48 protein-coding genes and 1 tRNA gene (1 of these 49 running past the window's edge) are annotated in these 57,671 nt (G+C 43.4%); 21 read left to right on the forward strand and 28 right to left on the reverse strand.

Annotated features, from left to right (window positions below):
- Nucleotides 1-78: 78 nt before the first annotated feature.
- The 12 genes from fusA to N475_RS15640 all read right to left on the reverse strand — a co-directional run bounded on the left by fusA (nt 79) and on the right by N475_RS15640 (nt 15,909).
- Nucleotides 79-2,193 (reverse strand): elongation factor G, encoded by a 2,115-nt coding sequence (gene fusA / locus N475_RS15585; RefSeq protein ID WP_063358450.1) that lies wholly within the window; start codon nt 2,191-2,193, stop codon nt 79-81.
- Nucleotides 2,194-2,220: 27 nt separating this feature from the next.
- Nucleotides 2,221-2,691 (reverse strand): 30S ribosomal protein S7, encoded by a 471-nt coding sequence (gene rpsG / locus N475_RS15590; protein ID WP_039611450.1) that lies wholly within the window; start codon nt 2,689-2,691, stop codon nt 2,221-2,223.
- 101 nt (nt 2,692-2,792) lie between these two features.
- Nucleotides 2,793-3,167, reverse strand: coding sequence for a 30S ribosomal protein S12 (gene rpsL / locus N475_RS15595; RefSeq protein WP_010387308.1), 375 nt, complete (start codon nt 3,165-3,167; stop codon nt 2,793-2,795).
- A 432-nt stretch (nt 3,168-3,599) separates the two neighbouring features.
- Nucleotides 3,600-7,781 (reverse strand): DNA-directed RNA polymerase subunit beta', encoded by a 4,182-nt coding sequence (rpoC, locus tag N475_RS15600; protein WP_063358451.1) that lies wholly within the window; start codon nt 7,779-7,781, stop codon nt 3,600-3,602.
- A gap of 104 nt (nt 7,782-7,885) precedes the next feature.
- A complete protein-coding gene (gene rpoB / locus N475_RS15605) occupies nt 7,886-11,911 on the reverse strand; it encodes a DNA-directed RNA polymerase subunit beta (RefSeq protein WP_063358552.1) in 4,026 nt (1,341 codons plus the stop codon).
- A 263-nt stretch (nt 11,912-12,174) separates the two neighbouring features.
- The gene (gene rplL, locus N475_RS15610) at nt 12,175-12,537 is read right to left on the reverse strand and encodes a 50S ribosomal protein L7/L12 (protein WP_023400585.1); all 363 of its coding nucleotides are present in this window, start codon (nt 12,535-12,537) and stop codon (nt 12,175-12,177) included.
- A 72-nt stretch (nt 12,538-12,609) separates the two neighbouring features.
- A complete protein-coding gene (rplJ, locus tag N475_RS15615; protein WP_023400586.1) occupies nt 12,610-13,104 on the reverse strand; it encodes a 50S ribosomal protein L10 in 495 nt (164 codons plus the stop codon).
- A 335-nt stretch (nt 13,105-13,439) separates the two neighbouring features.
- Nucleotides 13,440-14,144 carry a 50S ribosomal protein L1 gene (rplA, locus tag N475_RS15620; RefSeq protein WP_063358452.1) on the reverse strand — a complete coding sequence of 235 codons (705 nt, stop codon included), beginning with the start codon at nt 14,142-14,144 and terminating at the stop codon, nt 13,440-13,442.
- A 6-nt stretch (nt 14,145-14,150) separates the two neighbouring features.
- Complete coding sequence (rplK, locus tag N475_RS15625) at nt 14,151-14,579, reverse strand: 50S ribosomal protein L11 (RefSeq protein WP_010387320.1); 429 nt, start codon at nt 14,577-14,579, stop codon at nt 14,151-14,153.
- A 186-nt stretch (nt 14,580-14,765) separates the two neighbouring features.
- Nucleotides 14,766-15,323, reverse strand: coding sequence for a transcription termination/antitermination protein NusG (nusG, locus tag N475_RS15630; protein WP_023400588.1), 558 nt, complete (start codon nt 15,321-15,323; stop codon nt 14,766-14,768).
- A 4-nt stretch (nt 15,324-15,327) separates the two neighbouring features.
- Nucleotides 15,328-15,705: a preprotein translocase subunit SecE gene (gene secE, locus N475_RS15635; protein WP_023400589.1), complete on the reverse strand. Its 378-nt coding sequence runs from the start codon at nt 15,703-15,705 to the stop codon at nt 15,328-15,330.
- Between the two features lie 127 nt (nt 15,706-15,832).
- Nucleotides 15,833-15,909, reverse strand: a tRNA-Trp gene (locus N475_RS15640).
- Nucleotides 15,910-16,325: 416 nt separating this feature from the next.
- Here N475_RS15640 and N475_RS15645 point away from each other — a divergent pair.
- Entirely contained in the window at nt 16,326-17,111 is a 786-nt protein-coding gene (locus N475_RS15645; RefSeq protein ID WP_063358453.1) for a hypothetical protein, read from the forward strand.
- Nucleotides 17,112-17,159: 48 nt separating this feature from the next.
- Here the strand turns inward: N475_RS15645 and deoC are convergent, their stop codons facing one another.
- Nucleotides 17,160-17,918, reverse strand: a complete 759-nt coding sequence (gene deoC, locus N475_RS15650) for a deoxyribose-phosphate aldolase (protein WP_063358454.1) — start codon at nt 17,916-17,918, stop codon at nt 17,160-17,162.
- Between the two features lie 399 nt (nt 17,919-18,317).
- Here deoC and cysG point away from each other — a divergent pair, with 399 nt between their 5' ends.
- From cysG to N475_RS15685, 7 genes are all read left to right on the forward strand, one after another.
- Complete coding sequence (gene cysG / locus N475_RS15655) at nt 18,318-19,739, forward strand: siroheme synthase CysG (RefSeq protein WP_063358455.1); 1,422 nt, start codon at nt 18,318-18,320, stop codon at nt 19,737-19,739.
- A gap of 35 nt (nt 19,740-19,774) precedes the next feature.
- Nucleotides 19,775-20,674 carry a sulfate adenylyltransferase subunit CysD gene (gene cysD / locus N475_RS15660; protein WP_063358456.1) on the forward strand — a complete coding sequence of 300 codons (900 nt, stop codon included), beginning with the start codon at nt 19,775-19,777 and terminating at the stop codon, nt 20,672-20,674.
- Nucleotides 20,675-22,090 (forward strand): sulfate adenylyltransferase subunit CysN, encoded by a 1,416-nt coding sequence (gene cysN / locus N475_RS15665; RefSeq protein ID WP_063358457.1) that lies wholly within the window; start codon nt 20,675-20,677, stop codon nt 22,088-22,090.
- Nucleotides 22,091-22,154: 64 nt separating this feature from the next.
- Nucleotides 22,155-23,849 (forward strand): SLC13 family permease, encoded by a 1,695-nt coding sequence (locus N475_RS15670; protein WP_063358553.1) that lies wholly within the window; start codon nt 22,155-22,157, stop codon nt 23,847-23,849.
- Between the two features lie 11 nt (nt 23,850-23,860).
- The gene (gene cysC / locus N475_RS15675) at nt 23,861-24,457 is read left to right on the forward strand and encodes an adenylyl-sulfate kinase (protein ID WP_063358458.1); all 597 of its coding nucleotides are present in this window, start codon (nt 23,861-23,863) and stop codon (nt 24,455-24,457) included.
- A 12-nt stretch (nt 24,458-24,469) separates the two neighbouring features.
- Entirely contained in the window at nt 24,470-25,240 is a 771-nt protein-coding gene (gene cysQ, locus N475_RS15680; RefSeq protein WP_063358459.1) for a 3'(2'),5'-bisphosphate nucleotidase CysQ, read from the forward strand.
- 184 nt (nt 25,241-25,424) lie between these two features.
- A complete protein-coding gene (locus N475_RS15685) occupies nt 25,425-26,444 on the forward strand; it encodes a phospholipase A (RefSeq protein ID WP_063358460.1) in 1,020 nt (339 codons plus the stop codon).
- Between the two features lie 41 nt (nt 26,445-26,485).
- Here N475_RS15685 and N475_RS15690 read toward each other — a convergent pair whose 3' ends face one another.
- Nucleotides 26,486-27,382 (reverse strand): bifunctional GNAT family N-acetyltransferase/hotdog fold thioesterase, encoded by an 897-nt coding sequence (locus N475_RS15690; RefSeq protein ID WP_063358461.1) that lies wholly within the window; start codon nt 27,380-27,382, stop codon nt 26,486-26,488.
- A 78-nt stretch (nt 27,383-27,460) separates the two neighbouring features.
- On the opposite strand from N475_RS15690, the gene N475_RS15695 reads away from it, so the two are divergent.
- On the forward strand, nt 27,461-28,243 hold the full coding sequence (locus N475_RS15695) for a spermidine synthase (protein ID WP_227008456.1): 783 nt from the start codon (nt 27,461-27,463) through the stop codon (nt 28,241-28,243).
- On the opposite strand, the gene dtd is transcribed toward N475_RS15695, so the two are convergent.
- From dtd to N475_RS15710, 3 genes are read right to left on the reverse strand one after another with little or no spacing between them, the layout of a single operon-like run.
- Nucleotides 28,240-28,677 carry a D-aminoacyl-tRNA deacylase gene (dtd, locus tag N475_RS15700; protein WP_063365559.1) on the reverse strand — a complete coding sequence of 146 codons (438 nt, stop codon included), beginning with the start codon at nt 28,675-28,677 and terminating at the stop codon, nt 28,240-28,242. The genes N475_RS15695 and dtd overlap by 4 nt on opposite strands.
- A 1-nt stretch (nt 28,678) precedes the next feature.
- On the reverse strand, nt 28,679-29,629 hold the full coding sequence (locus N475_RS15705; protein ID WP_063358464.1) for an alpha/beta fold hydrolase: 951 nt from the start codon (nt 29,627-29,629) through the stop codon (nt 28,679-28,681).
- 8 nt (nt 29,630-29,637) lie between these two features.
- Nucleotides 29,638-30,510 (reverse strand): virulence factor BrkB family protein, encoded by an 873-nt coding sequence (locus tag N475_RS15710; protein ID WP_063358465.1) that lies wholly within the window; start codon nt 30,508-30,510, stop codon nt 29,638-29,640.
- An 86-nt stretch (nt 30,511-30,596) separates the two neighbouring features.
- Here N475_RS15710 and N475_RS15715 point away from each other — a divergent pair, with 86 nt between their 5' ends.
- Nucleotides 30,597-31,259 (forward strand): DUF2959 domain-containing protein, encoded by a 663-nt coding sequence (locus N475_RS15715; protein WP_063365560.1) that lies wholly within the window; start codon nt 30,597-30,599, stop codon nt 31,257-31,259.
- 26 nt (nt 31,260-31,285) lie between these two features.
- On the opposite strand, the gene N475_RS15720 is transcribed toward N475_RS15715, so the two are convergent.
- Nucleotides 31,286-32,107: an arylamine N-acetyltransferase family protein gene (locus N475_RS15720; RefSeq protein ID WP_063365561.1), complete on the reverse strand. Its 822-nt coding sequence runs from the start codon at nt 32,105-32,107 to the stop codon at nt 31,286-31,288.
- Between the two features lie 80 nt (nt 32,108-32,187).
- Nucleotides 32,188-34,917 (reverse strand): putative bifunctional diguanylate cyclase/phosphodiesterase, encoded by a 2,730-nt coding sequence (locus N475_RS15725; RefSeq protein ID WP_081232448.1) that lies wholly within the window; start codon nt 34,915-34,917, stop codon nt 32,188-32,190.
- Between the two features lie 51 nt (nt 34,918-34,968).
- Here N475_RS15725 and N475_RS15730 point away from each other — a divergent pair, with 51 nt between their 5' ends.
- A complete protein-coding gene (locus N475_RS15730) occupies nt 34,969-35,946 on the forward strand; it encodes an extracellular solute-binding protein (RefSeq protein WP_063358468.1) in 978 nt (325 codons plus the stop codon).
- A 95-nt stretch (nt 35,947-36,041) separates the two neighbouring features.
- On the opposite strand, the gene N475_RS15735 is transcribed toward N475_RS15730, so the two are convergent.
- Nucleotides 36,042-36,314: a hypothetical protein gene (locus tag N475_RS15735; protein ID WP_063358469.1), complete on the reverse strand. Its 273-nt coding sequence runs from the start codon at nt 36,312-36,314 to the stop codon at nt 36,042-36,044.
- 162 nt (nt 36,315-36,476) lie between these two features.
- Here N475_RS15735 and N475_RS15740 point away from each other — a divergent pair, with 162 nt between their 5' ends.
- The 3 genes from N475_RS15740 (at nt 36,477) to N475_RS15750 (ending at nt 38,518) form a co-directional block, all read left to right on the forward strand.
- Nucleotides 36,477-36,860 (forward strand): RNA-binding S4 domain-containing protein, encoded by a 384-nt coding sequence (locus N475_RS15740; RefSeq protein ID WP_063358470.1) that lies wholly within the window; start codon nt 36,477-36,479, stop codon nt 36,858-36,860.
- Between the two features lie 20 nt (nt 36,861-36,880).
- A complete protein-coding gene (locus N475_RS15745; protein WP_063358471.1) occupies nt 36,881-37,327 on the forward strand; it encodes a PaaI family thioesterase in 447 nt (148 codons plus the stop codon).
- 84 nt (nt 37,328-37,411) lie between these two features.
- Nucleotides 37,412-38,518, forward strand: coding sequence for an NAD(P)/FAD-dependent oxidoreductase (locus N475_RS15750; RefSeq protein WP_063365562.1), 1,107 nt, complete (start codon nt 37,412-37,414; stop codon nt 38,516-38,518).
- A gap of 45 nt (nt 38,519-38,563) precedes the next feature.
- Here the strand turns inward: N475_RS15750 and N475_RS15755 are convergent, their stop codons facing one another.
- From N475_RS15755 to N475_RS15770, 4 genes are all read right to left on the reverse strand, one after another.
- On the reverse strand, nt 38,564-39,073 hold the full coding sequence (locus N475_RS15755) for a DUF4124 domain-containing protein (RefSeq protein WP_063358473.1): 510 nt from the start codon (nt 39,071-39,073) through the stop codon (nt 38,564-38,566).
- Nucleotides 39,074-39,256: 183 nt separating this feature from the next.
- Nucleotides 39,257-39,997, reverse strand: a complete 741-nt coding sequence (locus N475_RS15760; protein WP_063358474.1) for a phosphoadenylyl-sulfate reductase — start codon at nt 39,995-39,997, stop codon at nt 39,257-39,259.
- A gap of 36 nt (nt 39,998-40,033) precedes the next feature.
- A complete protein-coding gene (gene cysI / locus N475_RS15765) occupies nt 40,034-41,758 on the reverse strand; it encodes an assimilatory sulfite reductase (NADPH) hemoprotein subunit (RefSeq protein WP_063365563.1) in 1,725 nt (574 codons plus the stop codon).
- Between the two features lie 54 nt (nt 41,759-41,812).
- Nucleotides 41,813-43,630 (reverse strand): assimilatory sulfite reductase (NADPH) flavoprotein subunit, encoded by a 1,818-nt coding sequence (locus N475_RS15770; protein WP_063358476.1) that lies wholly within the window; start codon nt 43,628-43,630, stop codon nt 41,813-41,815.
- Between the two features lie 269 nt (nt 43,631-43,899).
- Here N475_RS15770 and N475_RS15775 point away from each other — a divergent pair, with 269 nt between their 5' ends.
- Nucleotides 43,900-45,540 (forward strand): endonuclease, encoded by a 1,641-nt coding sequence (locus tag N475_RS15775; protein ID WP_063358477.1) that lies wholly within the window; start codon nt 43,900-43,902, stop codon nt 45,538-45,540.
- 180 nt (nt 45,541-45,720) lie between these two features.
- On the opposite strand, the gene N475_RS15780 is transcribed toward N475_RS15775, so the two are convergent.
- Together N475_RS15780 and N475_RS15785 are read right to left on the reverse strand one after the other, a co-directional pair.
- Entirely contained in the window at nt 45,721-46,914 is a 1,194-nt protein-coding gene (locus N475_RS15780; RefSeq protein WP_063358478.1) for a DUF3103 family protein, read from the reverse strand.
- A gap of 608 nt (nt 46,915-47,522) precedes the next feature.
- Nucleotides 47,523-47,903 carry a hypothetical protein gene (locus N475_RS15785; protein ID WP_063358479.1) on the reverse strand — a complete coding sequence of 127 codons (381 nt, stop codon included), beginning with the start codon at nt 47,901-47,903 and terminating at the stop codon, nt 47,523-47,525.
- 189 nt (nt 47,904-48,092) lie between these two features.
- Between N475_RS15785 and N475_RS15790 the strand changes: the two genes are divergently transcribed.
- The 5 genes from N475_RS15790 (at nt 48,093) to N475_RS15810 (ending at nt 52,490) form a co-directional block, all read left to right on the forward strand.
- Nucleotides 48,093-48,800, forward strand: coding sequence for a hypothetical protein (locus tag N475_RS15790; RefSeq protein WP_063358480.1), 708 nt, complete (start codon nt 48,093-48,095; stop codon nt 48,798-48,800).
- 64 nt (nt 48,801-48,864) lie between these two features.
- The gene (locus tag N475_RS15795) at nt 48,865-49,494 is read left to right on the forward strand and encodes an endonuclease (RefSeq protein ID WP_063365564.1); all 630 of its coding nucleotides are present in this window, start codon (nt 48,865-48,867) and stop codon (nt 49,492-49,494) included.
- A 191-nt stretch (nt 49,495-49,685) separates the two neighbouring features.
- Entirely contained in the window at nt 49,686-51,314 is a 1,629-nt protein-coding gene (locus N475_RS15800; protein ID WP_227008458.1) for a S41 family peptidase, read from the forward strand.
- Entirely contained in the window at nt 51,307-51,690 is a 384-nt protein-coding gene (locus N475_RS15805) for a hypothetical protein (RefSeq protein WP_063365565.1), read from the forward strand. The genes N475_RS15800 and N475_RS15805 overlap by 8 nt, the downstream gene beginning before the upstream one ends.
- Before the next feature lie 113 nt (nt 51,691-51,803).
- Nucleotides 51,804-52,490: a 4'-phosphopantetheinyl transferase family protein gene (locus tag N475_RS15810; protein ID WP_063365566.1), complete on the forward strand. Its 687-nt coding sequence runs from the start codon at nt 51,804-51,806 to the stop codon at nt 52,488-52,490.
- Nucleotides 52,491-52,530: 40 nt separating this feature from the next.
- Here N475_RS15810 and N475_RS15815 read toward each other — a convergent pair whose 3' ends face one another.
- Both N475_RS15815 and N475_RS15820 read right to left on the reverse strand, forming a co-directional pair.
- Nucleotides 52,531-54,900, reverse strand: a complete 2,370-nt coding sequence (locus N475_RS15815; protein ID WP_063358484.1) for a TonB-dependent receptor — start codon at nt 54,898-54,900, stop codon at nt 52,531-52,533.
- Nucleotides 54,901-55,196: 296 nt separating this feature from the next.
- Nucleotides 55,197-56,822, reverse strand: coding sequence for a cyclic peptide export ABC transporter (locus N475_RS15820; RefSeq protein WP_063358485.1), 1,626 nt, complete (start codon nt 56,820-56,822; stop codon nt 55,197-55,199).
- Between the two features lie 362 nt (nt 56,823-57,184).
- Between N475_RS15820 and N475_RS15825 the strand changes: the two genes are divergently transcribed.
- Nucleotides 57,185-57,671 carry the start of an isochorismate synthase gene (locus N475_RS15825; protein WP_063358486.1) on the forward strand. Its footprint extends 719 nt past the window's final position, so the window shows 487 of its 1,206 coding nt (coding positions 1-487); it begins with the start codon at nt 57,185-57,187; its stop codon lies beyond the right edge, outside the window.

The following is a 57,671-nucleotide window of genomic DNA, read 5'->3' on the forward strand; positions in this document are numbered from 1 at the left end:
TTCAAACTTTTCTTTTGCCATTTTAAAATTTCCTATAAAGAAATTAAAGTCCAGTCCTAAGACCGGACCGAACTAAAATTACTTAACAGCGCGAGCTGCAATTATTGCGTCAGCAACGTTTTTCGCCGCTTCTGCGTACTTGGAGAATTCCATTGAGTACGAAGCACGGCCTTGCGTTGCAGAACGTAAATCGGTTGCATAACCGAACATTTCAGACAGTGGCACTTGTGCATTAACAAGCTTAAGACCACCAAAAGCGTCTTCCATGCCTTCGATCATGCCTCGACGACGGTTTAAGTCGCCTACTACGTCACCCATGTTTTCTTCAGGGGTAGTGACTTCAACTTTCATAACAGGTTCTAAAAGCACTGGTTGCGCTTCTAAAGCACCATTTCTGAAGCCCATTGAACCGGCGATCTTAAAGGCCATTTCGTTTGAGTCAACATCGTGGAAAGAACCGTCAAATAACGTCGCTTTCACACCTAACAGAGGATAGCCCGCAAGCACACCTTGTTTCATTTGCTCTTGAATACCTTTATCAACCGCTGGAATGTATTCTTTAGGAACCGTACCACCTACGATTTCATTAACGAATTCGTAAGTTGGTGCGTCTTCATCAGAAAAGTCCATTGGTTCCAATTTCAGCCATACGTGACCATATTGACCACGACCACCAGATTGACGTACGAACTTACCTTCAGCTTCTACAGAACCACGGATGGTTTCTCTGTATGCTACTTGCGGCTTACCAACGTTACATACAACGTTGAATTCACGTTTCATACGGTCAACAATGATATCCAGGTGAAGTTCACCCATACCTGAGATGATCGTTTGGCCTGACTCTTCGTCAGTTTCAACACGGAAAGATGGATCTTCTGCAGCCAGTTTACCTAGCGCAATGCCCATTTTTTCCTGATCAGCGACTGTTTTCGGTTCTACCGCTACTGAGATCACAGGCTCTGGGAATTCCATACGCTCTAACGTGATCACTGAATCTTGAGAACAAAGCGTGTCACCAGTGGTAACATCTTTAAGTCCAATCGCAGCAGCAATATCACCAGCGCGAACTTCTTTAATTTCTTCGCGCGAATTTGAGTGCATCTGAACAATACGACCAAAACGCTCTTTTTTACCCTTTACAGGGTTATAAACAGAGTCACCTTGACCAACTGTACCAGAATAAACTCGGAAGAAAGTCAATGTACCAACAAACGGGTCTGTCGCAATCTTAAACGCCAACGCCGAAAACGGCGCGTCGTCACTAGCTGGACGAGTAGCTTCAGAATCATCCTCAAGGATACCCTGAATCTCTTTAACCTCTGTTGGTGAAGGCATGAATTCAATAACAGCATCAAGCACCGCTTGAACACCTTTGTTTTTGAATGCACTACCACAAGACATTGGCACAATTTCGTTGCTCAATGTCAGTTGACGAATAGCAGATTTAATCTCCTCTTCGCTCAACTCACCTTCTTCTAAATATTTGTCCATTAGCTCTTCAGTTGCTTCCGCTGCACTTTCAACTAAGTGAGAGTGCCACTCTTCAGCTAAATCCTGAAGGTCTGCCGGGATCTCTTCGTATGTGAAAGTCATACCCTGGTCATCTTCGTTCCAGTTTATAGCTTTCATTTTGATGAGATCGATAACACCTTTAAATTCATCTTCAGCACCAATAGGTAGCTGAATAGGCACAGGTGTCGCACCAAGGCGTTCTTTCACCTGATCCACAACTGCCAAGAAGTCCGCACCAGTACGGTCCATCTTGTTAACGAAGATCATACGAGGAACTTCGTATTTATTGGCTTGACGCCAAACAGTTTCTGTTTGTGGTTGTACGCCTGATGAAGCACAAAGAACAACGACTGCACCATCAAGTACACGCAAAGAGCGTTCTACTTCGATAGTAAAGTCTACGTGTCCTGGAGTATCAATGATATTGATACGATGCTCAGGGAACTGAGCATCCATACCTTTCCAGAAACACGTTGTCGCAGCAGAAGTGATGGTAATACCACGCTCCTGCTCCTGCTCCATCCAGTCCATAGTTGCAGCACCATCATGTACCTCACCAATTTTGTGAGATAAGCCCGTGTAGTAAAGTACACGTTCTGTCGTGGTGGTTTTACCTGCATCTACGTGAGCACAGATACCGATGTTACGGTAGCGCTCAATTGGAGTAGTACGTGCCATAATATCCTCTTAAAGGTCTTGGGCAGATTACCAACGGTAGTGAGCGAATGCTTTGTTCGCTTCAGCCATACGGTGAACGTCTTCACGTTTCTTAACCGCAGTGCCTTTGTTATCCGCAGCGTCAAGGATCTCTTGTGCAAGACGAAGACCCATTGATTTCTCGCCGCGCTTACGTGCAGAGTCTACTAACCAACGCATACCTAATGCGTTGCGACGAACTGGACGTACTTCAACTGGTACTTGGTATGTAGAACCACCAACACGGCGAGACTTAACCTCAACCGCAGGGCGTACATTTTCAAGTGCAGCTTCAAAGATTTCTAGGTGCGACTTGCCTGATTTTTCAGCAGCCACGTCTAGCGCACCGTATACGATTTTTTCAGCAGTAGATTTCTTGCCGTCTAACATTACTACGTTAACGAATTTAGCAAGAAGTTCTGATCCGAACTTCGGATCTGGAAGAATTTTACGTTGACCTATTACGCGTCTTCTAGGCATTTTATCTCTCCGATATCTTCAGGTTCGTTTCTTCAACGAATCCCCAAAACAAATTATTCAATATTAAAACTTAAGTGCTTGGCCTTACTAACGGAGAACCATTAGCCCTTAGGACGTTTTGCACCGTACTTAGAACGACCTTGTTTACGATCGTTAACACCCGCACAGTCAAGCGCACCACGTACAGTGTGGAAACGCACACCTGGTAAGTCTTTAACACGACCACCACGGATAAGGATTACACTGTGCTCTTGAAGGTTGTGGCCTTCACCGCCAATGTAAGAAGTTACTTCGAAACCGTTCGTAAGACGAACACGCGCTACTTTACGTAATGCAGAGTTTGGTTTCTTTGGTGTAGTTGTATATACACGAGTACATACACCACGCTTTTGTGGACAAGCTTTAAGAGCAGCAGAGTTGCTCTTTGTAACCTTGCTGCGACGTGGCTTACGTACTAGCTGGTTAATAGTTGCCATTAAATAGCTCCTGATTAGTTAAAATTACTACTGAAAAAATAAAATCGACCCAATTATTCGTGCCATTTTGATAGAACGAGTAAATGGGTGGCCGAATTTTAATGAGCAAAGATTAACCTGTCAATAAAAATCCATTTCACGGCGGTATTTTTCGCTAATTTTGTTGTTTTAAGTGCATAAAGTGCTGAGGTAGGTACAAATGCAAAGAGCAATCACAAAATGAATCTGGACTAAGTTAAACAAGGTTAAGAAGTCATAGTCAATACACCGCGCAACCTATCTTATTAGGGCTGCCATTATACAGACTAATAGCAATACTTTGTTACTTCCTTCCTTAACCACCAATTGCATTAATTGAGTAAAGCAAAGATCAAAAAAGCCGTCCTAGGGACGGCTTTTTGTAATTATACTGAAATCAGTACTAAGCGTGGCTTATTTATTACCACCAAGCAAATCAGCATTCAATGCATCTGTCAGCGCTTGAGACGCTTCTTCTGCACTTACTGTCTGCTCTTCAACCGGTAGTTCGCTTTCTTTGCGACGGTTGATACGATCTTGGTGATACGCGAAACCAGTACCCGCTGGGATTAAGCGACCAACGATTACGTTTTCTTTCAGACCACGTAGCTCATCGCTCTTACCATTTACAGCAGCTTCTGTTAAGACACGTGTTGTCTCCTGGAACGATGCTGCAGAGATAAACGATTCAGTCGCTAGTGACGCTTTAGTAATACCCATTAACTGAATTTCAAACTTCGCTGGGATCTTACCTTGCTTCTCAAGTTCACGGTTAGCAATGTTAACGCGTGCAACTTCAGCTTGCTCGCCTGCTAGGAACTCAGTGTCACCGCCGTCAAGGATGATACACTTACGCAGCATTTGACGTACAATCGTTTCAATGTGCTTATCGTTAATCTTTACACCCTGTAGACGGTATACTTCCTGAACTTCGTTCGTGATGTAGTTAGATACATCAGTCACGCCACGTAGACGTAGGATGTCATGTGGAGACTCAGGACCATCAGCAATAACTTCACCTTTAGCAACCTGCTCACCTTCGAACACGTTAAGCTGACGCCACTTAGGAATCATCTCTTCGTAAGCATCACCTTGATCAGGCGTGATTACTAGACGCTTCTTCCCTTTCGTCTCTTTACCGAAGCTCACAGTACCTGTGATCTCTGCAAGGATTGCAGGATCTTTCGGCTTACGCGCTTCGAATAAGTCAGCAACTCGAGGTAGACCACCGGTGATATCACGAGTCTTCGAACCTTCTTGCGGGATACGTGCTAATACGTCACCCGGCTGAACCGTTGCGCCATCTGTGATTTCAATCGTGGTGAAAGAAGGTAGACGAATTTCTTGTAGGCCACGCTCTTCGTTTTCAATGATTAGCTTAGGCTCTTTTGCATTCACCTTTGCTAAGTCTTTAACAACAACACGCGTTAGACCAGTAAGCTCATCTGTCTGTGCTTCTGTGTTTGAGTCATCGATATCGCTGAACGATACTTTTGACTGGTGCTCGATAACGATTGGGTGGCTATGCGGGTCCCACGTAGCAACAATGTCGTTACCTTTAACTTCAGCGCCATCTTGTACAGAAAGAACCGCACCGTAAGGTACTTTATAACGCTCTTTCTCACGACCTTGCTCATCAATAACCGTGATTTCAGTCGAACGTGAAGTTACAACGATCTTGCCATCAGTATTCAATACATATTTTGCATTGTGTAACTTCATGCTACCGTTGTTTTTAACTTGTACGCTGTTCTCAGCAGATGCTCTTGATGCCGCACCACCGATGTGGAACGTACGCATCGTAAGCTGTGTACCTGGCTCACCGATTGACTGAGCAGCGATTACACCGACTGCCTCACCTGGGTTGATGATATGGCCACGTGCAAGGTCACGACCGTAACAGAATGCACAAACACCAAAGTCATTCTCACAAGTGATTACAGAACGTACTTTAACTTCATCTACTGAGTGCTCTTCTAAAAGGTCACACAGTTTTTCGTCAAGCATTACGTTACGCTCAACAAGTACGATGTCAGTACCTGGCTTACATACGTCTTCTGCAACAACACGACCTAGAACACGCTCGCGAAGTGGTTCTACAACGTCACCACCTTCGATAAGCGGCTTCATTACTAGACCTTCTAACGTGCCACAATCTGATTCGTTGATAACCAAATCTTGTGCAACGTCTACTAGACGACGAGTTAGGTAACCCGAGTTCGCTGTCTTAAGTGCGGTATCGGCAAGACCTTTACGTGCACCGTGCGTCGAGATGAAGTACTGAAGTACGTTTAGACCTTCACGGAAGTTAGCTGTGATTGGCGTCTCGATGATTGAACCATCTGGACGTGCCATTAGACCACGCATACCCGCTAGCTGACGAATCTGAGCTGCACTACCACGTGCGCCCGAGTCGGCCATCATGAATACTGAGTTGAAAGAGTCTTGTTGCTCTTCTTCACCCTGTGCATTCACTACAGTGTCTTTTGATAAGTTCGCCATCATTTCACGTGAAAGGTTTTCGTTAACACGTGACCAGATATCGATAACTTTGTTGTACTTCTCACCCGCAGTTACAAGACCAGACTGGAACTGTTGGTTGATTTCAGCAACCTCAGCTTCAGCGCGCTCGATGATTTCAGTCTTCGTAGGTGGAATAACCATATCGTTAATACCGATAGATACACCTGACTTCATCGCGTAGTGGAAACCTGTATACATCACTTGGTCAGCAAACACGACAGTGTCTTTTAGACCTAGGCGACGGTAACACTCATTAAGAAGACCAGAGATTTGCTTCTTACCAAGTGCTCTGTTGATAAGCTCAAACGGTAGACCTTTTGGCATGATCAATGAAAGGATCGCACGACCTACTGTTGTATCAACAATATGAGTTTTCTCCGAACGCTCGCCTGTCTCTTCATCAACAATCGTTTCTGTTAAACGAACTTTTACGCGTGCATGAAGCTCTGCAGTACCTGTACGGTATGCTTTTTCCGCTTCTTTCGGGTCTTTAAACGCAATACCTTCACCTTTTGCATTGATGCGGTCACGCGTCATGTAGTAAAGACCTAATACAACGTCCTGTGAAGGAACGATGATCGGCTCACCACTTGCAGGTGAAAGGATGTTGTTTGTAGACATCATTAGTGCACGTGCTTCTAGCTGTGCTTCTAATGTCAACGGTACGTGTACCGCCATTTGGTCACCATCGAAGTCAGCGTTATATGCCGCACACACCAATGGGTGTAGGTGGATTGCTTTACCTTCGATTAGAACCGGTTCGAATGCTTGGATACCAAGTCTGTGAAGTGTTGGTGCACGGTTCAATAGAACTGGGTGTTCACGGATCACTTCATCAAGTACGTCCCAAACCTCTGGTACTTCACGCTCTACCATCTTTTTCGCAGCTTTGATGGTCGTCGCCATACCACGGCGCTCTAGCTTACCGTAGATGAATGGCTTGAATAGCTCTAGTGCCATCTTCTTCGGAAGACCACACTGGTGAAGTTTAAGTGTTGGACCAACTGTGATTACAGAACGGCCTGAGTAGTCAACACGCTTACCTAGAAGGTTTTGACGGAAACGACCTTGCTTACCTTTGATCATGTCAGCAAGCGACTTAAGTGGACGCTTGTTAGAACCTGTAATCGCACGACCACGACGACCGTTATCTAGTAATGCATCTACCGCTTCTTGTAACATACGCTTTTCGTTGCGTACGATGATGTCTGGTGCAGCTAGGTCTAATAGACGCTTCAGACGGTTGTTACGGTTGATAACACGACGATATAAGTCGTTCAGATCTGAAGTCGCAAAACGACCGCCATCTAGTGGTACTAGAGGACGTAGATCTGGTGGAAGTACCGGTAGCACGCTCATGATCATCCACTCAGGATTGTTACCTGATTGGTGGAATGATTCCATAAGCTTAAGACGCTTAGTAATTTTCTTACGCTTAGTCTCAGAGTTAATTGTCGGTAACTCTTCACGCATTTCTGCAATTAACTGACCAAGGTCTAGTTCGCGAAGTAGATCAAGTACAGCTTCTGCACCCATCTTAGCTTCGAACTCATCACCGTGCTCTTCAAGTGCATCAAGGTACTCTTCTTCACCTAATAGCTGACCACGCTCTAGCGTTGTCATACCAGGCTCTGTTACTACGAAAGATTCGAAGTACAGTACGCGCTCGATGTCACGAAGTGTCATATCCAGCATCAAGCCGATACGAGATGGTAGTGATTTAAGGAACCAAATGTGTGCAACTGGGCTTGCTAGCTCAATGTGACCCATACGGTCACGACGCACTTTAGTTAGTGTAACTTCAACGCCACACTTCTCACAAATAACACCACGGTGCTTTAATCGCTTGTATTTACCACACAAACATTCGTAATCTTTTACTGGGCCGAAAATACGGGCACAGAATAAGCCGTCACGCTCAGGCTTGAAAGTACGGTAGTTGATTGTCTCAGGTTTCTTTACTTCACCATATGACCATGAGCGAACCATGTCTGGTGAAGAAAGACCAATGCGAATTGCATCGAATTCTTCGGTCTTATTTTGTTGCTTCAGAAACTTAAGTAAGTCTTTCACCTTAGCTCTCCTGTCGGAGTTAATCTTGAGGGCAAGCCTTGCTTACCCCTTCATTCTTTACAGTTACAGTCCGGGTTGGCAGCTCCACAGAGCTGCCGGTCGGATTAACTTTCTTCCAACTCGATGTTAATACCTAGCGAGCGGATTTCTTTCAACAATACGTTGAATGACTCTGGCATACCCGGTTCCATCTTATGGTTACCGTCTACGATGTTCTTATACATCTTGGTACGACCGTTTACGTCATCCGACTTAACTGTCAACATTTCTTGTAGTGTATAGGCAGCACCGTATGCTTCTAATGCCCATACCTCCATCTCACCGAAACGCTGTCCACCGAACTGTGCTTTACCACCCAGCGGCTGCTGAGTAACAAGGCTGTAAGAACCAGTTGAACGCGCGTGCATCTTGTCGTCTACTAAGTGGTTTAGTTTCAGCATGTACATGTAACCAACAGTTACTTTACGCTCAAACGCATCACCAGTACGACCATCATAAAGGGTTACCTGACCACTTGACGGATAACCACCAAGCTCTAGTAGCTCTTTGATTTCGCTTTCTTTAGCACCATCGAATGCAGGCGTCGCGATTGGTAGACCACCTTTAAGGTTGTTTGCCAAACGACGAACTTCGTCATCAGAGAAGCTTGCGATATCAACTTCTTGACGACAGTCACCAAGCTCATATGCTTTCTTGATGAAATCACGTAACTCATGAAGTTCCGCTTGTTCTTTCATCATATCTTCGATGCGCTCACCGATACCACGTGCAGCCAGACCCATGTGTGTTTCTAAGATCTGACCGATGTTCATACGTGATGGTACACCTAGTGGGTTAAGAACGATATCTACCGTACGACCTCTTTCGTCGTAAGGCATATCTTCAACTGGCACGATTGTCGAGATAACACCTTTGTTACCGTGACGACCAGCCATCTTATCACCTGGTTGAATACGGCGTTTAACAGCTAGGTAAACTTTAACAATCTTAAGAACACCTGGTGCTAAATCGTCACCTTGCGTGATCTTACGACGTTTGTTTTCGAACTTTTTATCGTACTCAGCTTTAAGCTCGTCATACTGTGCAGCTAGCTGCTCAAGTTCTGCTTGTTGCGCTTCATCAGCTAAGCTCTGAGTCAACAGCTTTTCAGCGTTTAGAAGTGCAATTGCATCTTCATTTTGACCAGATTCAACAAGTAGTTTACGCGCACGAGTTAAAATGCCACCTTCAAGGATCTTGAACTCTTCGTTGAAGTCTTTTTTCGCTTCACGAAGCTGCATTTCTTCAACTTCTAATGCACGCTTGTCTTTTTCAACACCATCACGTGTAAATACTTGAACATCAATAACTGTACCAGATACAGAGTTAGGTACGCGTAAAGAGCTGTCTTTAACGTCAGATGCTTTCTCACCGAAGATAGCGCGTAGTAGCTTTTCTTCAGGAGTAAGTTGCGTTTCACCTTTAGGCGTAACTTTACCTACTAGGATGTCACCGCCTTTAACTTCAGCACCGATGTAAACAACACCTGATTCATCTAGTTTACCAAGTGCAGACTCACCTACATTAGGGATATCAGCAGTGATCTCTTCTGGACCAAGCTTAGTATCACGAGCAATACACTGAAGCTCTTGGATGTGGATCGTAGTTAGACGATCTTCTTGTACAACTCGCTCAGAAAGTAGGATTGAATCCTCGAAGTTGTAACCATTCCAAGGCATGAACGCAACACGTAAGTTCTGACCAAGTGCCAAGTCACCAAGGTCTGTTGAAGGACCATCAGCAAGTACGTCACCGCGTACTACAGGCTCACCAACCATACAAGTTGGCTTTTGGTTAATACAAGTGTTTTGGTTCGAACGCGTGTACTTAGTTAAGTTGTAGATGTCGATACCCGCTTCACCTGGAACGCGCTCATCTTCATTAACGTTAACAACGATACGGCTCGCATCAGCGTACTTAACAACACCGCCACGCTTAGCAACGATTGTTACACCTGAATCTTTCGCAAGTGTACGCTCGATACCTGTACCTACTAACGGCTTATCAGCACGTAGTGTTGGTACTGCTTGACGTTGCATGTTCGATCCCATTAATGCACGGTTCGCATCATCGTGCTCTAGGAATGGGATAAGTGCCGCTGCAACAGAGATAACCTGCTGAGGCGATACATCCATATATTGGATGCTGTCGCTTGGCATAAAGGTTGATTCACCTTTATAACGACATGGAATTAGCTCTTCTGCAAATTGATTTTCTTCAGTTAAGTTCGTATTCGCCTGTGCGATTACAAACTGACCTTCTTCAATTGCAGATAGGTAATCAACTTCGTCTGTAACGATGCCGTCAACAACTTTACGATATGGTGTTTCTAAGAAACCATAGTCGTTTGTGCGTGCATACGTAGACAATGAGTTGATTAGACCGATGTTTGGACCTTCAGGCGTTTCGATAGGACAAACACGACCGTAGTGAGTTACGTGTACGTCACGTACTTCGAAGCCTGCACGTTCACGTGTCAAACCACCCGGACCTAATGCAGAAATACGACGCTTGTGCGTTACTTCTGAAAGCGGGTTGTTTTGGTCCATGAACTGTGACAACTGAGAAGAACCAAAGAATTCTTTAACAGCTGCTGAAATCGGCTTAGCATTGATCAAGTCCTGTGGCATTACATTGTCTAGGTCACCTAGGCTCAAACGCTCACGAACTGCACGCTCAACACGCACTAGACCAACACGGAATTGGTTTTCAGCCATTTCGCCAACAGAACGAATACGGCGGTTACCTAAGTGGTCAATATCGTCCACTTCACCTTTACCGTTACGAATGTCGATTAGTACTTTCATAACAGAAACGATGTCTTCTTTGCTCAGCGTGCCTGGGCCTGTATCTGAGTCATAACCAACACGGCTATTGAACTTCATACGACCAACAGTTGACAGGTCATAACGCTCATCAGAGAAGAATAGGTTGTCGAATAAAGCTTCTGCAGCTTCTTTCGTTGGTGGCTCACCAGGGCGCATCATACGGTAGATTTCTACCAATGCTTCTAGGCGATTTGAAGATGAATCAATACGAACAGTCTCAGACATGTACGCACCGCTATCTACATCATTGATATATAGGGTATCAATTTTAGTATGACCAGCCTTAACAAGCTCAGCCATCAACTCAAGCGACAATTCAGCGTTCGCTTCAGCGATGATCTCACCTGTTGACTCATCAATGTAGTTTTTAGCGATAACACGACCAATAATGTACTCATGCGGTACTTCAAGTTGTGTGAGACCTTTCTTCTCGATGTTTTTAATGTGGCGAGCTGTGATACGACGGCCCTGTTCAACTAGTACTTCACCCTCTGCATCTTTTAAATCAAATACAGCTGTCTCACCACGCAGGCGAGAAGGTACTAGTTCCATCATCACTTTACCGTTTGATACTTCAAACGATGTTGTCTCGAAGAACAACTCAAGAATCTCTTCCGTTGTATATTCAAGCGCACGTAAAATGATTGAAGCTGGTAGCTTACGACGACGGTCAATACGAACGAATAGGTTATCTTTAACATCGAATTCAAAGTCTAACCATGAACCACGGTAAGGGATAACTCGTGCGTTATAAAGCACTTTACCCGAAGAGTGAGATTTACCGCGGTCGTTATCAAAGAATACACCAGGTGAACGGTGTAGCTGAGAAACGATAACACGCTCGGTACCGTTAATAACGAAAGTACCTGTGTCTGTCATGAGCGGGATCTCGCCCATGTAAACTTCTTGCTCTTTAATGTCTTTTACTGTGCCTGGCGCTTCTTTGTCCATTAGCACAAGACGTAATTTAACGCGAAGTGGAGCAGAATAAGTCACACCGCGAATTTGACATTCTTTTACATCGAATACTGGTTCTCCGATACGGTAACTCACGTATTGAAGTTCAGAATTGCCCGAGTAGCTTTTGATTGGGAATACAGAACGGAATGCAGCTTCCAATCCAGTATCGCCATCCGCGTCCGGAGTAATGAATTTTTTGAACGATTCCAACTGCGTTTGCAAAAGGAAAGGTATATCCAAAACTTGTGGACGTTTACCAAAATCCTTACGGATACGTTTCTTTTCAGAATAAGAGTAAGCCATGGGGTTCCTCAGCTTGCTGATCTTTGACCCAACCTGTTCATGCAGAACAGCATTCATTGGCATCTAAGCCATGATAACAACATCTAAATTGTCTTCCTAAATTCGATTGTTCCCAAAAGAATTAAGCGATTGAAAAACATAAAGAATTTAGGTTTTTATTGCGCAATAGTAATACTTTCGCTCTAGAGCGCAAAAGGGCCGGTGATTAAAAAATCACCAGCCCTTGCCTGATTTCTCAGGCAGCGAACCTAGCGTATGCTAGATTACTTGATCTCAACTTCAGCACCAGCTTCTTCAAGATCTTTCTTAAGTGCTTCAGCTTCTTCTTTAGAAACAGCTTCTTTGATTGGCGCAGGAGCAGACTCAACAAGAGCTTTTGCTTCTTTAAGGCCAAGACCAGTTGCACCACGTACAGCTTTGATAGCAGCAACTTTGTTACCGCCAGCGCCAGCTAGGATTACGTCGAACTCAGTCTTCTCTTCAGCAGCTTCAGCAGGACCAGCAGCAACAACAGCAGCAGCTGCAGTTACGCCGAATTTTTCTTCCATTGCTTCAACTAGTTCAACAACTTCCATTACTGACATTTCAGCAATCGCGTCAAGGATTTGGTCTTTAGTTACAGACATTTTAAGTTTCCTAATTAATCACGAACCCATGAGGTTCAAAAAAATTTATTGATGAAAGTGTAAAAGGTGCGATTAAGCAGCTTCTTCAGCTTTCTGAACACGTACAGCTTCAATTGTTTTAACCAATTTACCAGCTGACGCTTCTTTCATAGCGCTCATTAAGCGTGCAACAGCTTCGTCGTATGTAGGTAGCTTAGCAAGCATATCTACGTCAACAACATTGCCTTCAAATGCAGCCGCTTTCAGTTCGAACAACTCGTTTTTCTTTGCGAAATCAGCAAAGATACGAGCAGCAGCACCTGGGTGCTCTGAAGAGAAAGCGATTAGGCTTGGGCCTACTAGCGATTCGTTAAGGCACTCATAATCAGTACCTTCAACAGCGCGTTTAGCAAGCGTGTTACGGACAACTTTCATCCATACGCCAGCTTCACGAGCTTCTTTACGAAGCGCAGTGATCGCATCTACTGTTACACCACGAGAATCTGCAACTACTGCAGATAGAGCACCTTTGGCAGCTTCGTTGACTTCAGCAACAATTGCTTTTTTGTCTTGAAGATTTAAAGCCATGGGTGTTACTCCTGGTTGATAGGGAACATGTCCCTAGTTCTACTTTACTCAAAGCCAAATGACCTTGAGCTGCTTTTTACGGCGAGAACCAGAAGATTAGGAAAATCTAGCTGGGATTCACACCGTCTACGTAGGAAGATTAAGTAACAAAGTTACACCTACGGTCTTGGACGGAAACGCAATTTATCGATTTTATTGTAGACCAAATTTGATAAACAACAGTTCGAAATTATGCGCTTCAACCCGAATTCTTTGCTTCGTTGGAAGTGACTTCTCAACGAAATGGCGCAAAATTATAGTCTAATTTTTACGCCATGTAAACGCTAATATCTAAATTACGCTACTTGCGTGTTTAGAGTAGCTTGGTCTACAGCAACACCCGCGCCCATAGTCGTTGAGATGCTTACTTTCTTCAAGTAAGTACCTTTCGCTTGAGAAGGCTTAGCCTTCTTAAGAGCAACGATAAGTGCTTCAAGGTTTTCTTGAAGCTGGTTAGCGTCAAAGTCAACCTTACCGATTGTAGTGTGGATGATACCGTTCTTGTCGTTACGGTAACGAACCTGACCAGCTTTAGCGTTTTTAACTGCTTCTGCAACGTTAGGTGTTACAGTACCAGTTTTAGGGTTAGGCATAAGACCACGTGGACCTAGGATTTGACCTAGCTGACCAACAACGCGCATTGCATCTGGAGAAGCAACAACAACGTCAAAGTTCATTTCGCCTTTCTTAACTTGCTCAGCAAGCTCTTCCATACCTACTAAGTCAGCACCCGCTTCTTTAGCAGCATCAGCGTTAGCACCTTGAGTGAACACTGCAACGCGAACTTCACGACCAGTACCGTGAGGTAGTACAGTTGCACCACGTACGTTTTGGTCTGATTTACGAGCATCGATGCCAAGGTTTACAGCAACGTCTACACTTTCAACAAACTTAGCAGTAGCTAGTTCTTTAAGAAGAGCAACAGCTTCGTTGATTTCGTACTCTTTAGTTACTTCCACTTTTTCGCGGATAGTACGCATACGTTTAGTTAATTTAGCCATTCTCAATTACCCCTCTACGTTCAAGCCCATTGCACGTGCAGAACCTGCGATCGTGCGTACAGCTGCGTCCATATCAGCAGCAGTAAGATCTGGACGTTTAGTCTCAACAATCTCTTCTAGTTGAGCACGTGTTACAGTACCAACTTTTTCAGTGTTAGGACGGCCAGAACCAGACTTGATACCAGCAGCTTTCTTAAGAAGGTAAGAAGCTGGCGGAGTTTTCATGTCGAAAGTGAATGAACGGTCGTTGTAAACAGAAATGATTACAGGAACCGGTGCACCTTTTTCGATAGACTCTGTACGTGCGTTGAACGCTTTACAGAATTCCATGATGTTTACACCGTGTTGACCTAGTGCAGGACCTACTGGAGGACTAGGGTTAGCCATACCAGCAGCAACTTGTAGCTTGATTAGAGCTTCAACTTTTTTAGCCATGTTAAATAACCTCGTTAGATGGGTCTTAGCCTTGTGCGCGCGAGGACGCGTACTCAAACGGCTTCCCGATTAAAAAATTCTTTCTTTTCGCGGCAGTATTTCACTACCAACAAAAAGGCCGCTGATTATAGTTTAATCAGCGGCCTTTTTCAATTCTTTTTTGCAATAGTACAAAAATACTGCAAATTAAGTATCTTGCTCGACTTGTCCGAACTCAAGATCAACTGGCGTTGAACGACCGAAGATAAGTACAGATACTTTCAAGCGGCTCTTTTCGTAATCCACTTCTTCAACAACACCATTAAAGTCTGCAAACGGCCCATCGATAACACGAACCACTTCACCAGGCTCGAATAGCGTTGCAGGCTTAGGTGCTTCAGCATTCTCTTGAAGACGGTTAAGGATACGATCAGCTTCACGCTGGCTAATTGGTGCAGGACGATCAGATGTACCGCCAACAAAGCCCATCACACGTGGCGTGCTATTCACCAAGTGCCAAGTTGCATCGTTCATCACCATCTGAACAAGCACATAACCTGGGAAGAATTTACGCTCAGACTTGCGCTTCTGACCAGCGCGCATCTCTACAACTTCTTCTGTAGGTACTAGTACTTCACCGAAGTCTTCTTCTAAGCCTTCAATTTTAATATGCTCGATAATAGTTTGAGCAACGCGCTTTTCAAAACCAGAAAACGCTTGAATTACGTACCAACGTAATTTCTTTTCTTTGTTCTCATCCGACATGGGATCAGATCTCCAATCCAGTTAAAAAGCCAACAGCACGGAATAGCAAGCCATCTAATCCCCAAAGGATCAATGCCATCACTACTGTTGCTGCCATCACGATAATTGTAGTATGCGTTGCTTCTTGACGCGTAGGCCAGACAACTTTACGAACCTCGATACGAGATTCTTTTGCAAAAGCAATAAAAGTACGTCCTTTTTCCGTTGTTGCGGCAATGCCTAAAGCAGCACCAACTGCAACCACAACGCCTACAGCGCGTACCAGGGCAGACATATCTGCATACATGTAGTTACCAACTACTGCGCCAGTGAGTAGTACAACTGCAACTAGCCATTTTACCGTGTCCATCGAGCTAGACGGGTTTTCAACATTAGTGCTCATAATTGTTTTACCTTAAATACAGACACAACAACCCTGTCGCTGACAGGGTTAATCCATTAAATCCAAATTTATAAATAAGCGATAAGAAAACACACATTATTTTAGATTTGGACTAAAAAGTATTGAGTGGCAGGGGCGGCAGGACTCGAACCCGCAACCATCGGTTTTGGAGACCGCTGTTCTACCAATTGGAACTACGCCCCTGCAAAGTGGATGCCCATTATACTGACGAACAAACTGAAAACAAGTGTAAAAGTTATACATCGCACTATTTTCCCAGCTTTTATTGTCTACACAGAAATAGACGCACCCAATCCCACCAATTAATTTGAAAATTATGAACTAAAAATTTTCGCAATAACAAGTGTTTAATATTGCATCAACGAATAAAAAAGATACACTTTGCTTCAACAACAAACGACTACTACTTGCGTATAAATATACGAATAAATAAGTAGCTATTTAGGTCAATCAAGCAAAATGTCGTCATTACTATCCTACTGCTTCGTCTCTATATTGGTCTAAGATGCGGAACTTCAAGGCGGTAAGGAAAAAATACTGTTTGTAAACGAGGCAACCAAGCTGTGGGACAAATAATAACAATCAAAGGAGTTGGAATAATGTGTAGAAATGTACTGGCATTGAGTGCCATATTGCTTTTAGGCTGCGGGAGTAAAGATTCTGACAAAGTGGAAGCGCTATCGACAACCTCCTTATCAGAGCAAAATTTCCTGCTTACGCAATTTTTAAGCAATCAGCACACACCGCACATAACAACCGCACTGGATGGCACGGTGACACTTTCTGATGAAGAGGGGAAGTTGGTCAAGTTAACGGGCGATGATAACTTAAAACTCGTTGCGGCTAGTGGTGAGGCCTATCCTTTTTCAAACAAGCCCACTACAAACTTAGGTGCTACCCCTCTACATTGCTGTGCAATCTCTACTGAATTACCTGCCGATTTACCATCTGCACAGAGTTTTGAAATCAAACTATCTAGAAATGATTCCGCAATTTCATTTGGCACATTGACGCTGCCAAAATTTGTCGAGTTTATTTATCCCAGTACCGAGCAAGACATTAAAGCGATATCATTAAACACCAACCAGTTAACTCTTATCTGGCAGCCTGAAACTGATGAGGATTTGCAGTCTATCAGGCTCACTCTCATGGCGTCAGAGCAAAATACACCTTGCCCTGCAAACAAATATCAGCGCTGGGTTAAGCCTTCACAAGGTAATGAACAACAAGCGGAGGATAAGCTTTATTCAGAACTTGATTATCAGCTCAATATTAATTTGGTCCCCCTTTTTGAATGTGAGAAGCCTTGGCGGGTGCAGGTCGCTTTTGACTACCATAATGGCCATTCGGCTCAACAACTTTTTGACTTCAGTAAACCTAACTAAGTATGTTTGGAGAGGGAGTCGCGCTCGCTATTCCCTCCCTCGGTACGCTCATGATGTTGCTAAGATTGCCTTTACATCGGCAAGGAGACTTGATGCGCCAAAGCGAAAGTTATCTGCATTTATCCAATCAGGTCCCATTATCTGAGCTGCGGATTCCAAATAGGGTAACGCTTCGGACACAGTTTTCACGCCACCGGCAGCTTTAAAACCGACTGGCTTTTGGTTGATTTTAATCCGTGACAACATTACTTCAGTCGCAGCAAGTGTGGCATTAACAGGCACTTTTCCTGTGCTGGTTTTAATAAAGTCAGCCCCCGCCAAAATCGCAATATCACTCGCTTGTGCGATCAAATCTGGGGTTGATAGAACACCACTTTCAATGATGACCTTTAACTTTGCATTTTCTCCACATACGTCTTTACTTGAACGCACATATTGCCAAGGTGTATCTGGGTCACCCGCCATGACTTGACTGTAAGGCATCACTAAATCTATTTCATCAGCTCCATCCGTAATTGCCTGGCGAGTCTGTTCAAGCACTTTTTCTAAAGGCTCTTTGCCTGATGGAAAGTTGGTTACGGTTGCCACTTTAACACTATTAAACCCTCGCTTTTTAAGCTGGGCTTTACATAGCGCCACAAACTGCGGGTATACACAAACCGCAGCCGGTAAACCAATTGCTGCATCTATATCATCTAACATCGCCACAATACATTCTGCGGTATCGTGTTCATTCAATGATGTTAAATCCATTAATTCGAGCACACGCTTTGCTTGATTGTGCAATTTTACTCGAGTTGAACTCATTACATCTCCTTAACGCCCTCAGCTCACTCTGAATCATGTGCAGGTGGCGCTCTCTATTTTCCTGTTTTGTATCTTTGCCAGTAAAATAGATCCAACGCCCACCCTACAGGACAATTGTCCGCTAAATACACTGTTTGGTTTCTAGAATGTGTTGGTCCTCTTCAAACCACATTCAATTATATCTCATAACCAATTGCTATAAGTTGCTAATATGGATACATATTGCGCTCTATCCCTTGAATTATAAGCCTTAAACCAAAATCAAAGTTGGTATATAACTTTTTGTTATATATTTTGGGTTAATATTATTTTTTTGTCTGTATGGCGCGATATATTCTGCCATGCAACTAAGTCATATGAGTTGGCTTAAATCAAGGTTAGGCATTAGGGGCAAATGTTGTGCAATACTTACCGATATTTACAAAGCTAGACGACAAACCAGTTCTTGTTGTAGGTGGTGGCGATGTGGCGTTACGTAAGTGTCACGCGTTTTTAAAAGCGCGTGCAAACGTGACAGTCGTGGCACCAGAATTCTGCGATGAGTTGGTGTCATTAGCAAGTGAAGGTAAACTCAGCCTCATCAAAGAATACTTTGATACCCACCATGTACTGGGCATGATGCTTATCATCGCAGCTACTGATAATGAAGCTGTAAATAAAGCAGTGTTTGACGCTGCAAATAATCAAAATATTTTTGTCAACGTTGTAGACGACCAACCTAAGTGTGGGTTTATTTTTCCGTCTATTGTCGATAGAAACCCTATTACAATTGCGATCTCGAGCGCTGGTACCGCGCCTGTTTTGGCACGCCGTATCCGCGAGAAACTAGAAGCCTTGATCCCCCACCATACAGGTGCATTAGCACGATTGGCAGGTGACTTTAGAGATCAGGTTAAAGCGCGCTTCAAAAGCTTTTCTGAACGTCGTCAATTTTGGGAACGCGTTTTCGATTCAAGTGTTGTCAGTAAAGTACAAGTTGGCGATCAAATTGGCGCTGAGCAGCAAATGCACGACCTGCTTTCAAAAACGCTACAGCCAGAAGGTGAAGTTTACATCGTTGGCGCAGGCCCTGGCGATCCAGAGCTACTCACTATCAAAGCACTACAGCTTATGCAACAAGCTGATGTAGTGGTGTATGACTACCTTGTTTCTGATGAAATCATGGAGTTGGTCAGACGTGATGCCGATTTGGTTTGCGTTGGCAAAAAAGCGGGTCACCATAGTGTTAAACAGGAAGATACCAATCAAATGTTGGTCGATTTTGCCAAACAAGGTAAAAAAGTTTGCCGTATAAAAGGCGGAGACCCGTTTATTTATGGTCGCGGTGGTGAGGAAGTACAAATATTGGCGAATCACGATGTGAAGTACCAAATCGTACCAGGTATCACGGCGGCAGCTGGCTGTAGTGCCTATGCAGGCATTCCGCTGACACATCGAGATCATGCACAAGCGATTCAATTTGTAACTGGCCACTGTAAGAAAGAAGGTCAAGAACTTGATTGGCGCGGCTTAGCGCAATCAAACCAAACACTTGCAATTTATATGGGTGTTATCAAGTCTCCCCATATTCAGGCAAAGTTGCTTGAACACGGCAGAGCTCCGGAGACGCCCATTGCAATCGTAGAAAATGGCACTCGTAAATCACAACGAGTGGTTAGAGGCACGCTCAGTGAACTCGCAGCAAAGATTGAACAACACCAAATCAAATCTCCAGCACTATTGATCATTGGAGAAGTTGCGGCACTGCATGAACAACTAGCATGGTTTGGTCAAACCGAGCAAGTAAGTAGTTTTGCTCAGCCAATAACCAAAGTAGCTTAACCGTATTAATTTAATTAACAGTAGGACGACGAACAATGGCTTTAACCCACCTTCAGCAACTTGAAGCTGAAAGTATAAAGATTATTCGCGAAGTCGCTGCAGAGTTTGACAACCCAGTGATGCTTTACTCGATTGGTAAAGACTCTTCAGTGTTACTGCATTTGGCACGTAAGGCATTTTACCCTGCGAAAATCCCTTTCCCTCTACTACACGTAGACACGGACTGGAAATTCCGTGAAATGATCGAATTCCGCGACCGCCTAGCCAAAGAATATAACTTTGATCTGATTGTACATAAAAACCCTGAAGGCATAGCCATGGGCGTTGGTCCATTCTCTCATGGTTCTGCAAAACATACAGATATCATGAAAACACAAGGTTTGAAGCAAGCATTAGACAAATATGGTTTTGATGCTGCATTTGGTGGTGCGCGACGTGACGAAGAAAAGTCACGAGCAAAAGAGCGTGTGTATTCTTTCCGTGATAAGCACCATCGCTGGGATCCTAAAAATCAGCGTCCGGAGCTTTGGAATACTTATAACAGCCAAGTAAACCCTGGCGAAAGTATTCGTGTATTCCCGCTTTCAAACTGGACAGAATTAGATATCTGGCAATACATCTACCAAGAAAACATTGAGATTGTGCCTCTTTACCTTTCTGAAAAACGTCCTGTGGTTGAGCGTGATGGTACTTTGATCATGGTTGACGATGAACGCATGCCGCTTAAAGAAGGTGAAGTGCCAGAAATGAAGTCAGTGCGTTTTCGCACACTGGGCTGCTACCCGCTTACGGGTGCCGTTGAATCAGAAGCCAATACGCTGACAGGCATCATTGAAGAAATGTTGCTATCCACATCATCAGAGCGCGAAGGTCGTGTAATTGACCACGATTCAGCCGGCTCAATGGAAAAGAAAAAACGCGAGGGGTATTTCTAAATGTCTACAGCAAATGAAGTAAGAGAATTAGGTATCGATGCCTACCTTTCTCGTCAGCAAGATAAAAGCCTCTTGCGCATGATGACATGTGGTAGTGTTGATGACGGTAAATCAACTTTAATTGGTCGCCTACTGCACGACAGCCACCAAATCTATGAAGATCAATTGGCTGCGCTGCACAAAGACAATGAAAAAGTCGGTAATGCAGGTGAAGAACTAGATCTGGCGTTACTTGTTGACGGTCTGCAAGCTGAGCGCGAGCAAGGCATCACAATCGACGTTGCATATCGTTACTTCTCAACAGCTAAACGTAAGTTCATCATCGCGGATACACCTGGGCATGAACAATATACGCGTAACATGGTTACGGGTGCGTCAACCAGCGACCTTGCAATTATCCTTGTAGATGCGCGTTACGGTGTACAAATTCAAACAAAGCGTCATAGCTTTATTTGTGATTCATTGGGCATCAACCAATTTGTTGTAGCTATCAACAAAATGGACATCGTTAATTTCGACGAAGCGGTATTCGAAAAAATAAAAGCTGATTACTTAAAGTTTGCCGAGCAGCTGAATGTTTCTGATATTAAGTTTGTTCCGATGTCAGCCCTCAAAGGTGACAATGTTGTAACTCGCTCTGAGCATACGCCTTATTACACAGATAAACCGCTGCTTGAATTACTGGAAGACTCTCCAGCTGCTGAAGCCAACCACAGCTTCGAAGCCCGTTTCCCAGTTCAATATGTGGTGCGCCCAAACCTAGATTTTCGAGGCTTCCAAGGCACCCTAACCTCTGGCACTTTAAGTCAGGGACAAGCGGTTAAAGTTTTACCATCAGGTAAGTCTTCAACTATCAAAGAGCTTGTTACCTTTGATGGTCACCTTGAGCAAGCTCAAACAGGTCAAGCATTCACGATTGCTTTGACGGACGAAATTGATGTAAGCCGTGGTGATGTAATTGTGCCTGCTGATTCAACCGCAGCGGTAACTAACTTAATCCAAGCCAAATTAGTTTGGATGCATGAAGAGCCTTTGGTATTAGGTAAAAACTACAACTTTAAACTAGGCAGTAAAAACACATCAGCAATCGTGCGTAAAATCGACCACACAATTGATGTAAATACCCTAGAAAAAGGCCAAGCGGATCAGCTGCAACTCAACGAAATTGCCATCGTCACGCTTGAGCTGACTGAAAGCATCGTGGCCGATATCTATCGCAATAACCACGAAACAGGTTCATTCATTCTGATTGATCGTATCAGTAACCTGACCATTGGTGCAGGTATGATTGAAGCTCTATTGGCTGAAGAAGAAACTAAGCCGAGTGAGTTCAGCGCTTTTGAACTTGAATTCAACGCATTGGTTCGCAAGCACTTCCCGCACTGGCAGGCGCTTGATATCAGTAAGTTGAAGTAAATGCATCTGTGCCTGTTATTGGGAGAAAAACGTGCTAGTTGATCAAATCATCTTAACAGGCATTATGCTCGCTTTAGTCGTGTGCTTATTCGGCACACGCCTCAACCCAGCTTGGTTATTTGTCAGTGCGATTGGCATCAGCTATCTAACTGGCTTAATTGAGCTGGAATCTATGTTGGTTAACTACGCCAACCCTTCTTTAATTACCTTAGTATTGCTGATCTTAGTATCTATCGCGATAGAAAAGACCACTTTGGTGCAAAAGCTTGCAAGTACGTTAGCAAGCGGTAGCTTGTCAAAATCAGTCATGAAACTGGGGCTTTCAACAGCTTTTTTATCATCGTTTACAAACAACACAGCAGTGGTCGCATCTTTAATTAGTACTATTAAAGAAAGTCAAACGCACTCGCCCTCTAAGCTCTTGTTACCTCTGTCTTATACAGCCATATTAGGAGGCACATTAACACTCATTGGTACCTCGACCAATTTAATCGTTAATGGCTTTGCCGTTGATGCAGGTATGGCGCCTTTGGGCTTTTTCGACTTCACCTTAGTCGGTATTGGTGCACTTTTGGTTGGCCTTTTAACTATTCTTCTCCTACTCAAGTTTTTGCCTGATCACGGAACAGAGAGTGAAGAAGTGGTGCCTTTTTACCTAGAGGGTAAAGTTGCATTTGGCTCCAAACTGATTGGCCGCACCGTTGAAGAAAATGGTCTCAGGGATTTAAAAGACCTCTTCCTCGCCGAGATAATTCGTGGCGAGCGCCGTATTTGCGCAGTTACGCCGCAACAAGAAATACGTCAAGGTGACGTACTATTGTTTGTTGGTGACATCAAATCAGTACCGCTATTAAGACAGTTTGATGGTCTACAAGTTGTTCATGATAAACATGAAAAAGATGCTGAGCACTTAGTTGAAGTGGTAGTTAGCCAGTCATCTAAATACATTGGTAAAACCATCAAAGAAATTCGCTTTAGAGAACAGTTTCACGCTGCTGTAATTGCTATTCGCCGTGGCCATGACCGCCTGCAAGGCGGCTTGGGTAAAGTTAAGCTGCAAGCGGGTGACTCTCTCATTCTTGCACCGAGTAGTGACTTTTACGAACTACCAGATTTGAAACGCGAATTCGTCTATATTTCCGGTTTGGACTTACAAACTCACTTAACGCAAAAGCAATCAAATCATGTGTTACTGGGCTTTGCTGCAGTCATTGGCTTGGGTATTTTTGATATCGTACCTTTAGTAAAAGGTCTCATGGTGTTGCTTTTAGCGTTAGTCGCTTTGGGTACCATCAAGGTAAATGAGATGAAGCGCCGCTTTCCAATTGAGTTACTTGCAATTGTTGGCAGCGCCATTGGTCTGGCGAAATTGATGATAGATACCGGACTTGCTAGTAAGTTATCAGACGCTTTGTTTCTTTTGCTTGGTGACTTTGGTCCCTATGGTGCCTTTATTGCCATATTCGTGATGACCGTCGTATTCACCGAACTCATCACTAACAATGCCGCTGCCGCTTTATCATTTCCCGTGGCCTATGCACTGGCTGTTGGCTTTGGCGTTGACCCTCTACCATTTATTATGGCGGTCGCATTCGGTGCGTCGGCCAGCTTTATTTCACCCTTTGGTTATCAGACAAACCTGATGGTTTATAGTGCAGGAAACTACCGTATTCGCGATTATGTGACGGTAGGAGTGCCTTTGTCTATCATCTATTCCATCACCGTTTTAACCTTGATCCCATTGGTCTTTCCCTTTTAATGGACAGCTTCATGGATAAAAACATTGTTTGGCATAATTACGCCGTAGAAAAAACACACCGTGGTGAACTCAAAGGCCACAAGCCTGTTATTTTATGGTTTACAGGTTTTTCTGGTTCTGGCAAAAGTACCGTCGCTAATGCACTAGAAAGTGCGTTACATCAAAATGGTGTGCATACATATTTACTTGATGGTGATAATGTAAGGCATGGCCTTTGTAAAGACCTTGGCTTCAGTGATGCCGACCGCATAGAGAATATTCGTCGCGTAGGTCAGCTCAGCAAGCTAATGGTAGATGCAGGTTTGGTTGTTCTTACAGCGTTTATCTCTCCATTCCAAGCAGAACGGGATATGGTCCGTGAACTTGTCGAAGACGGTGAGTTTATTGAGGTGTTTTTAGATACACCTCTAGAAATCTGTGAGCAACGAGACCCAAAAGGTCTATACAAAAAAGCACGTGCAGGTGAAATTAAAAACTTCACGGGCATCGACTCTGACTATCAGCCACCTGTTGCGCCTGAAGTAAAATTAAATACGGGTGAAAACTCGCTTGAAGAGTCAGTGCAACAACTCATAGATTATTTAAAAGATAAAAACATCATTAAGTAACAAGGAATACTCATGAATGACACAGACCTGCTAGAAGAACTTGTTGAGCTTGCCCGTCTTGCAGGCGAAGAAATCATGCAAATTTACGCAAAAGATTTCGCGGTCGATTATAAAAATGACAATAGTCCCGTCACAGACGCAGATCTTGCTGCAAACTGTGTGATCACCGCAGGTCTGAAGCGCCTTACCCCAGAGATCCCGATCCTCAGTGAAGAAAGTGCAGATATTAGTTGGCAAGAAAGACAAAGCTGGCAACGTTATTGGCTGGTCGATCCAATTGATGGTACCAAAGAGTTCATCAAGAAAAATGGTGAGTTCACGGTTAATATCGCCTTAATTGAACACGGTAATCCAACTATGGGGGTTGTTTACGCACCAGCACTTAAGACCTGTTATCTGGCAGCTAAGAGTATTGGCGCTTTCAGAGAATGTGATGAAGCGCGTATCGAGCTTAAAGTAACGCGCAAAAGTAAACAAGGTAAAGTGAAAGTCGTTGGCTCGCGCTCTCACCCTTCTCCGGAGTTGGAAGATTATTTGGCGCAATTTGATGACGTGGAAATGGTTCCGAAAGGGAGCTCGCTTAAGCTCTGTTTGGTGGCCGAAGGTGAAGCGGATATTTACCCTAGACTGGGACCTACTAGCGAGTGGGACACTGGTGCTGGCCACGCTGTGGCGGAGATAGCCGGTGCAACCGTGACGCACATAGATGGCTCACCACTCAAGTACAATCAAAAAGAGTCATTCTTAAACCCTTACTTTGTAGTTTCAAGGCTAGAGAGTTAATTCTGTACTGCATCGCGTCTGCTTATGACTCGATGCAGCTCCCTATCCGCACCTTTTACAACCATAGTGCTAGGATTTTTATTCACTTGCTTATACTATAGCGCTTCAAACTGACATGCTTTAACACGCTAGCCTTTCGATGCTTTGGCATGTTCACATCGTACTGATTAAATTGGAAAATGATATGGACTTTAAACAGCTCTTTATAGCTGCTCTGGCGCTTTTGCCTGCACAGCAAGCCGTTGCGAAAAAAGCTTCCTCAGATGAAATTGAAGCGCTCAATCAATGTATTCTCAGTCAAGCAATGTCAGGCGATGAGAACAGAACAATGAAAGAAGTCCGCCAGTATTGTGAACAGCAGATTGGTGGCCTGAGCCAGCTTGATAAACGTATTGCGAGGGAGCGTGTGACAGAAGAAAACCGTAACGTACTTACACCACATCACCGCAATTACATTTTGCCAGTCTCTTACATTAAAAATCCTAACAACCGCCCATTTAATAGATTTATGGAAAAGGGGGATCAAGAAGGGGAGCCACTTGATAATGTAGAGGCAAAATATCAAATATCATTAAAGTTGCCTCTTTATCATGATTTTGAAGATAAAGATCAGGCCATTTATATGGGTGTGACGTTGCAGTCTTACTGGCAGGTTTACAACAAAGATATTTCTTCTCCATTTCGTGAGACGAATTACGAGCCGGAAATATTTTGGATTAACTTTCTAGATGACGAAAACGTGCTTTGGGGCGATGAAATGGCATTTGTACTTGGGATCTCCCATCAGTCCAATGGCCGAAGTCAGCCAAACTCTCGCTCTTGGAATCGCATTTATGCAAACTTCATTTGGGAGTATGACGGCTTTGTATTTAGCTTTAAACCATGGTATCGACTGCCTGAAGATGACAAACCCGAGCCAAACTCGGCCAAAGGTGACGACAACCCAGATATCCACAAGTACATGGGATATTTCGAGCTAAGTGGCGCTTACCGTTTTAACAATGACCACGAAGTAGGAATGATGCTGAGAAACAACGTCGGTGGAGATAATCGTGGTGCAGTACAATTAGATTGGTCTTTCCCTATTACCGGCCGAGTAAGGGGCTACGCACAATACTTCAATGGTTACGGCGAAAGCTTAATTGACTACGATGCACATATTCAACGTTTAGGCATTGGTATTGCCATTACCGATTTACTCTAAAAGTGCAAAGCGACCAAACCTTCGGCTTGGTCGCTCATTCTTTATTTGCCAATGATCACGAATTCACCGCAAAACTTGGCTACCAGTACATCTCCATCATAAACATTCACAGGCACCGTATACCGAGCTTTACCATTCGTTGTTAACTCAGACAACTCTCCTTCACACTCGGATAATGTGACTGTCGCACCTGGTGCTGTTGTCAAAGGCTTAAGGTACTTAATATTGGCATCCGCCAAAACAATATCACCTTCTAAATTATGTTCCTTCAACGCCAGATAAGTTGCGCCCCAGCCAGTTAATGTCGCCATACTGTAAACTGAACCAGCAAACATTGAGTTATGTAGGTTCAGATTCGCCTTTAAATCAGCTTTGGTTGCAAACTGCCAGTCAGTATAGCTTTCCACTTTAATACCCATGGCATCACTGATTGGAATAGACTCTCGCCATGTATCTTGTAATACCTGAGTCCAATCTGGGTGACGAAACCAACCGGGCTCAGATGGCTTTTGTTTTACCATCTTCCAATGCTGTACATCGCCATATGCCAGATGCGCCTTTTCCATCACTTCATAACCGTGACGCTCGTAAAACGCTAATGCTCGCTCGCGTGCAAATAGAACCAGTTCTTGCGCGTCTTGCGTCCAAGCGACTTTTTCTAATTCATGTAAGAGTCGACTTCCCAAGTGCTGGCCACGGTGAGATTCATCAACCGCCATGTAACGCACTTGAGCCTGCTCATGATTGTTGAAGTGCAAACGCGCGACAGCAAGGACTTCACCTTCATTGTTTTTAATATACCGATGCTCAGACTCTTGTTCTAAGTCATCCTGTTCAGATCCCCTAGGTTGATGCCAAGGCGCACGAAGCACTTGCCAACGTAATTGATAGTAATCCTGCCAATCCTGACTACTTTGAGGTGAAGTTACTGGAAACATATTTACTCCTTTTTGAGCACACCTACATTAGTGCCAATTTTTGTTTTCTACCTTACAAGAAAAATAGCTGAACAGGAAATGCTCAAGATAAAATCATCGACTAATTGTGTAAAATCATCTAAACACAGTGGAATTACCTCAATCCTTGGCTATGCTGATGTAACTATGCAGGAATTTTTGACAGAATCAGGAACCGTCAGCAGCGATTTTGTAACCCAAAGCCACCAGCTAGGCCATTTGTTATATTGGCATAAGCATGGAAAGACGAGCATACAAGTAAGACAAGAAAAAACGCTCCGTTGGCTACTAATAAACAACACGTTACAGTCAATCGTTGAACTGAACCACCCAGAACACTTGCTATTCCCTCACTTGCAAGTGCTAGACAGCTTATGGCAAAAATACCCACCTCCACAGCGAGTTTTAGAGTTGGGACTGGGTGCCGGTGCCATACGTGACTACTTGCATAGTGTACATCAAGATTGTCAGGTCATTTCTGTGGATAATAATCCAGATATCATTCACTGTTACAAGCGTTACTTTGGCGGAGACCATATCAGTGAAGTCAATTGTAATGATGCTTACAAGGTATTAGAGCTTGAGAATACCACTCCATTCAATTGGATTATTTTGGATTTATTTAGTGAACTAGATGCCCCGCGGTTTCTCTATCAACATAAGTTTTATACTCTGCTGCGTAATACCCTCTCGGAACAAGGGGTGCTCTTTATAAATTTTATTGCTGAGCATGAGTCCCAGCTCAAGCAGCTAGAACACTTGCTCATCATTAATTTTGGCAAAAAGCCGCATATACATCATGTACCGGGCTATGCGAACTATATTATTGTAATTGAACGCTAAACAGATAGATTAAACGTCACCGGCCCATCGTTACACAAGCTGACTTGCATATCAGCACCAAATTCGCCAGTGGCTACGGTTAAGCCCGTTTCTTTGGCCTTTGCCACAAAGTACTCATACAGAGACAACGCTTGTTGTGGTGTACCAGCACTCGAAAAACTGGGTCTCATCCCCTTTTTTGTGTCAGCCGCCAGTGTAAATTGAGAAACCACTAGCAATTCACCTTCAATGTCCTTAAGACTTAAATTCATTTTTCCTGCATCGTCAGTAAAAATGCGATAATTACTGACTTTGTGTAATAGTTTGTCTGCGCTACTTTCGTCATCTGACTTTTCTACGCCAAGTAACAGTAAAATCCCCTGTTGGATCTCACCTACCACTTCGCCACCGACTTCAACTTTTGCGAATTTAACTCTTTGAATGAGTCCTTGCACACTAACCTCTGTTTTTATCTATTTTACACAGCAAAAGATCTGCTGCTCTGCGTATAGCCTCCGAATATACTTTATTTGTGGTGCTGTGCCCAACTCCCTCTAAAATTAATAGCCGCGCACGCACTTGTTCGGCAAATTTTTGTGCCGACGCAAACCGGCACACAAGATCTTGACGACTGTGAATCATCCACACCGGGAATTGTGTGATCTGCTGAGCATGCTGAAGGATCTGTTGCTCTTCGATAAAGCAGTGAGCTGACATGTAATGCACCATCAATTTTGCTTGTGCAACTAGGTTTCCCCCGTTGTGTAATTGGTAACGCTGTAATTGAATGTCAACGCTTAACTGCCGATCCCAATCCAGCCATAGCTGTGCCGCTTTATGCTGAAGCAATTCATCCTCACCAAATAGCTGTTCGCGGTATATATCTAAAATTCGCTCATGCGCGGTTTCGCCATGAGAAAATATTGCAAACTTTTCAGGGTAAAATTGCGCCCCAGCCCCACTGCTGCTGTATAGCCATGCCAAGTCATCCTGCGCGGCAAAAAAACTCGCCCACACTATTACTCCAACTACTCTATCGCTATGTTGCTGAGCAAATAACAGTGCTAAAGTCGCCCCCCATGAGCCACCCGCTATGACACATTTCGCCAAATCAAGGTAATCCAGTATTGCACACATATCGGCAATCAAAAATTGGGTATTGTTGTGCTCTAACGAATGTGGAGAAGAGTTGCCGCATCCACGCTGACTGTAAAGTATGATGCGATAACGTGCCGGATTAAAGTATGTTTGGGTAGGATTTTGTAGACCGGTTCCTGGCCCGCCATGACACACAAGGACGGGCACCCCCTCAGGGTTACCATATTCTTCAACATGTATTTGGTGACCATGTGAAACTGGCAAGTGAAAGCTACGCAGCACAGCACTAGGCTGATAAAGTAGGGCCATGACTAACCTCAATCTTGAGGTGTGTCAGTCTCCTTTTCATGATGTTCCGCCAAGCAGGCAGTGAACTCTGCACCTAGCAATACCACCATCCACGATAAATACACCCAAACAAATAAAATTGGGATTGTTGCCAATGCGCCGTATATTACCTCGTATGACGGGAAATGGCTGATATACATAGCAAAGCCCCGTTTGGTCAACTCAAATAGAAAAGCGGCAAATAACGCACCGGGTATCGCGGCTTGAAACGACACACGTGTATTTGGTACTAAAGTATAGAGCATAATGAAGCCAGCCATTGAAATTACATAAGGCAAGAGTTTGAGCAACAATCCGCTAAAACCGGGGATCCCTTGATCAGCAAAAGACACCAAGGAAACGATATAGGAGGTGACCCCAATACTTGCACCCAACAGTACAGGACCTAAAGTCAAAACCATCCAATATATGGCAAAAGAGATCATTAAAGGGCGTTTACTCTCCACCCGCCAAATACGATTCAAAGCACTATCTACATTGCGTATTAGCAATAGAGCAACGGCTGCTAGAAAGCTAATACCAACCGCAGTCATTTGATTAGCGTTACCGGCAAACGCACTGATATGAGATTTAATCGTGTCCGTGGAGGTTGGTACGAAATTAGTAAAGATAAAATTCTCAATCGCCAAGCGAGTATTTTCAAAACCTGGGAAAGCCGTAAATATGGCGACCCCCACTGCAATTAACGGCACTAAAGACAACAGCGTAACATACGCCAAATACCCAGCATTGATAGTTAGCTGGTCTTCTTTACAACGCTCAAAAAAGCGTTTCCACCAGCCTGGTTGCGCTTTCAAATATACGTATAGCTGGGCTTTTACTGCGGGCCAATCTTGTTTCATGTTGATTCATTGCCAATGATAACTTTGCACATCTTACCAATCCGCTTCATAATTTAAAGTAGCCATTTAAAGTAAAAGGATAAAGTATGCCTCTAAAATACCTACAAATAACCATAATGATTTTAGTCGCTACGCTTCTTAGCGGCTGCAAAAGCGCACAAAATGCTTACTATGCAGCTTGGGAGCAAGTGGGCGTGCATAAACGAGATATTCTAGTTGACCGAGTAGAAGATACTCAAGCTTCGCAACAAGCTTCCCAACAAGAGTTTCAAAGCGCATTAGAGAGACTTTCAGTATTAATAGATTTTGATGGCGGAGAGCTTGAAACTGTCTATGAGCAATTAAACAGTGATTATGAAGCCAGCCAAAGCTCAGCTGAAACGGTTACAGCCAATATCAATAAGGTTGAGTCTGTCGCTGAAGCATTATTCGATGAGTGGCAAAACGAACTGGAGCAGTATTCTAATCCGCAACTCAAACGCAGCAGTGAGAAAAAGCTGCTACAAACCCAACAACAATATAAAAAGCTGATCCGCTCCATGCGTAAAAGTGAAGCCAAAATGCAACCTGTCTTAGATTCGATGAAGGACAACGTGCTTTACCTCAAGCACAACCTTAACGCGCAAGCAATCGCAGCTATCAAGGGCGAGTTTACAAACTTAAAGCGGGATATTCAAAGCTTGATCAGTGATATGAATCGCTCTATCGCTGATTCAACGAGTTTCATTGAACAAATGAATAATAGCTAAGAACTCATTAGCCAACTAAGTAAACCTTAGTTGGCTTGTTGACCTCTGGTGTGCACTTTATCAAACACCCATCTCACATCACCTATTGGAGGCTCAAGATAGAAAGTCTTGCTCAATAAATCACACAGCTGTTCAACATTACCCACTGAGCGCTCAACCTGTTCACCTGTACGCTCATTAGAATAAAGATAACTCAAATTCCGTAATACAAAGCGTTCGTGGCCAGAGATACGTGACACAACGAGATTGTTTACGAAACTCGCCTCTGGATGTTGATGGCTATAAAAATGGCCGACATCACAATCACTTTCATAGGTTTCGAGCAAATCAACTTGATACAAAGTAACTCGCTCAGGCTTTTGTAGGGAAACTGTCACACTATAGGGGGTTCTTTCAATATGGTACTCGTTAATACCTTCACAAATTTGGGTACTGCGCTCAATTGGAATAGGAATACGCGGTGTTTTAACCCCAAAGCCAACGTCTACCAAATATGTTTTTCCTTGAAAAGTTAACTGGGTTAACCGATGTGTCCGAGCGTTAGTTTTAGTGCCATTTAATAGCACCCTTCCCAGCAAGGGCGCCACTTCAAAGCCAATCGCTTGTAAGGCCAGCATGGCAATTTTGTTATGTTCGAAACAGTAGCCGCCTTGTTGTTGCACTATCAATCGCTCAAACAACTCATCGTCATTGGTACTGAGGAATTTATCTTGCATCGCATTGAAGCTGCTGAAGCTAAAGCGATTGATATGTGCCTGAATGAGTTTGCCAACAAAAACCAGGTCAGCTGATACAGCACCTTGTAGATCAAGTTTTGATAAATAAATAGCTAATTGCGTTTGATTCATGTTATTCCTCTATGTGTCTCGATTGATTCCCTAAGTGAATAACTGCACCTTAAAACCTCAAGCAAAGTTGAGGTCAACTATTAACTTACTTCAATGAGTATTTTTTTTGCTTCGTGATGATGAAGTAATTGAAGCGCTTCAAAATCGCAGAGTGGCTTGCTCATAAAGTACCCTTGCATTTGCTGGCAATACAGTGTGGACAAGATCTGTAATTGCGCGAGTTGTTCAATTCCTTCCGCAGTGACGGTTAAATTAAAACTCTTTGCCATTGCACAAATTGCTTCTATCAATTGTCTGGGCTTACCTGCGCCTTCAATACCATTTATAAATGCCCTATCAATTTTGACACCATCCACTGGTAGCACATTCAATCTTGATAAACTGCTATAGCCAGTACCAAAGTCATCAATATAAATCCCAAACCCAAGATCATGCAGTTTTTGCAAAGGCGCGATCAACGAGTTTTCTTCTGTCATCATGGCAGACTCCGTCAGTTCAATTTTAAAATGGTCGGGGCGATACTCGGATTGCTCAAATTGATGTAGTAACCAGCTCATAAACCCTTTATGTTGGAGCTGTATAGGAGAAACGTTGACGCTGACAAACATGTTATCATCCGGCAGTTGCTGTTTAAATCGAATTGCATTTTGAAACACCCATTGCCCCAACTTAACGATTTGTGCACACTCTTCTGCAATTGGAATAAACTCAGCGGGGCTAACGATACCGAGTGTCGGACTATGCCAGCGCACTAACGCCTCAAACCCCACAACGTTTACGCCACTACTACAGCAAATTGGTTGGAATCGAAGAGACAGTTCTTGGTCCATATCGAGCGTTTGCAGCTCTCTCTCCACTTGCAACCTTCTTGAAGCCTCTGTTGCAATGGCTGACGTAAATATATGGTAATCGTTTTTACCACGTTTTTTAGCCTCGTACATGGCAACATCAGCGTCGTGCAATAACTTTTCGGCTTCATAGTTTAAGCATGGAGCTGTAAAGCGCCTTACTCCAACACTGCCGCTGACTGTATGAGTCGTGCCCTCATATTCAAACGGCAAACGAATGGCCGTCAGTATATCCTCAAGCAACAACTCAAGGGGTATGCTCAAATTGTTCACACTGATTAGGATTGCAAATTCATCTCCCCCTAAGCGAGCAATATCAGCAAAGCTCCCTACTAACTCTCGCATTCTTGCGGCAAATTCAATCAGTAACTTGTCCCCAGCTAAATGCCCCAATGTATCGTTGATCAGTTTAAAGCGATCTAAATCCAGATAGAGTAAAATATACTCACCTGGTCCACCACTGCGGTTGGTCTCTACCAATTGTAGGAAAGTCTGGCGGTTAAGTAAGTCTGTTAAGCTGTCGTGTTGCGCTTTGTATTGCAGCTGCTCGTTGAATAATTTCAACGCAGTGATATCCGTAATACGCCCTTCATAGATGACCTCATGGCTATGACATATCCAAGAGCCAGTTTGCCTCACCCATACCCCACTTGTTTGACTGGAACCTGCTAACCACTCCAGTTCATCATGAGGCTGTCGCTGTGCCACCATTTCTTTCCATTTTGCAGCGACGTCACCATCTAGCATTAGATCACTCAAGGCTAACCGCGAAGAGGCATGCTCCTCTCCCAGCAGAAGCACTTTAAATGCAGGGTTAGTATCAACCAGCACCCCTTGCTTATCTAATACAAATAGACCCTCGCTGCTATTCACAAATAGGCTTTTATATTTGCGTTCAGCAACAATATGTTGCTGAAGTGCTGTTAGGCGTTTATTTGATTCATGTTGAATTTGCTGATTGGCCTGTGCCAAGCTGGCTGTCCGCTCTTCAACGAGATTGTTTATCGTTTCATGACGCACGGTTAAATAGCGCACCTGCATTAACACCATTAAACCCAGAGCTGCTGCTATCAAAGTAACGATCGCAATGATTAACGTGGCATTGTGTAAAAGAGAAGGTGCTAATTGAGGCTGAGTGTACAAATGCATGGAGACCGATGTACCAAAAAAGTCTATCTCTGCGGTAATTCCAGCCGATTTGTCTGCTAAGTGAAATTGATCTTGCCAATCCGAGGTAAACAACAACTGCTCGCCAGCAAAAACGCGCATATGGTGGCCACTTGTTTGATATAACTGACCAAAGAGCCCTTCTAGGAGGTGATTAAGTTGAAAGCCAATGCCTAACGCACGCTGTGACTCAGGTGTCAATGTGACGAACTGTTCAATTACAACGCTCCACCGCTGTGCTTGGGGCCACTTTAGAGCCTGAAGTTCATTGTTCCCTAAACGTTGTATAAACGGATCGGTCACAGCCACAGCCGTTCCTAGCAAATGTCCAAACTCAGACACAGGCGCAGCTTTCAAAGTCGTTAAATATAAACCATTTGCACCGTCTGGTAAGCGAACTTTAAAATCAAAAAAGCCCAACGATTGATATTGCTGCTCCAAATGAGAAACTTGGTGACTGTCTATAATTGCATACGACTCTAAGCTTAACTCAAGATCTAAACCTGCCAATTGGGATTGAGCCAGATGATAAAACTGTTCTGGTGTAATATCGGAGCGAGCCCGCAGGTAAGCCTCAATAGAATATAGTAAATGAGCAAAACGCTGCAATTGATCGCTCAAGCGAGATTGATACTGTGATACATGCTGCTCAAGGTGATGATGTGTACGTTGTTTGAAGTGCGCATTAAATTCAAATCCAACGTAACATATTACACACAAATAAATGCCATATACCCACCCTCCAAACTTGGCTGGCGCTTGAAACACTTTATCCCACTTTTTTACTCTAGACATCCGCTCATAACACTGTACCATTGCACTACTTGATAATAATTCTTATTTGCGATGATTAAAAGTAAACTTTGCTGTTTTTACCCGATTTTGCTACTAAGTACCCAAGTTTTAGCCAAAGACGAGCTCAACGTTTACTCCTTTCGAAAATATGAATTAATTAAACCTATGCTGCAGGCGTTCGAAAAGCAGAGCGGTATTCGGGTCAACCTAGTGAATGGTAAATCTCAATTTTTACTTTCTCGATTAAGTAATGATGGACACAATTCTAGGGCAGACGTGATATTAAGCTCTGATCTTGTGCAGCTCAGTGCTCATAGGGCGCTATTACAACCAATGACCGATTTAAAAAGGTGGTCTGAAGTACCTGACGTATTCAAAGATCCAGATCAGCGTTGGGTCAGTGTCTCCATGCGCACCCGCGCGCTATTCGCGAATACACACAATACTGCTGCTATTCCAAACCAATTTAAACAACTTAGCGACCCACAAATGAAAGGTCAGTTCTGTGTAAGAGATTGGCGACACAGTTACAACAGAACTTTATTTGCCAGTTTGTTGGCCAGCGACAGTGCCCCCAACACCAGTTGGCTAAAAAATGCCAACCAGCTTTTGGCAAAGCGCCCGTCTGGGGGAGATAGAGATCAACTACGCGCACTGGCGAAAGGGCAGTGCCAGTTTGCCTTAGCAAACCATTATTATTGGCACATGATGAAACAGTCTAACAACAAGCAGGATGTCAAACTTGCAACGCAAATTGAGATGCACTTTTTGCAAATGGCAAATGGTACAACCCCAGTTTCAACGACCACAGCAGCCATAGCAAAATATGCTCCCAACAAACAAAACGCATTAATGTTTATCGATTTTTTACTTTTGCCAGAAACTCAGAAAATGTATGCGCAGCTCATCAATGAATTCCCTGTGATGGAAATCAAGGGCTACACGCTGCCATTTAAGCCCGCCCTAGAAAATATAAATAAAAGCTTACACTACACCGAAAAGGTCGAGGCGGCACTCCCGCACAACTAACATTTAGCCTGTACCGAATAAAGCAATAAAGTTTACAAATTTATGCTTCATATGAGTGCGCCTTTGCCACAAATTAGCGCAGCTGGGAAAGTGATTTACTGGGTTTTTGCCACCCATTTTTGAACAGACGATTTAGGGTATAAAACATCTTTGAACAGGCGATGTTTTTCAAATACCAACCCTTTTTCCGTACTCGGCAACCCTACCTGTACCTGACTATGGTGCGTGTTGAAACGCGAAATCAAGGTGAGTTTATCCTGCGCTCTTTTAAGGTGAGTATTTAGATATACACGCACATCATCGGCCGTCATTAAACCCAACGCATCTAAATTCATTAATTCTTTTTTTAATGCAGAGCGAATACCCATCGTAGGTCTCCCTGTGTTGTCATAATGGAATTAATCAAATTGCTAGCAAAATACACACCAATTGCTGCATTTACATTAAAGACCACCACTTTCACGAAAAAGTTTCGTCATTCATCTTGTCTGCGCGGTATACTGTCGCAAAGACGTTTTTAGAGTTGTGATATGAATCAAGAATACATCGAAATTGAACTCGAAGAAGAACCCATCGAGCTCTGTAACCTATTAAAAGTGCTCGATTTCGCCGAAACTGGTGGTCAAGCCAAGCAGCTAATTGCGATGGGGTATGTAGCTGTAAATAGCGAGCTTTGTACTCAAAAACGCAAAAAAATGTACTCAGGCGATAGCCTTGAGTTTGATGGAGAAGTCTTTTTACTGACATTGGCTGAAGGGGCAACCCCAAGTCCAAGACCCGCTACTCCACCAATAAAACCAGCCCAAAGTAATGCGACAGCTAATAAGGCGACTAAAAAGCAATCCAATAAAAAGCGTAAGAAACAGCCTCAAGTCGACAGTAAAACAGGCAGAAAGCCTATCTCATTTGGTTAATTAAACTATCAAGGACAAACATGAGTATTTGGTTTAGACCTGTTACCAAGGCACTGTGCCAATCCTTAGATCAAGGACTCCATGGCAAAGGCTCCTTGATGGCCACGCTTGGCATTGAGATAAGTGAAATTGGCGACGATTTTCTTGCAGCGACAATGCCAGCAACGCCACACCACCACAACCCCATAGGTATGGTTCACGGTGGCGCTAATGTTGCACTAGCGGAGACAGTCGCAAGTTATGCTGCTAATTTCGTTGTAGACTTTGAGCGTTATTATTGTGTGGGACAAGAAATCAACGCCAATCATTTAAAAGCCTCACGTAATGGTGTATTAACGGCTGTAGCGAAGCCGCTTCATCTGGGAAAACGAACTTCCGTTTGGGAGGTCAAGGTCACAAATGCCAAAGGCGAGCTATGTTGCGTCTCAAGAATGACCGCAGCAGTTATTGAACGCGCAGTAAAATAAGCCCTACTCATGCAAAGGCACTGATAGCGACAATCGTTTAACAAAGAGACAATCAATAACCCCCTGTGCAGGAATGAAAATACAATGGAACAAGTCGACACAATCGTAATCGGCGCTGGCGTCATAGGGCTGGCCATTGCAGCAAGACTCAGTAAACACAATGAAGTCGTGCTGATTGAACAGGGGCACCACTTTGGCGAGCATACCAGTAGCAGAAATAGCGAAGTCATTCATGCCGGCATTTACTATCCTAGCGACAGCTTAAAAGCTCGTACTTGTGTAGAAGGGAAAGCGCAGTTGTACACGCACTGCACTGAGTTTTCAGTCCCTTTTGCCAAAATCGGCAAAGTGATCACCGCCCAAAATTCGCAAGAAGAAGAGAAACTCGCCTCACTCCTTAAACAGGCTCAAAGTAATGGCGTAGATGATTTATTCTGGCTAAGCAAATCGCAATTGGAGCAAAAAGCGCCGCAAATTAATGCTGTTGCAGGATTGTACTCCCCCTCAACAGGTATTGTGGATAGCCATCAATTTATGCTGTCATTACTTGGTCAATTGGAAAGCAATCAAGGGCAATATGTACCCTGCACTCAGTTTGTTGGGGCGAACCCAACAGCGCATGGCTTTGATGTACAACTAGATTGTGATGGCACCCCATTTAAATTGAGCTGTCGCCATTTGGTCAACGCAGGAGGGCTATTTGCTCAGCACAATGCTACTTTGATTGAAGGATTGCAACATAGCCATATCCCACCGACTCACTATTGCCGAGGTCAGTATTTCAGTTACCAAGGGAACCACCCATTTAAGCATTTAATTTATCCGATACCAGAAGAGCATGGTTTAGGTATCCATGCGACGTTAGATTTAGCTGGGCGACTGCGCTTTGGTCCGGATACGCGGTTTATTGATGAATTGAATTATGATACTGATGAGACCGCGTTAGAAACGTTTTACCAAGCAATTAAACGCTATTGGCCAAATGTCGATAAGCAACGTCTGCAAGTAGACTATGCCGGTATTCGTCCAAAAACGCAGCGCCAAGGTCAACAAGATTTCCAAATTGAGGGATTTAGCCACCATGGACTTGCTGGTCTGATCAACTTATTTGGTATCGAGTCACCCGGCCTCACAGCCAGTTTAGAAATTGCCAAGGCTGTTGAAGCACTGCTCACCACTGAGCCGAATTAAAAAAGGGCTGCTAAAGCAGCCCTTCTAATGTTTTTCAACACTGTGTTAGATATCTTCCAATGTTTTGGCTCGTTCATCCATTAGCTTTTGTAAATTCTGAGCATCTTTAACTAATTTTTTCACATCCGTTGGCTTCATGTTATCCACATCAATTTTCCCATCTGCTTGGCCTTTTTCTTGACCTAGCTTTTCTAGTATTTCCGTATTTTCAGCAGCCATAATCGTGATTTTGGTGGGGTCTAGTGTATGTACTTGACTATTTACCCTTGTATTTGGTCTATCAGAATAATGCCAATTCCCCTTGGCATCTTGCCACTTATATATGGTTGTTTGAGAGGTTGCAGTTTCCTCATCATTGAGGACTTTTTTAGCTGAGTCCACAACATTATTGAGCTCTTGCTTGGATTTATCTAACAGCGTGCTTGCTTGTTGCTGTGCTTCTCCAAAGATCATATCTACGCTAAGCCAAGGTTTGCCATCGGGACGTTTGATCACAAATAATGACCCTAGCCCAATCAGCATAATCATTATCATCAGGTAACTTGAATATTTCATTTCGGCACTCCCTGTTTCTTGAGGCCACACTTTTATAGTATAGCGTCTTCTTATGCTAGAGTTTGACAATTGAGTAGAAAATTATCAATTCAAAATTGCAATAATTCACCTTCTTTAGACAAAAAAACAGCCGCTGTAATAAGCGACTGTTTTCATAGAAATTTGAACTTAAACTATAAAGCTTTAGATTCCATCACCATCAATGTGTAGACCACACTCTCGGTTCAAACCAAAGAAACGAGTTTCTTCTTCAGTCATACCAGGTTCAAGCTTACGAGTTGTGTGGACGTCCCCCATAGACACATAACCTTGCTCCCACAAAGGATGATAAGGTAAGTCATGTTTAGTCAGGTATTGATATACATCGCGGTTATTCCACTCAATTATCGGATACACTTTTACGCTGCCACGACTGATCTCTAATATTTGCTTGTCAGCACGTGATGAAGACTGCTGTCTGCGTAACCCGCTAAACCATGTACCGACGCCAAGCTCTTTTAAAGCACGTGTCATCGGTTCTACCTTGTTAAGCGTATTATACTTTTTAATTCCTTCTTCACCTTGCTCCCAAAGCTTGCCATATTTTGCTTCTTGCCAAGCAGGGCTATAGTCGCTACGAAAAACTTTTAAATTTAACTGCAACCTTTCTGTCAATTCATCGATAAATCGATACGTCTCAGGGAATAGGTAACCGGTGTCAGTTAAAACCACAGGAATATCGCTCTTTTGCTGTGATACCAAATGCAACATCACCGCAGCCTGAATACCAAAGCTGGACGACAGCATATGGGTATCAGGTAAGTTTTCTAGCGCCCAAGCAACACGCTCTTCGACACTTTTTTGTGCCAACATGCCGTTAGCATCAGCAAGCATTGCTTGTTGTGTCGCTTTATCTAACGTCAATATTTGCTTAAATTCGCTCATAGCTTGTCCTATTATCGGGCGCATAGCGCCCATCAATTAAGCGTGGAAATCCGTTTTTGAAACTTTCACTTCAGCAACAATGCCTTTACGAATAACAAAATCGCCAAAACACTCTTGTTCATTACGCTCAGCGGCCCATTGACCAATTAATTCGTCCAGCGCAGGTAGGTAAGTTTCTTCGCCCACATTTTCAAGGTACAACTTAGGTACTCGGGTACCTTCGCGATTACCACCAAGGTATACGTTGTACTTCCCAGGACCTTTACCAACTAAACCTACTTCAGCCAACATTGCACGGCCACAGCCATTTGGACAACCAACAACGCGCAGGATGATGTCATCGTTTGGAACTTCATGCTTAGCAAGTAACGCTTCTGTTTTCTCAACTAAGTCAGGTAAATAACGTTCTGCTTCAGCCATTGCTAGCGGACATGTTGGCATTGCAACACACGCCATAGAGCTCTTTCTCTGCTCAGTGTGGGTGTCATCAATCAGACCATGCTCACGAGCAATTTGCTCAATCTGTGCTTTGTCTTCTTCTGCAACACCTGCAATGATAAGGTTTTGGTTCGCTGTCATACGGAAATCACCTTTGTGGATTTCTGCAATCTTGCGACAGCCTGTTTTTAGCGGTTTATCTGGATAATCAAGGATACGACCACTTTGCAAGAATAGTGTTAAGTGGTGCTTACCATCAATGCCTTCAACCCAACCGAAACGATCGCCACGGTGTGTAAATTCGAATGGACGACTTGGCGCAAATTTAACACCTGCACGGTTTTCGACTTCTTCTTTGAAAGCATCAATACCAAACGCATCTAATGTATATTTGGTCTTAGCGTTTTTACGATTAACACGGTTACCCCAGTCACGCTGTACACTTACAACGTGCTCTGCCACAGCTAAGGTGTGCTCTAGCGGAATAAAACCAAAGTCATCGGCACGACGCGGATAGGTATTCACATCACCGTGCGTCATAGCCAGACCACCACCAACTAGAACATTAAAACCAACTAACTTACCTTCTTCAGCTATTGCGACAAAGTTCAAGTCATTTGCATGGACATCCACTTCGTTATTTGGAGGAATAGTTACAGTCGTTTTAAACTTACGCGGTAGGTAAGTAGAACCTAAAATCGGCTCTAAGTCGGTTGAATCTTTACGCTCGCCATTCAGCCAAATTTCTAAATAAGCACGCGTCTTTGGTAGTAAATGCTCAGAGATTTTAGCTGCCCACTCATAGGCTTCTTGATGTAATTCTGACTCTACTGGATTAGTGGTACACAACACGTTTCGGTTTACGTCACCAGCCGTCGCAATTGAGTCGATCCCCACATCATGCAAAGTTAAGTGCATTTCTTTGATATGTGGCTTTAACACACCATGAAACTGGAACGTTTGGCGAGTTGTCAGGCGGATACTGCCGTAAGAGGTTTTGTCTTCAGCAAATTTATCAATCGCTAGCCACTGCTCTGGCTTGATAATACCGCCAGGCATACGTGCACGTAACATGACATTGTGCAGCGGCTCAAGTTTTTGCTTAGCACGCTCTGCACGAATATCGCGGTCATCTTGCTGATACATTCCGTGGAAACGGATCAGCTGAAAATTATCTTTGGTAAAACCACCTGTTAGTTGGTCACCTAAATCTGTTTCAATGGTGCCACGTAAGTGCTGACTCTCTGTTTTTAATCGCTCATTGTCAGCAAATTTAGCAGCGGGATCGTGCTTACTATTTGGCTTGTAGTCTTGGTTGCTCATTGTTGTTCCTAAATTCGTATGCTGTGACGGTAAATAAGTGCGTTACGACGTCTATTAGTAGACGTCTTTTTGATAACGGTTAGCACTACGCAGCTCTTTTAAATATTGCTCGGCCTGCTCATCGTCTTTCCCGCCATGGGTCTTAACAATGTCCAACAGTGCCTGGTGCACATCTTTAGCCATACGCGTGGCATCACCACAAACGTAGAAATGTGCACCCTTCTCTAACCAAGCAAAAACCTCTGCGCCCTTCTCACGAATACGATCTTGGACGTAAATTTTCTCTGCCTGGTCCCGACTAAATGCCAAATCAACACGATTCAGCAGTCCAGACTTCACATACCCTTGAACTTCTACTTGGTATAAGAAATCTTGTGTAAAGTGTGGGTTGCCAAAGAACAACCAGTTTTCACCTTCCGCTTCACGCGCATCACGCTCTTGCAAAAATGCTCTGAATGGCGCGATACCTGTACCTGGACCAACCATAATCACTGGCGTGTTATCGTCAGTTGGCAAACGGAAGTTGTCATTGTGTTCACTGAATACTTTTACTTTTGTGCCTTCTTCAACGCGATGTGCCAAGAAGCCCGAGCAACCACCATAATGTTGCTCACCAAACGCTTCGAACTCAACCAGGCCAACAGTCAAGTGAACTTCTTCTTCCACTTCCGCCTGACTTGAAGCAATTGAATACAAACGTGCTTGGATTTTACGGCAGCACTCTACAAGTGTTTGCGCATCAATATCACTTGGATTTTGTCTAATCACATCAAATATCTGACGCGCTTCCAAATACTCACGTAAAGCTGCTTTATCAGTAATTAGCTGAGCAAGTTCCTCATTCCCAGTAGCCGCTGCATACTTCTCAACAAAACCTGGATAAGACTGTGTTAACTCAAGCTTTTCAATCAGTGCATCACGGACAGTTAGGGTATCATCGCCCAGCTTAACTTCTGTTGCAGGTGCGATATTTAAAGCACCTAATACATCATCAACTAACGCTTCATCATTTAAGAAGTACACACCTAACGCATCACCTGGCTGATAACTGATATCAGATCCGTCTAAATCGATTTCGATGTGGCGTACATCTTTGGTCGAATCACGACCTGTAATTTTAACCGCGGAAGAGATTTCAGCAGTAAATGGGTTTTGCTTGGTGTACTGACTGTGTGCCGCTTGTGGCGCCCCAAAAGGTGCACTAACTACATTTGCTCCACCTGCACTTTGCTGTGCCTTTAACTCTGGCTCGAATGCATCCAGTGCCGAAGCAATCCAAGTTTCTGCCTGCTCTTCATAATCAACATCTAAATCAGCACGTGCAACCACACTTTCAGCGCCTAGCTTTTGTAAACGCTCTTCAAAATCAATGGCGGTTTGACAGAAAAACTCATAGCTTGAATCACCAAGTCCAAGTACGGCAATTTTTACCCCATCTAATTTAGGCGCTTTTTTACCAACTAAGAACTCATGCAGATTTTCTGCATCTTCTGGTGGCTCACCTTCACCATATGTAGATACCGCAACCGCGATGAATTTTTCTTTCTTCAAGTTGCTCGGCTTATAATCAGCCATGTTAACCAATTTGGCTGTTAACCCGCGAGCCTTCGCTTGCGCTTCCAGCTGTGCAGCAACGCCTTTTGCGTTACCTGTTTGCGAACCAAATAAAATAGTAAGTGGTGCCGCTTCTTGTGCAGGTGCAGCCGCCTCTCCAATTATGCCACCGAGCGCCGCAGTATTGGCATTTGCAGCCAAGTAACCACTCACCCAAGCTTGTTGAATTGGATTTAGCTCAGCCACCAACCCTTGTAACTTTTGCAGTTGTTCTTGTGAAAGCGGACTTGCCGCAGCACTCAGTTGACTTAACAACATTGATTATTCCCCGTAACCCATTTCGTTTACTTGCTATCGCACCTGACTGTGCAGGTCATTTAATAGCATGCAGGATACTGTTCCTATCTAACAAAAAAAAGAACAGTATCTGCTTTGTTATTCCTTTTAGTTATGAAAAGAAAAAAACTCCAAATAAAACAGATTAAACATCTCGATCATTTTTTGATCAAAAGTTATTTAACATTTTAATAACTGTAAAGTACATTATCTGACCTTAATTTCCATACACGAAACAATAAGAGAAAAAAATGAAACACAGTAACAAATACAGGAACAGCTTAAATACTACTGTTTTAATTGGATTATTTGTTCCTATAGTAAGTGCAAACGTCAGTAATGGTAGCTTCGAGAATTGGCAACAAAACACACCGAGCAATTGGTCTACTATTGACACTGGAATTACAATAAATCAAGTAGGCTCCCCCCTTAAAGATGGTCAAAGCGCTGCTGAAGTCGTCGTCAAGACCGCTACACAGGGGAATACAGACTTGCGTCAGACTATTTCCGTTATAGGTGGACAAAACTACACTTTCAGTACTTGGGTTTATCACACTGAAGGGAATGTGAAAGCAAGGTTGTACGTTGATGGTTACCGTGGTTATTCAAACGAAAATCAAACGGGACAATGGCAACAACTCAGCTATCAATATACCGCGAGTAGCAGTAAAGATATCGAAGTAGGCCTGCGATTTTATGATACAAGCGGATTTGATGGCTCAGAAATTGTTTATGTTGATCACTTTACCCCCAGTGACTCAACTACCACTCCACCGCCACCTCCTCCCCCGCAATGCCAGCAAAACTCAGTTCAATTCAAACTCATCACCGATAACTACGCCAGCGAAACCAGTTGGGAATTGAAAAACCAACAAGGGCAAGTGATCAACCGCGGTAGCGGATATGCAAATACCACCACCTATACTGAATCAATGTGTTTAGCTGATGACACCTACACATTCGTGATTTCCGATAGCTATGGCGATGGTATTTGCTGCTCGCAGGGTAATGGTAGTTATGAGTTGACCTTTAACGGTCAAGTTCTAGCTGCTGGTGGCCAATTTACCAATCAAGAGCAAAAACAATTTACACTGGGCAGTGACGGCGGTGATGGTGGTGGAGGCCAAGATCCAACGGGTTATTATGCATCTGCGGCAGGTCTGACTGGTTTTACTCTCAAGTCCCAATTGCATACCATCATCAAAGATCACAACAATCGCGGTTACAGCGCGCTGTGGTCATTCATAGACCAGTACGAACGCGATAATTACTTTGAAAAAGACAATACTGTACTCGACAGATATTCTGAAAAACCGACCACAGCTGATTCAGTAAACTTCACAGCAGTAGGTGACCAGTGCGGTAGCTACCGTGTAGAAGGTGACTGCTACAATCGCGAACATTCATTTCCAAAAAGTTGGTTTGGCGGCAAGATAGAGCCAATGAATTCAGATGTGCATCATATCTTTGCGTCAGACGGTTTTGTCAATGCGAAGCGCAACAGCTACCCGTTTGGAGAGGTTGGCAGCGCTAGCTATACCTCGAGCAATGGCAGTAAGCTTGGCAGCGCTAGTGGCATCAATTACTCTGGAACTGTTTTTGAACCTATTGATCAGTTTAAAGGAGATATTGCTCGCATTTATTTCTATATGGCAACTCGCTATGAAAATGTTGTTGCAGGCTGGCAGAACAAATCAAGTTACGGTAATGATGTTTTGAACGGCACCACAAACGTCGTATTTGAGCCTTGGGTTGTCGCTTTACTTAAACGCTGGCATCAGCAAGATCCAGTCGATGATGTAGAGCGCGCTCGTAACCAAGCGGCGTTTGAATTCCAAGGTAACCGTAATCCGTACGTTGACCACCCAGAATTTGTCGACAAAATTTGGTAACTTTGTTTAATCCCTGAGTAGGTTTCACTCAGGTGAAAAGAAAAAAGCGGCCTAATCCATTAGGCCGCGTAACATACTCAGCGCAGAGTCTACGTGAGTGTTTAATAAAGGTAAGCTAACCTTCTTCCTATCCTGTAAACCGTTTTGATATTCCACCACCGCCGCGATTTACAAGTGTACTTACCTTGGCTCTATCGTTAAGGGAGATAAAGTCATTTTCGCGTTATTGCTCGCCCCCATCAGGTTGTTGTATTGGCGATTTTCAAATAACGTATAAAATACATCTACATAGTCATCATCATTAGTAAACCAGTGACTTGGCATTGCCTTGATTAACTCGTTCGTTAATTGCGGAATAATGGCATAACCTTGGACATTTGGATCAGGGATCAGTCTCATCACTTGCGTTACGATATTAAGGAAAGTAGATGCCAGCTCTTGATAATTTGTATTGTCATCATGTTCCATCAACAGAACATCAGCCGCCTGCCAGCGATACCTTTCCCAGTGAATCAGGATCTGATTAGGCGTGTAATCTTGTCCATCATGGTCTAGGTATGGTAGATCCACTACATCTAAAGCGGGCTCATCTCGTGTTGGGCTAACACCATTGACGACTGCATAGACCTCTGCAGCACCTGAGATCCATGGTTCTTTGTCGTCATTCAAACGAATACGACTAATGACCGACGTTGAGATAGGCGCGGCTTGCTGTACACCAAATTCAGAGCTCGACTGAAAACCGCCACTTGCAATGCGCTCGCGACCTTGGTTGAACACCTTGCGCATTACCTCAACACCTTCACGGTGAACAAGTTGCTTATCTAGCTCAACAACCAAGACTGGCCTGGTGGGCATTTGCTGTGCATCGAGTAAATGCAGCTCGCCATTTGCATCAAATGCCTCAACATGGATCCATTGCGTATCCTCACCGCGTGGTGCAAAAGCAACTAAAGGTACTTGGCCATTTTCCCATTGCGACAACATTGCATCATCAGCTAGGCGCAACTGATAAACATTTTGGCCATCACTAGAGAGCCCTTTCAGCTGTCGAGTTTGCTCACTGGCTTGTACACTCAATTGTGCACTTGCAGTAGGTAAGTCTAATTCAGCAAAACTTAACTTATTCGCGCTATCCAACCGATTTAACCAATTTGCTTGTTTGGCGCTTAGCTGTGCTGCCACAGTTTTAGCTACGACTCTTTTGATGTCTGCCACTTGCATGTTTTGAGTGTTAAATCTGTCTATCGATTGCAACTCAGTATGAGTTGAGATATTTGCTCTCGATGATTGCTCTAATTGGCTCGCAAACGCCGTAGTACTGGCTAACATCAGCACTGAGTTCAGTGCCGCAAACTTAAGTAACCTATTCATAACATTTCCTTGAAATAATCCGTGTGTTTTTTATTTACCCTAAGATAAACAACTTATGTGTGCATAAACACGATAAAACAGCACAATAGATTTATCAAGATATTAATAACAGATTAACATGAAAAAATTAATATCGACGCTATCGTAATGATATTTATAGATTTAGTGGTAAACTTTACAAAAAATGGGATAATTAATTATAACAATAATATGAATTGTCGAATGTTTACACTGTTAAACGTGCCCAATTTTTAGACTTCCATTGAATATCGCTTTATATCACATAGTAATAACTAAAAAACATAAATAACAATCAGATAGATAACCCTTAATGTCACTTAAATGCGGTAGTTATAAATGGCAATTTGTCAATCGAATACTCGCCTTACTAAACGAATAACGAAGCCTATTCAGGTAATTTAAATAATTAAATTAACCTCAACATTTTACCTATTTTGGGTTTTAAATGAAAATAAATGTAAATAAGCTCCGAATTCTAAGTAAAAACTCAAAAAATAGAGAAGTAATAATAGGTGAAATGATCTTTTAAAGAAGCTGTTGGTTAAATAACAAATACCACCAACAGCAATATTGCGAGTTTTGAAAAGTTACTTTTCTATGGGATAAAGTGTGATTTCAATTCCTGCACCTATAGCAGATATACGCAACAGCGTATCCACATCAATGGCCTGAGAATAGCATTTAGGAGAAGTACCTGATGTAAACCCAATATCAAACGTACGCTTTTTGCACCCTAACCACTGCTTTAAAGCCGCCTTAGAACAGGACTCGATTAATTCACACAAGTGATTTATTGCTTTATTGGGACTTGTAACTTCAGCACTTGACTCAATTCTGGCCAGCTCTCTATAGTCATCTTTGTCATAGTGCAGTACTACAGCGTTACGCTTTAGATCCTCAACCAAAGCGGAGATGTCGTGTTTGGACTCTAACTCTAAATCGACATTTAAAAATTGGATTTCTGACATTGCGAATGCGTTACCTTGCTTTGTGATTGGACCTAAGCCCGCTAATTGTTCAACTTATCTACAACAAACTATCATTTTGTGAGCGTAAACCCCACCCAAAAATCATACTTTTGGGTGCGACAATTTGTCACCTTGGATTTTACGTTAATTTCAATAAGCTATCAGCAATTTTGACCAAAAAACAGAGTAATGAATAAAACAACCCTAAAGCCAGCCAGAAAAGTCCACAAATACCTTGGCTATTTGCTCGCACTGCAGATCTTTGCTTGGTTGCTAGGCGGCCTTGTCATGAGTGCTATTCCATTAGACATGGTCCATGGTAAACACCTTGCTCAAAGACAGCTAGTAAACCCATTCAATACAACAGATTACACTGCGAGCTTGGATAAAATAATTGCAGATATTGCCAATTTACAAAAAATAGAATACACCCACTTTCTCGACCAACCCGTTATCAAAGTCAGTGCCGATAAAACCATATATTTTGATGGTAAGTATGGTCTTCCTATACCAGCGCCAACTGAAGCTCAAATTAGCCAACAAGCAAAAGCTCACTACTTGGGTAGCGCACCACAAGCGAGCATTGAACATCTTGAAGAAGGACCCCGAGAAGTACAGTATCGCAGACACATTTGGCGTGTTGTCTATGCCGACTGGGTAAATACCACTATTTATTTGGATGCTATCAGCGGTCAAGTCATCACTGTGCGCAGTACACTATGGCGCATATTCGATTTTTTCTGGATGCTGCACATCATGGACTACGATGAACGAGACGATTTCAATAACCCGTTGCTAATCTCTTTTTCCGCGACAAGTGTATTGTTTTGTATTTCGGGCATGATTTTGCTCATGCAATCACCGCCATGGCGGCGCAGACGCATTCAACGTAATTAATCACACCCGCACTTGAATTTCGTTATGATGAACATAGTCCTGAAGTCCACCCTAGGTGAGAGGCATGTTCAACGTTTTACCTTTGGGCGTGATACTACTGATTTTTACAACCGGTGGTCACGCCCAATCATTTGATAGCTTTTACAAAGCAAAAAAATACTTAACGCGTCAAATCGCGCCACACGATACAACTTTATATTGCGGCTGTGAGATTAAAAAACAGGGTAAGAAACTTGTTCCAGATCCAACTGCCTGTGGCTATCGACCCAGAAAACCCATTACACGCAGTGGCAAACCTAATATACGAGCAACAAGAATTGAGTGGGAACATATTGTACCCGCTTGGGAATTTGGCCACCAATTACAGTGTTGGCAACAAGGTGGTCGGAAAAACTGCCGTAAAGTGAGTGCTAAGTTTCGCCAAATGGAAACGGATATCAATAACCTTGCACCAGCAATAGGTGAAATCAATGCAGATCGCAGCAACTTTCGCTTTGGCGTACTGCCCCATGCTTCCTATCAACATGGTGCATGTGAAGTCAAAATTGATTTTAAGCAACGCGTAATAGAACCGCCTCACTACGCACGAAAAAAAATTGCTAACGCGTATTTCTATATGCAAAAAACCTATGGGCTCAAGCTCAGTGAACGACAGCAAAAACTCTTCACGATTTGGGCAAATGATTATAAATGAACCTTCTCAAATGAATAAAATTATATTCGAACAAAATAGGAACAAGCTCCCGTATTTTCGTTGTAATCTTGCACGACAGTTGATAATTTGGGCTCATAATACTTAGAGTAATAGTACAGATTGAAAGCACATCTCGATTTATGGGGTCTATTTTCTATAACGGCCAGTGCTTTAACATATAGGAACGGGATATGAGATTAATGAACAAACTCTACCTTGCTATCGGCATAGCAATGACGACAACAATGCTAGCTGGATGTGGAGGCTCCTCAGGTGGCGGCTCAAGCTCAAATAATAACAATAACGTTGTAACTCCACCAGCACCGCAAAATACCGCTCCGACTTGGCAAGCAGGTCAATTTCTTGCGTCAAATCAGTTTGCTAATTTATGTGAATCTCCACGCTCAGGCATCGACCCATTTGAAAATACACCCTACCCAGATGCTGCTGGTACAGCCATGCATGAAAAAATGTGGTTGCGTTCATTCAGCAATGAAACATACCTTTGGTATGATGAAATTATCGACAATGATCCTAATCAATTTTCTTCTGTTGCGGCCTACTTTGCCCAACTGAAAACACCACTCAAAACAGCAAGTGGCCGAGATAAAGATGAATTCCACTTTAGTGAAAGCTACGAAGATTTCAAAAAAGAGTCTCAAGACGGGGTATCGGCTAGTTTTGGTATCACTTGGACGATACCTCAATCTCGCATGGCCTATGTTGCCTATATCACTGCCAATTCACCCGCAGCGCAAGCGGGCATAAAACGCGGTGATCGACTACTCAAAGTGGGTGATTTAGACTTCGCAACATTTAATAGCAATAATAGCGCGCAGTATAGCCAAATTATCAGTGCATTTTCTCCAGCCAAAGATCAAACTGTCGAACTGACATTGCTTGCTCAAAATGGTGAGCAAAAGCAAGTTTCCTTAACCGCATTAGACCTAGAGCTTGAGCCCGTTCGCAATACTCAGGTGATTGACTTTGAAGGTAAGCGTGTTGGCTACATGCAATTTAATCAATTTATCGCCAGTGCGCAGCCCGGGCTTATTAGTGGCTTCAGCCAGTTTAATAACCTAGACGAGCTAGTGTTGGATATGCGCTATAACGGTGGTGGATTGGTATTTCAAGCATCACAGGTCGCTTATATGATTGCCGGTGATCAGCATAACAATCGTAATTTTTCAGTTAAAACTCACAACGATAAATTAAGCTCACAAAATGAGCCACTTGGATTTGTCGACCAGTCAATTAATTGGAGTACATTGACATACAATGACGATAAGCTACCTGCTGCAAATATGAAACGCGTATATATGCTTACTACCGGCGGTACTGCTTCAGCAAGTGAAAGCGTGATAAATGCCCTTCGCGGCATCGATATCGAAGTGATTTTGATAGGTGATGATACCCGTGGAAAACCTTATGGTTTTGTACCGCAGCAAAATTGCGGCACTGTGTACTATACTATCCAAAATAAATCGGCAAACAACAAAGGGTTTGGCGACTATGAAGACGGATTCATTATCACGCCAGATACACAATTGATAGGTGAAATAGGTCTCGATGCAAAAGTGCCTGGCTGTCAGATATCAGATGACTTTAGTAAAGCATTAGGTGACCAATCTGAAGGCTTGTTAGCTGGTGCATTGCACCATATGACCACCGGAAGTTGCCCGGTCAGTACTGAGCGTGCAGCGCGTGCAACAATACAAGATACTGGTTCAAAAGATATGCATAACGACTTTAATGTGCCTTATCACCCATTAAGACATGGCGCTATTTTCACGCCAATGCAAGAGCCTAAACATGACTAAACCAAGGCTTTTAACTGTGTTTCTGGCACTCCTCGTGAGTGCTTGCCACAGTAGTAATCACTCTCAACCGCTACCGGCGGTTTTGAGTGCAACATCTCCTTCGGTAATTTTAGAGTTGCAACAAGCAGTTGTTACCTTGAAGGGAGGCCAACCCCCAACTCTTGCACACAACGTGCTTACACACTCGCCGCAGCTGATCATTACCAGCGGCCAGCTTACCAGTGATCAAGCGATGTTAACTGTGGACTTATCACAGCTCCCTATCAGCGCATTTGAATTGCAATTAAGGGAAAATTTGTGCGTGCTTTATTATTCCAAAGCCGATAAATTTGTGCCTTTACGACACGCTCAGTGTGTTGAATATCGACCCGAGTAACCTAAGTGGCTTAATTGCCACTTCTCAGACAATTAACCATTTGTTTATATTAGCTAACTTGCATCCTAATTGGGGATGAGACACACTACCTTGGCAAAGCCAAGGAGTTATTCATGCACATCACCGACTTATCACCGTTCACCCCAAAGTTACCCTATTCATCCCATTGCATGGCATTTGACGTCAGCCAGTATCAAGATGAAGACTATGCTTTTTTTGGTCAACCTTTTCCAAGCAAGTTGCAGCGTGCTGTCGCCAAAAGAAAAGCTGAATATTTGGCAGGTAGAGTATGCGCGTCTCGCGCAATGAAGTCATGTGGCATCGCAAATTTTACCCTTCATAGTGCAGAAGATCGTTCGCCTATTTGGCCTGAAAATATTCGAGGTACGATAACACACAGCAAAGGCATCGCCATGGCGATGGTGAGTGACAGCATTGATGTGTTAGGTATTGGCATTGATATAGAGCATCATATGACTGAAAAACAAGAGCAGGAGCTACGCAGTCAAATATTGAGAGATGATGAGCATGATGCCTTTGAGTTACTTCGCACTTACCATCAAAAGCCGCTAACGATCGTATTTTCCGCGAAAGAGAGTATCTACAAAGCACTGTATGGACAAGTACAAACTTTCTTTGGCTTTGATGCAGCGCAACTTATCAAATGCGACGAGTATCGATTACAGTTTTCTCTTACGAAAACACTCCATGATGATTTACCCAAGGGCACCGAAATTACGGTGTATTACCAGTCAGTACAAAATATGGTGTTGACTGAATGCGTAAATCTCAAACGATAAAGCATTAAAAAACGGTGCCTAAGCACCGTTTTTTAGATAGTTAGAAACTGTATTCTAGCTGTAATGCCACTTGCCTTTGCTGACCAAGTTCAACGTAATTCCAGCGACGACTACCTTGTGAATTAATGTATTCACGATCTAACAAGTTATCAACCGTTAAGAAAACGCCCCAGTCTGCAGGCTTATAACCGACACGAGCATTTACAATCGTGCGGCCAGGAATTTCAGGATCGTCTAGCACACGATCGCCATTCTCATCCACCGATTGATAAACTGGCGCAGCAAATTGCTTAGCGCCATCTTGATAGTTCACATTAATGTTTGCTAACCAACCTGTACCGGAGTCGTAATCCACACCTAGATTCGCTGTCCAATTTGGGCTTTTAGGGAATGCTCTGCCAACGAAGTCATCGCCAGTTACCACTTCTGAACGGTTGAATTCAAAAGCTGTGATTTCCGTTTTTGCGTAGCCTAACCCAGCAAATACTTTTACAGTGTCAGACCAAGCATAATCAAGGCTGGTTTCGAAACCTTTAACTTCAGACTTGCCTGCGTTTACAACTTCCAAGTCAAATAAGTTACCCGATAATTGAACACGCACTTGTTGATCACGCCAGTCTATATAGAATGCATTGGCATTAAACACTAAGGTTTCATCAAGCCATGTGCTGCGCAAACTTAGCTCATAGTTATGTGTGTACTCTGGATCATAGGTATAAATTTCGTTACTCGTCGTATTCACACCTAAACCACCAGAACGGTAGCCTTTTTGATAACTTAAGCTGACAGACATATCGTCATTAAACTGAAGTGTTGAGCCAATCTTTGGTAAGAAGGTTGTAAATGACTCCTCAGCTCTAGGCTGAACACCTGAAGCGCGCTGCGCGTTGGCCACAATCAGTTGGTTAACCCCAGTGATCAATTGAGCCATCAATGGATTTTGTGCAAATCCTTGTGGATCTGGCAAAGTGGTTTCTGGTGCCAGCGTCTGGCTCGCTACTGACGAATTAGCACGCGTTTCCTTATCCCAACGCGCACCGCCGAATACAGACCATTGGTCATTAATTTGATATACAAAATCACCAAAAATCGCCTGGTTTTCTACTTCTTCGATCGGATTTGTCGCGCCATTTACTAGTACAGGATCAGCTCCGGCAGCACGATAAATACCAATCACCTGATCAGCCATTGCCTCAGCAGGTAAACCAAGTTGGGTAAACTGCGCAATAAGCTGCTCGCGTACGCCAGTCTCTGCAAACCCATAACTAATTTGAGAATCGGTAGTCATGTTGCGGTCATCATTTGCAACAAAAGCACCAAAGATACCGCTTAACTTGTCACCTGAGTAAGTAAATTTCAGTTCGTGGCCACGACGCTTATCATCATTGGTTTGTTGCCATACATCAGACTTAGCAATGCCGAAGTCACTATCATTCAAACGCGTATAATTGCTGTCGCTATATGAGCCGGTATACGTAACTTGCCATTGTGCTGACAAGTCATAGTCCACATTCAATACCCAGCGGTCCGACTCGTTTTCTGTAAATGCATCGGTATTTATAAATAGATAGCGGTTTGCGAATAGGTCATCTGTTGAATATTTTGGATCAGGAGAGCTATTTGACTGAAAAAGGGTTCCATTTTCGCTGCTGAAGTTGGTGTAGCTTAAACGAGCAGTTAGCTCTGTCATTGCTGAAGGTGTGTAAGCCAAGTTTACACGGACAAAGTCACTTTCTTTGTCATCCATGGTTTTGTTTAGCACTGGATTGTAGATTTCACCATCTTGCTGCTTGTGCTCTGCAGCAATGCGAAACGCTAACTCATCTTTGATTAAACTACCGCCAAATGCCACTGCTGCCTGTTGCTCACCATTTTGACCGAAGATAACACGGGCCTTACCAGAAGGCGTGTGCTCCGCTTCACGAGTTTTAACCACCACCGCACCTGCTAGTGCGCTGCGACCTTGTAGCGTAGACTGAGGTCCACGTAATACTTCAACTTGCTGTGTATCCCAAGTTGAGAATGCACCAGCTGCGGTCATATCTTCAGATAATGCAGCGCCATCCACATAGATGCGTGCTAGGCCACCGTTACCACCACCAGTAATCGTATATGAGTCGATACCACGTATACGATAACCTGTACTAGCGTCACCCGTTACATTCGGTGTGCGCATAGTAATATCGTAAAAGTCTTGAATGTTCTCTTTCTCCATAGCAGCCGCTGTAATTACGGCAACACTGGTGGGAGTTTCTTGCAAACTTCTATCGATCTTCTGCCCGGTAACAACTATTTTTTCCAACTCTTGCTGTTCATCACTCAGCGCAGCACCACTGTGCGCGCTCAATGCTAAGGCAACACCGCAATAAAGTGGAGAAAAACGACCTAGTCGACCTAATGATGCAGACACAGCATCCTCCTTAAAAAATAATTAATAAACAATGATAATCATTATCATTGTACATATTAATTGCATAATTAAGAAAGCGTTTATTTTCTTTTTATTTGTTTTCTATTTAAAAGATCGAAATTTCAGTAATAAAAGTTACATAAATAAGGTGTAAAGCAGGATATAAAAACAAGATTGGAGAAAAGCGAGGTTTTGTTTAGTCAAATTGTAAAAGCAATATCAACAATACTGATTACATGACAGATACAGAAGCGGCCAATGCGCTTCCGTATCTGTAAGTACATAACTGCTATTGATTACACAGCCAATTTACTAGAGAGATGACTAGTACATTCGGTTAAACAGCCATTTTCCATTCGTAGCAACCTATCTGCAAGGTTGAAGTACTTGTCATCATGCGTAATGACAAAAATGGTTTTACCTTTGGCACTAAGTTCTGGAAGCAACTCTTTGTAAAATACATCCTTAAAGACGGGATCCTGATCGGCCGCCCACTCATCGAAGATATAAAACGGCCTATCCTCTAAATAGGTCACTACCAACGCAAGACGCTTACGCTGTCCTTGAGATAGTTTTTGCGTGGTAAACGCACCATCTTTTATGGCCACTTTGTGATGCAGATTAAGCTTCTTGATCAGCGCATTTCCTTTCTCTTGCAATACCTTATCCTGACAATCAAGCAATCTGTCAAATAAGTGGAAGTCACTAAACACAGCGCTAAATAGTTGGCGATAGCCATCAAGTTGCGCAGCTGTAATATGCTTACCATCTACATATAAATCACCTTCTTTTGCTGGATATAGACCACATAACAGCTTAGCGAAGGTTGTTTTTCCGCTGCCATTACCACCCACCAAATAAATGATTTCACCTGTATTTATCGTCAGGTCAATCGGCGTTAATGCAAATACTTCATCGCTTTGTTCGTGATAGTAGCCATGGCTGAGTGCTTTAAGTTCAATCTTGTTAAACTGCGTCAGCTCTGATTGAGATGTCTGTGCAATAAGGTGCATTTCCGTGGTCATTTCAGTAATGGTGTTCGCGGATGCTTTGGCCGCTGCTGCCTTTGGAATAGCTGCGAGCATGACCTCTAATGGCGTCAACATATATAAGAATAATAAGGCAAAACCCGACATAACTTTGGTCGCTTCACTGCCCTGTCCAGATAAGAAGTACAGCGCCCCACCGATGAAAGCAAAAATACTAAACCCACCCCAAGAGGCTGCGTAGTGATAAATCGTCGCCCCCTGCACTCGACGTGTACGCAGAAGCGTAATGGTATCTCCAATGACTTGTTCAACAAAAATTCGACGCTTAGACTTATGTAATTTCAGCTCTTTTGCACCGTCGTAAATAGAGTCAAATTGGCTATAAAGCGTGTCCTGGATCCGTGCAGCTTCTGTCACTTTTTTAAATGCCGTGGCATTAGCTAAGCTATACCCCACAGATCCTATAATTAAAGTTAAGACTGCAAAGATAAACACGCGCCAGTCTAACCAAGCCATATATGCAAAACTGCCCAACACAATCATTGCATTAGTTAAAATGCCCGGTAAACGTTGAAAGAACTCCGAAACACGTAAGCTATGCTCGGTCAAACAAGACTTAATTTTACCAGCGCCCTGTGTTTCAACATCGTTGAACTCAGCATTGACCACATGCTCGGCGACTTGATTCCTGACTGTTGCCTGACTTTGCTCAGTGAGCTGTTCGGCAAATACCTTAGAGCAAAGCTGCAAAATCACCCCTGTAATTGCCAATATAGCAAAATACGTAAACTGCTCGGAACGCGCATCCGCCGAGCTGTTGATGATTTCATTGATCAGCGCAACCAGTGCCACACTCGTCAGACCAAACAAGGTACTGGTGACGGCTGTTGCAACAAAACGCCACCAGGTGGCGCGAATTAGATTAGCAAGCACGTTACTTCTCTTTTAGTTAATTAAGAATAGGACTAGATACAGGACGAGAGCTGTGCAAAAAAATTCATAATCTGGTGTGCTTTTATAAAGCGCACGAGAATTTGCATGTTGTTTGATGTCAGTCAATCACTCAACACCAGCTTTTTAAGGCGCAAATTCATATCGCTACACTCTTTACTTGAGCCAAAGTGCCGCATTTATTAGACAACTTTTCAGCACTGATCACTCCGGCGCGAATATGCACAAAACATAACAATCTTACCTAGCACTAAATCTTTTTGTCATTGACACGTCTTGAACACACATTGAGGGCTGACCGCATTCATTGCAGCAGTCGTATGACAACGCAAAAAGGTTAAATTATGCATGCTGGCGAAATATCCAACTTAGCGCAAGCTCAGTCTTTGGGCGAGTTTCTATTAGATCAAGATTGTCTTTTTGTATCTGGCAATAGCTGTTTGCTTGGCCACGGTATCAAACATCGTTTTAATATTCCCATTGCCAACACTGAGTATTTAGTTGAAGAACTTCAGTCGCAATTGCGTGCACACCAAGGTGACAGTGACAATGCCATTGCCTTTGGCGTACTCCCTTTTTGTAAACATCAAAATGCCCAGTTTATCATTCCAAAAACAGTGGCTCGTTGGGATAAAAATGTTTATAGCCAATGGCTCAATGCGCAAGTGACCGAGCTAGATGCTACGAATAACTCACTGCAAGCAGTACGATACCTCCAAGATCGCACTCATTTTGAGCAAACAGTCAAAGACGCCAAATCGTTATTTGATAGCAACCAGCTCGAAAAAATTGTATTGAGTAAACAAGTTGATTTAGAGTTTTCAAAACCAC

It is taken from the genome of Pseudoalteromonas luteoviolacea DSM 6061 (assembly GCF_001625655.1).
In the GTDB taxonomy this organism is placed as follows: domain Bacteria; phylum Pseudomonadota; class Gammaproteobacteria; order Enterobacterales; family Alteromonadaceae; genus Pseudoalteromonas; species Pseudoalteromonas luteoviolacea.

What these genes read in the sequence shown, in the direction of transcription:
- fusA (WP_063358450.1), bottom strand. Translation starts at nt 2,193, where the DNA reads ATGGCACGTACTACTCCAATTGAGCGCTACCGTAACATCGGTATCTGT.
- rpsG (WP_039611450.1), bottom strand. Translation starts at nt 2,691, where the DNA reads ATGCCTAGAAGACGCGTAATAGGTCAACGTAAAATTCTTCCAGATCCG.
- rpsL (WP_010387308.1), bottom strand. Translation starts at nt 3,167, where the DNA reads ATGGCAACTATTAACCAGCTAGTACGTAAGCCACGTCGCAGCAAGGTT.
- rpoB (WP_063358552.1), bottom strand. Translation starts at nt 11,911, where the DNA reads ATGGCTTACTCTTATTCTGAAAAGAAACGTATCCGTAAGGATTTTGGT.
- rplL (WP_023400585.1), bottom strand. Translation starts at nt 12,537, where the DNA reads ATGTCTGTAACTAAAGACCAAATCCTTGACGCGATTGCTGAAATGTCA.
- rplJ (WP_023400586.1), bottom strand. Translation starts at nt 13,104, where the DNA reads ATGGCTTTAAATCTTCAAGACAAAAAAGCAATTGTTGCTGAAGTCAAC.
- rplA (WP_063358452.1), bottom strand. Translation starts at nt 14,144, where the DNA reads ATGGCTAAATTAACTAAACGTATGCGTACTATCCGCGAAAAAGTGGAA.
- rplK (WP_010387320.1), bottom strand. Translation starts at nt 14,579, where the DNA reads ATGGCTAAAAAAGTTGAAGCTCTAATCAAGCTACAAGTTGCTGCTGGT.
- nusG (WP_023400588.1), bottom strand. Translation starts at nt 15,323, where the DNA reads ATGTCGGATGAGAACAAAGAAAAGAAATTACGTTGGTACGTAATTCAA.
- secE (WP_023400589.1), bottom strand. Translation starts at nt 15,705, where the DNA reads ATGAGCACTAATGTTGAAAACCCGTCTAGCTCGATGGACACGGTAAAA.
- N475_RS15645 (WP_063358453.1), top strand. Translation starts at nt 16,326, where the DNA reads ATGTGTAGAAATGTACTGGCATTGAGTGCCATATTGCTTTTAGGCTGC.
- deoC (WP_063358454.1), bottom strand. Translation starts at nt 17,918, where the DNA reads ATGAGTTCAACTCGAGTAAAATTGCACAATCAAGCAAAGCGTGTGCTC.
- cysD (WP_063358456.1), top strand. Translation starts at nt 19,775, where the DNA reads ATGGCTTTAACCCACCTTCAGCAACTTGAAGCTGAAAGTATAAAGATT.
- cysN (WP_063358457.1), top strand. Translation starts at nt 20,675, where the DNA reads ATGTCTACAGCAAATGAAGTAAGAGAATTAGGTATCGATGCCTACCTT.
- N475_RS15670 (WP_063358553.1), top strand. Translation starts at nt 22,155, where the DNA reads ATGCTCGCTTTAGTCGTGTGCTTATTCGGCACACGCCTCAACCCAGCT.
- cysC (WP_063358458.1), top strand. Translation starts at nt 23,861, where the DNA reads ATGGATAAAAACATTGTTTGGCATAATTACGCCGTAGAAAAAACACAC.
- cysQ (WP_063358459.1), top strand. Translation starts at nt 24,470, where the DNA reads ATGAATGACACAGACCTGCTAGAAGAACTTGTTGAGCTTGCCCGTCTT.
- N475_RS15685 (WP_063358460.1), top strand. Translation starts at nt 25,425, where the DNA reads ATGGACTTTAAACAGCTCTTTATAGCTGCTCTGGCGCTTTTGCCTGCA.
- N475_RS15690 (WP_063358461.1), bottom strand. Translation starts at nt 27,382, where the DNA reads ATGTTTCCAGTAACTTCACCTCAAAGTAGTCAGGATTGGCAGGATTAC.
- N475_RS15695 (WP_227008456.1), top strand. Translation starts at nt 27,461, where the DNA reads ATGCTCAAGATAAAATCATCGACTAATTGTGTAAAATCATCTAAACAC.
- N475_RS15705 (WP_063358464.1), bottom strand. Translation starts at nt 29,629, where the DNA reads ATGGCCCTACTTTATCAGCCTAGTGCTGTGCTGCGTAGCTTTCACTTG.
- N475_RS15710 (WP_063358465.1), bottom strand. Translation starts at nt 30,510, where the DNA reads ATGAAACAAGATTGGCCCGCAGTAAAAGCCCAGCTATACGTATATTTG.
- N475_RS15715 (WP_063365560.1), top strand. Translation starts at nt 30,597, where the DNA reads ATGCCTCTAAAATACCTACAAATAACCATAATGATTTTAGTCGCTACG.
- N475_RS15720 (WP_063365561.1), bottom strand. Translation starts at nt 32,107, where the DNA reads ATGAATCAAACGCAATTAGCTATTTATTTATCAAAACTTGATCTACAA.
- N475_RS15725 (WP_081232448.1), bottom strand. Translation starts at nt 34,917, where the DNA reads ATGTCTAGAGTAAAAAAGTGGGATAAAGTGTTTCAAGCGCCAGCCAAG.
- N475_RS15730 (WP_063358468.1), top strand. Translation starts at nt 34,969, where the DNA reads ATGATTAAAAGTAAACTTTGCTGTTTTTACCCGATTTTGCTACTAAGT.
- N475_RS15735 (WP_063358469.1), bottom strand. Translation starts at nt 36,314, where the DNA reads ATGGGTATTCGCTCTGCATTAAAAAAAGAATTAATGAATTTAGATGCG.
- N475_RS15740 (WP_063358470.1), top strand. Translation starts at nt 36,477, where the DNA reads ATGAATCAAGAATACATCGAAATTGAACTCGAAGAAGAACCCATCGAG.
- N475_RS15745 (WP_063358471.1), top strand. Translation starts at nt 36,881, where the DNA reads ATGAGTATTTGGTTTAGACCTGTTACCAAGGCACTGTGCCAATCCTTA.
- N475_RS15750 (WP_063365562.1), top strand. Translation starts at nt 37,412, where the DNA reads ATGGAACAAGTCGACACAATCGTAATCGGCGCTGGCGTCATAGGGCTG.
- N475_RS15755 (WP_063358473.1), bottom strand. Translation starts at nt 39,073, where the DNA reads ATGAAATATTCAAGTTACCTGATGATAATGATTATGCTGATTGGGCTA.
- N475_RS15760 (WP_063358474.1), bottom strand. Translation starts at nt 39,997, where the DNA reads ATGAGCGAATTTAAGCAAATATTGACGTTAGATAAAGCGACACAACAA.
- cysI (WP_063365563.1), bottom strand. Translation starts at nt 41,758, where the DNA reads ATGAGCAACCAAGACTACAAGCCAAATAGTAAGCACGATCCCGCTGCT.
- N475_RS15770 (WP_063358476.1), bottom strand. Translation starts at nt 43,630, where the DNA reads ATGTTGTTAAGTCAACTGAGTGCTGCGGCAAGTCCGCTTTCACAAGAA.
- N475_RS15775 (WP_063358477.1), top strand. Translation starts at nt 43,900, where the DNA reads ATGAAACACAGTAACAAATACAGGAACAGCTTAAATACTACTGTTTTA.
- N475_RS15780 (WP_063358478.1), bottom strand. Translation starts at nt 46,914, where the DNA reads ATGAATAGGTTACTTAAGTTTGCGGCACTGAACTCAGTGCTGATGTTA.
- N475_RS15785 (WP_063358479.1), bottom strand. Translation starts at nt 47,903, where the DNA reads ATGTCAGAAATCCAATTTTTAAATGTCGATTTAGAGTTAGAGTCCAAA.
- N475_RS15790 (WP_063358480.1), top strand. Translation starts at nt 48,093, where the DNA reads ATGAATAAAACAACCCTAAAGCCAGCCAGAAAAGTCCACAAATACCTT.
- N475_RS15795 (WP_063365564.1), top strand. Translation starts at nt 48,865, where the DNA reads ATGTTCAACGTTTTACCTTTGGGCGTGATACTACTGATTTTTACAACC.
- N475_RS15800 (WP_227008458.1), top strand. Translation starts at nt 49,686, where the DNA reads ATGAGATTAATGAACAAACTCTACCTTGCTATCGGCATAGCAATGACG.
- N475_RS15805 (WP_063365565.1), top strand. Translation starts at nt 51,307, where the DNA reads ATGACTAAACCAAGGCTTTTAACTGTGTTTCTGGCACTCCTCGTGAGT.
- N475_RS15810 (WP_063365566.1), top strand. Translation starts at nt 51,804, where the DNA reads ATGCACATCACCGACTTATCACCGTTCACCCCAAAGTTACCCTATTCA.